The 57,671-nt window shown below is 69.8% G+C and carries 51 protein-coding genes and 1 tRNA gene (2 of these 52 cut by a window edge); 24 read left to right on the top strand and 28 right to left on the bottom strand.

Annotated features, from left to right (window positions below; translation table 11 throughout):
- A protein-coding gene (locus JYA75_RS24680; protein WP_050034779.1) for an enoyl-CoA hydratase-related protein crosses the window boundary here: on the bottom strand, nucleotides 1-556 show its 5' portion. Its footprint begins 239 nt before the window's first position; the window shows 556 of its 795 coding nt (coding positions 1-556); its start codon is at nucleotides 554-556; the stop codon falls past the left edge of the window.
- A complete protein-coding gene (locus tag JYA75_RS24675) occupies nucleotides 553-2,067 on the bottom strand; it encodes an acetyl-CoA acetyltransferase (protein ID WP_203329481.1) in 1,515 nt (504 codons plus the stop codon). Before JYA75_RS24675 ends, JYA75_RS24680 begins: the two co-directional genes overlap by 4 nt.
- 100 nt (nucleotides 2,068-2,167) lie before the next feature.
- Here JYA75_RS24675 and JYA75_RS24670 point away from each other — a divergent pair, with 100 nt between their 5' ends.
- The 4 genes from JYA75_RS24670 (at nucleotide 2,168) to JYA75_RS24655 (ending at nucleotide 4,974) form a co-directional block, all read left to right on the top strand.
- Nucleotides 2,168-2,797 (top strand): TetR/AcrR family transcriptional regulator, encoded by a 630-nt coding sequence (locus JYA75_RS24670; protein ID WP_029542101.1) that lies wholly within the window; start codon nucleotides 2,168-2,170, stop codon nucleotides 2,795-2,797.
- Nucleotides 2,798-2,898: 101 nt separating this feature from the next.
- Nucleotides 2,899-3,378 carry a nuclear transport factor 2 family protein gene (locus JYA75_RS24665; protein WP_050034781.1) on the top strand — a complete coding sequence of 160 codons (480 nt, stop codon included), beginning with the start codon at nucleotides 2,899-2,901 and terminating at the stop codon, nucleotides 3,376-3,378.
- Nucleotides 3,379-3,406: 28 nt separating this feature from the next.
- Entirely contained in the window at nucleotides 3,407-3,853 is a 447-nt protein-coding gene (locus tag JYA75_RS24660) for a VOC family protein (RefSeq protein WP_006938929.1), read from the top strand.
- Nucleotides 3,854-3,936: 83 nt separating this feature from the next.
- Nucleotides 3,937-4,974 (top strand): enoyl-CoA hydratase/isomerase family protein, encoded by a 1,038-nt coding sequence (locus JYA75_RS24655; protein WP_029542103.1) that lies wholly within the window; start codon nucleotides 3,937-3,939, stop codon nucleotides 4,972-4,974.
- A 126-nt stretch (nucleotides 4,975-5,100) separates the two neighbouring features.
- Here the strand turns inward: JYA75_RS24655 and JYA75_RS24650 are convergent, their stop codons facing one another.
- Both JYA75_RS24650 and JYA75_RS24645 read right to left on the bottom strand, forming a co-directional pair.
- Nucleotides 5,101-5,634 carry a hypothetical protein gene (locus JYA75_RS24650; RefSeq protein ID WP_065922878.1) on the bottom strand — a complete coding sequence of 178 codons (534 nt, stop codon included), beginning with the start codon at nucleotides 5,632-5,634 and terminating at the stop codon, nucleotides 5,101-5,103.
- Nucleotides 5,635-5,719: 85 nt separating this feature from the next.
- On the bottom strand, nucleotides 5,720-7,339 hold the full coding sequence (locus JYA75_RS24645) for a peptide chain release factor 3 (RefSeq protein WP_230304614.1): 1,620 nt from the start codon (nucleotides 7,337-7,339) through the stop codon (nucleotides 5,720-5,722).
- 247 nt (nucleotides 7,340-7,586) lie between these two features.
- Here JYA75_RS24645 and JYA75_RS24640 point away from each other — a divergent pair, with 247 nt between their 5' ends.
- Complete coding sequence (locus JYA75_RS24640) at nucleotides 7,587-9,221, top strand: fatty acyl-AMP ligase (protein ID WP_203329480.1); 1,635 nt, start codon at nucleotides 7,587-7,589, stop codon at nucleotides 9,219-9,221.
- 8 nt (nucleotides 9,222-9,229) lie between these two features.
- Here JYA75_RS24640 and pth read toward each other — a convergent pair whose 3' ends face one another.
- The 4 genes from pth to JYA75_RS24620 all read right to left on the bottom strand — a co-directional run bounded on the left by pth (nucleotide 9,230) and on the right by JYA75_RS24620 (nucleotide 13,452).
- The gene (gene pth, locus JYA75_RS24635; RefSeq protein ID WP_006938920.1) at nucleotides 9,230-9,802 is read right to left on the bottom strand and encodes an aminoacyl-tRNA hydrolase; all 573 of its coding nucleotides are present in this window, start codon (nucleotides 9,800-9,802) and stop codon (nucleotides 9,230-9,232) included.
- A 101-nt stretch (nucleotides 9,803-9,903) separates the two neighbouring features.
- The gene (locus tag JYA75_RS24630; protein WP_006938918.1) at nucleotides 9,904-10,509 is read right to left on the bottom strand and encodes a 50S ribosomal protein L25/general stress protein Ctc; all 606 of its coding nucleotides are present in this window, start codon (nucleotides 10,507-10,509) and stop codon (nucleotides 9,904-9,906) included.
- Nucleotides 10,510-10,714: 205 nt separating this feature from the next.
- Nucleotides 10,715-12,184 carry an FAD-dependent oxidoreductase gene (locus tag JYA75_RS24625; RefSeq protein WP_203329479.1) on the bottom strand — a complete coding sequence of 490 codons (1,470 nt, stop codon included), beginning with the start codon at nucleotides 12,182-12,184 and terminating at the stop codon, nucleotides 10,715-10,717.
- A gap of 89 nt (nucleotides 12,185-12,273) precedes the next feature.
- Nucleotides 12,274-13,452, bottom strand: coding sequence for an aminotransferase class V-fold PLP-dependent enzyme (locus tag JYA75_RS24620; protein WP_006938916.1), 1,179 nt, complete (start codon nucleotides 13,450-13,452; stop codon nucleotides 12,274-12,276).
- Between the two features lie 45 nt (nucleotides 13,453-13,497).
- Here JYA75_RS24620 and JYA75_RS24615 point away from each other — a divergent pair, with 45 nt between their 5' ends.
- The 6 genes from JYA75_RS24615 to JYA75_RS24590 all read left to right on the top strand — a co-directional run bounded on the left by JYA75_RS24615 (nucleotide 13,498) and on the right by JYA75_RS24590 (nucleotide 20,316).
- A complete protein-coding gene (locus JYA75_RS24615; protein WP_006938915.1) occupies nucleotides 13,498-14,742 on the top strand; it encodes an APC family permease in 1,245 nt (414 codons plus the stop codon).
- Between the two features lie 79 nt (nucleotides 14,743-14,821).
- Nucleotides 14,822-16,054, top strand: a complete 1,233-nt coding sequence (egtA, locus tag JYA75_RS24610; protein ID WP_029542112.1) for an ergothioneine biosynthesis glutamate--cysteine ligase EgtA — start codon at nucleotides 14,822-14,824, stop codon at nucleotides 16,052-16,054.
- Nucleotides 16,051-17,346: an ergothioneine biosynthesis protein EgtB gene (gene egtB / locus JYA75_RS24605; protein ID WP_203329478.1), complete on the top strand. Its 1,296-nt coding sequence runs from the start codon at nucleotides 16,051-16,053 to the stop codon at nucleotides 17,344-17,346. Before egtA ends, egtB begins: the two co-directional genes overlap by 4 nt.
- Complete coding sequence (egtC, locus tag JYA75_RS24600; RefSeq protein WP_006938912.1) at nucleotides 17,339-18,085, top strand: ergothioneine biosynthesis protein EgtC; 747 nt, start codon at nucleotides 17,339-17,341, stop codon at nucleotides 18,083-18,085. The genes egtB and egtC overlap by 8 nt, the downstream gene beginning before the upstream one ends.
- Nucleotides 18,082-19,038 carry an L-histidine N(alpha)-methyltransferase gene (egtD, locus tag JYA75_RS24595; RefSeq protein WP_043800373.1) on the top strand — a complete coding sequence of 319 codons (957 nt, stop codon included), beginning with the start codon at nucleotides 18,082-18,084 and terminating at the stop codon, nucleotides 19,036-19,038. Before egtC ends, egtD begins: the two co-directional genes overlap by 4 nt.
- Nucleotides 19,039-19,119: 81 nt before the next feature.
- Entirely contained in the window at nucleotides 19,120-20,316 is a 1,197-nt protein-coding gene (locus JYA75_RS24590; protein ID WP_203329477.1) for an MFS transporter, read from the top strand.
- Nucleotides 20,317-20,320: 4 nt separating this feature from the next.
- Here JYA75_RS24590 and JYA75_RS24585 read toward each other — a convergent pair whose 3' ends face one another.
- Nucleotides 20,321-21,604 (bottom strand): MFS transporter, encoded by a 1,284-nt coding sequence (locus JYA75_RS24585; RefSeq protein ID WP_203329476.1) that lies wholly within the window; start codon nucleotides 21,602-21,604, stop codon nucleotides 20,321-20,323.
- A 54-nt stretch (nucleotides 21,605-21,658) separates the two neighbouring features.
- Here JYA75_RS24585 and JYA75_RS24580 point away from each other — a divergent pair, with 54 nt between their 5' ends.
- Complete coding sequence (locus JYA75_RS24580) at nucleotides 21,659-22,300, top strand: methyltransferase domain-containing protein (RefSeq protein WP_050034783.1); 642 nt, start codon at nucleotides 21,659-21,661, stop codon at nucleotides 22,298-22,300.
- A gap of 111 nt (nucleotides 22,301-22,411) precedes the next feature.
- Here JYA75_RS24580 and JYA75_RS24575 read toward each other — a convergent pair whose 3' ends face one another.
- The 6 genes from JYA75_RS24575 to JYA75_RS24550 form a co-directional block, all read right to left on the bottom strand.
- Complete coding sequence (locus JYA75_RS24575) at nucleotides 22,412-24,970, bottom strand: LuxR C-terminal-related transcriptional regulator (RefSeq protein WP_203329475.1); 2,559 nt, start codon at nucleotides 24,968-24,970, stop codon at nucleotides 22,412-22,414.
- A 236-nt stretch (nucleotides 24,971-25,206) separates the two neighbouring features.
- Nucleotides 25,207-25,875 carry a hypothetical protein gene (locus JYA75_RS24570; RefSeq protein WP_006938898.1) on the bottom strand — a complete coding sequence of 223 codons (669 nt, stop codon included), beginning with the start codon at nucleotides 25,873-25,875 and terminating at the stop codon, nucleotides 25,207-25,209.
- A 192-nt stretch (nucleotides 25,876-26,067) separates the two neighbouring features.
- Entirely contained in the window at nucleotides 26,068-26,697 is a 630-nt protein-coding gene (locus JYA75_RS24565; protein ID WP_029542126.1) for a DUF2461 domain-containing protein, read from the bottom strand.
- A 53-nt stretch (nucleotides 26,698-26,750) separates the two neighbouring features.
- Complete coding sequence (locus JYA75_RS24560) at nucleotides 26,751-27,731, bottom strand: ribose-phosphate diphosphokinase (protein WP_006938895.1); 981 nt, start codon at nucleotides 27,729-27,731, stop codon at nucleotides 26,751-26,753.
- The gene (glmU, locus tag JYA75_RS24555) at nucleotides 27,728-29,206 is read right to left on the bottom strand and encodes a bifunctional UDP-N-acetylglucosamine diphosphorylase/glucosamine-1-phosphate N-acetyltransferase GlmU (protein WP_203329474.1); all 1,479 of its coding nucleotides are present in this window, start codon (nucleotides 29,204-29,206) and stop codon (nucleotides 27,728-27,730) included. The genes JYA75_RS24560 and glmU overlap by 4 nt, the downstream gene beginning before the upstream one ends.
- A gap of 71 nt (nucleotides 29,207-29,277) precedes the next feature.
- A tRNA-Gln gene (locus JYA75_RS24550) sits at nucleotides 29,278-29,349 on the bottom strand.
- Between the two features lie 234 nt (nucleotides 29,350-29,583).
- Here JYA75_RS24550 and JYA75_RS24545 point away from each other — a divergent pair.
- From JYA75_RS24545 to JYA75_RS24520, 6 genes are all read left to right on the top strand, one after another.
- A complete protein-coding gene (locus JYA75_RS24545; RefSeq protein WP_037201479.1) occupies nucleotides 29,584-30,177 on the top strand; it encodes a TetR/AcrR family transcriptional regulator in 594 nt (197 codons plus the stop codon).
- A 160-nt stretch (nucleotides 30,178-30,337) separates the two neighbouring features.
- On the top strand, nucleotides 30,338-30,973 hold the full coding sequence (locus JYA75_RS24540; RefSeq protein ID WP_029542131.1) for a ScbR family autoregulator-binding transcription factor: 636 nt from the start codon (nucleotides 30,338-30,340) through the stop codon (nucleotides 30,971-30,973).
- A 44-nt stretch (nucleotides 30,974-31,017) separates the two neighbouring features.
- Nucleotides 31,018-31,347: a helix-turn-helix domain-containing protein gene (locus JYA75_RS24535; protein ID WP_203329473.1), complete on the top strand. Its 330-nt coding sequence runs from the start codon at nucleotides 31,018-31,020 to the stop codon at nucleotides 31,345-31,347.
- Nucleotides 31,348-31,358: 11 nt separating this feature from the next.
- Nucleotides 31,359-31,934, top strand: coding sequence for a PIN domain-containing protein (locus JYA75_RS24530; RefSeq protein ID WP_006938885.1), 576 nt, complete (start codon nucleotides 31,359-31,361; stop codon nucleotides 31,932-31,934).
- 88 nt (nucleotides 31,935-32,022) lie between these two features.
- The gene (gene mfd / locus JYA75_RS24525) at nucleotides 32,023-35,655 is read left to right on the top strand and encodes a transcription-repair coupling factor (protein WP_050034785.1); all 3,633 of its coding nucleotides are present in this window, start codon (nucleotides 32,023-32,025) and stop codon (nucleotides 35,653-35,655) included.
- 190 nt (nucleotides 35,656-35,845) lie between these two features.
- The gene (locus JYA75_RS24520; protein WP_050034786.1) at nucleotides 35,846-36,736 is read left to right on the top strand and encodes a MazG family protein; all 891 of its coding nucleotides are present in this window, start codon (nucleotides 35,846-35,848) and stop codon (nucleotides 36,734-36,736) included.
- A gap of 60 nt (nucleotides 36,737-36,796) precedes the next feature.
- On the opposite strand, the gene JYA75_RS24515 is transcribed toward JYA75_RS24520, so the two are convergent.
- The 3 genes from JYA75_RS24515 to JYA75_RS24505 form a co-directional block, all read right to left on the bottom strand.
- Entirely contained in the window at nucleotides 36,797-37,696 is a 900-nt protein-coding gene (locus JYA75_RS24515; RefSeq protein WP_161995233.1) for a glycosyltransferase family 2 protein, read from the bottom strand.
- Nucleotides 37,697-37,837: 141 nt separating this feature from the next.
- Entirely contained in the window at nucleotides 37,838-38,815 is a 978-nt protein-coding gene (locus JYA75_RS24510; protein ID WP_050034788.1) for a hypothetical protein, read from the bottom strand.
- A gap of 264 nt (nucleotides 38,816-39,079) precedes the next feature.
- Entirely contained in the window at nucleotides 39,080-39,661 is a 582-nt protein-coding gene (locus tag JYA75_RS24505) for a methyltransferase type 11 (protein WP_232334097.1), read from the bottom strand.
- Between the two features lie 215 nt (nucleotides 39,662-39,876).
- On the opposite strand from JYA75_RS24505, the gene JYA75_RS24500 reads away from it, so the two are divergent.
- Nucleotides 39,877-41,133 (top strand): glycosyltransferase family 4 protein, encoded by a 1,257-nt coding sequence (locus tag JYA75_RS24500; protein ID WP_050034790.1) that lies wholly within the window; start codon nucleotides 39,877-39,879, stop codon nucleotides 41,131-41,133.
- Nucleotides 41,133-42,170, top strand: a complete 1,038-nt coding sequence (gene gmd, locus JYA75_RS24495; RefSeq protein WP_203329472.1) for a GDP-mannose 4,6-dehydratase — start codon at nucleotides 41,133-41,135, stop codon at nucleotides 42,168-42,170. The genes JYA75_RS24500 and gmd overlap by 1 nt, the downstream gene beginning before the upstream one ends.
- Before the next feature lie 10 nt (nucleotides 42,171-42,180).
- On the opposite strand, the gene JYA75_RS24490 is transcribed toward gmd, so the two are convergent.
- The gene (locus tag JYA75_RS24490; protein WP_050036298.1) at nucleotides 42,181-43,104 is read right to left on the bottom strand and encodes a GDP-L-fucose synthase; all 924 of its coding nucleotides are present in this window, start codon (nucleotides 43,102-43,104) and stop codon (nucleotides 42,181-42,183) included.
- Nucleotides 43,105-43,645: 541 nt separating this feature from the next.
- Here JYA75_RS24490 and JYA75_RS24485 point away from each other — a divergent pair.
- The gene (locus tag JYA75_RS24485; protein WP_082120204.1) at nucleotides 43,646-45,385 is read left to right on the top strand and encodes a WecB/TagA/CpsF family glycosyltransferase; all 1,740 of its coding nucleotides are present in this window, start codon (nucleotides 43,646-43,648) and stop codon (nucleotides 45,383-45,385) included.
- Nucleotides 45,378-46,235: a glycosyltransferase gene (locus tag JYA75_RS24480; protein ID WP_082120205.1), complete on the top strand. Its 858-nt coding sequence runs from the start codon at nucleotides 45,378-45,380 to the stop codon at nucleotides 46,233-46,235. The genes JYA75_RS24485 and JYA75_RS24480 overlap by 8 nt, the downstream gene beginning before the upstream one ends.
- A gap of 17 nt (nucleotides 46,236-46,252) precedes the next feature.
- Here the strand turns inward: JYA75_RS24480 and JYA75_RS24475 are convergent, their stop codons facing one another.
- The 9 genes from JYA75_RS24475 to JYA75_RS24435 all read right to left on the bottom strand — a co-directional run bounded on the left by JYA75_RS24475 (nucleotide 46,253) and on the right by JYA75_RS24435 (nucleotide 55,991).
- Nucleotides 46,253-48,028, bottom strand: coding sequence for a DUF4082 domain-containing protein (locus JYA75_RS24475; protein WP_203329471.1), 1,776 nt, complete (start codon nucleotides 48,026-48,028; stop codon nucleotides 46,253-46,255).
- On the bottom strand, nucleotides 48,018-49,427 hold the full coding sequence (locus JYA75_RS24470; protein ID WP_082120206.1) for an O-antigen ligase family protein: 1,410 nt from the start codon (nucleotides 49,425-49,427) through the stop codon (nucleotides 48,018-48,020). The genes JYA75_RS24475 and JYA75_RS24470 overlap by 11 nt, the downstream gene beginning before the upstream one ends.
- Nucleotides 49,424-50,173 (bottom strand): hypothetical protein, encoded by a 750-nt coding sequence (locus JYA75_RS24465; protein WP_050034794.1) that lies wholly within the window; start codon nucleotides 50,171-50,173, stop codon nucleotides 49,424-49,426. Before JYA75_RS24465 ends, JYA75_RS24470 begins: the two co-directional genes overlap by 4 nt.
- Nucleotides 50,174-50,273: 100 nt before the next feature.
- A complete protein-coding gene (locus JYA75_RS24460; RefSeq protein WP_185713736.1) occupies nucleotides 50,274-51,434 on the bottom strand; it encodes a hypothetical protein in 1,161 nt (386 codons plus the stop codon).
- Between the two features lie 113 nt (nucleotides 51,435-51,547).
- Nucleotides 51,548-52,861, bottom strand: a complete 1,314-nt coding sequence (locus JYA75_RS24455) for a Wzz/FepE/Etk N-terminal domain-containing protein (RefSeq protein WP_065922867.1) — start codon at nucleotides 52,859-52,861, stop codon at nucleotides 51,548-51,550.
- Entirely contained in the window at nucleotides 52,858-53,799 is a 942-nt protein-coding gene (locus JYA75_RS24450; protein WP_232334096.1) for an SGNH/GDSL hydrolase family protein, read from the bottom strand. The genes JYA75_RS24455 and JYA75_RS24450 overlap by 4 nt, the downstream gene beginning before the upstream one ends.
- A gap of 41 nt (nucleotides 53,800-53,840) precedes the next feature.
- Nucleotides 53,841-54,506, bottom strand: a complete 666-nt coding sequence (locus JYA75_RS24445; protein ID WP_050034797.1) for an SGNH/GDSL hydrolase family protein — start codon at nucleotides 54,504-54,506, stop codon at nucleotides 53,841-53,843.
- Nucleotides 54,503-55,624: a glycosyltransferase gene (locus tag JYA75_RS24440; protein ID WP_050034798.1), complete on the bottom strand. Its 1,122-nt coding sequence runs from the start codon at nucleotides 55,622-55,624 to the stop codon at nucleotides 54,503-54,505. Before JYA75_RS24440 ends, JYA75_RS24445 begins: the two co-directional genes overlap by 4 nt.
- A gap of 4 nt (nucleotides 55,625-55,628) precedes the next feature.
- Nucleotides 55,629-55,991, bottom strand: coding sequence for a putative colanic acid biosynthesis acetyltransferase (locus JYA75_RS24435; RefSeq protein WP_312026524.1), 363 nt, complete (start codon nucleotides 55,989-55,991; stop codon nucleotides 55,629-55,631).
- Nucleotides 55,992-56,283: 292 nt separating this feature from the next.
- Here JYA75_RS24435 and JYA75_RS24430 point away from each other — a divergent pair, with 292 nt between their 5' ends.
- On the top strand, nucleotides 56,284-57,519 hold the full coding sequence (locus JYA75_RS24430; RefSeq protein ID WP_239010491.1) for a hypothetical protein: 1,236 nt from the start codon (nucleotides 56,284-56,286) through the stop codon (nucleotides 57,517-57,519).
- Between the two features lie 17 nt (nucleotides 57,520-57,536).
- A protein-coding gene (locus JYA75_RS24425; protein WP_239010490.1) for a glycosyltransferase family 2 protein crosses the window boundary here: on the top strand, nucleotides 57,537-57,671 show its 5' end (the start). Its footprint extends 753 nt past the window's final position; only the first 135 of its 888 coding nucleotides appear in the window; it begins with the start codon at nucleotides 57,537-57,539; its stop codon lies beyond the right edge, outside the window.

Raw genomic sequence — 57,671 nt, 5'->3', positions numbered from 1 at the left:
GCGGAACGACGCGGTTGACCAGACCCCAGCGCAGCGCGTCGGCCGCGGCCATCGGCTTGCCGGTGAGCACGAGCTCCATCGCGACGGCCCGCGGGAGGGCTTCGACGATCCGGAACACGCCGCCGGCGCCGGCGATGAGGCCGCGGTGGACCTCGGGCAGCCCGAATTCGGCGGTGTCGGCGGCGACGACGAGGTCGCTCGCGAGGGCGAGCTCGGTACCGCCGCCGAGGGCGGTGCCGTTGACCGCCGCGACGATCGGCTTGGTGATGTGGTGCCTGACCACGCCGGCGAAGCCCCAGTGCGCGGTCTCGGGCGGGGTCACCCCACCCGGGCCGGCGGTGCCGAGCGCCTTGAGATCGGCGCCGCCGCAGAACACGCTGTCTCCGGCGCCGGTGAGGACGACGACGCGCACGTCCGGATCCTTGTCGGCGCGTTCCCACGCCTCGCCGAGGCCGGTGTGCACGTCGGCGTCGATGCTGTTGGCGGCCTTGGGCCGGTTGATGGTGACGAGCAACGTGTGGCCGCGCTGCTCGACCAGGACGACGGGCTCGGTCATGCGAGGGTCTCCTCGGGGATGGGGTCGGTCAGGGTGACGGTGAGGGCGCCACCGCGGTCGACGACGTGGACGGTGCGGCCGGCGAGGTCGGGACCGCCGGCGAGCACCGCCGCGCCCGCCGCATCGGTGTAGCCGGAGACCCGGCGGCCGTCGGGGGTGGTGCCCACCAGGAACCCGATCGCCGGGTGGCCGTCGCGACCGTATTCTGCGGTGGCCGTGTGGATCTCGACCTCTCCGGTGTAGTCGGCGGCGAACTCGGGTGCGGTGGCGGTCAGCACGCGGGGCTCGGGGTCGCCGACGTACCCGCGGGTGTGCGGGGCGGCGGCGAGCACGACGGTGTGCTGGTAGGTCAGGTAGCCGCCGTTGCCGTGGACGAGGGCGATCTCGGCGTCGGTGCGCAGCCGGCGCGTGACGGCGACGAACGAGTGCAGCGTGTAGCTGTTGAGCGGTCCGCCGAAGAACGAGTGGCCGCCGGTGACGCTCGGGACGGTCTCGCGGGGCAGGCCGAGGTGCTCGATGAGCAACTTCGGCACCACGGGGAAGCAGCTGTAGGCGTCCACGATATCGAGGTCGGCCGGCCGGAGATCGGTGCGTTCGAGGGTGCGGGCGAGGGCGTCGGCCAGCGCCGCGGACCGGCCGAAGTCGGCGCGGGCGAGGATGTCGGCCGGCTCGGTCGCGCCCGCACCGCCCCACACGTACACGATCCGGTCCTCGGCGACGCCGAGCTCGCGGGCGGTCGCGAGGGAGGTGACGACGACGGCGGCCGCCTGGTCGACGAACGGCATCGCGTTGAGCAGCAGCGGGTACGGGGCGGTGACCATCCGGTTGCGGGGGCCGACGGCGGTGATGTCCTCGTCGGTGCGCAGGTCCGGGTTCCAGGCGGCGGGGTTGCGGCCGGCGATCTCCGAGAACGCGGCGTACAGCTGGGCGGACCAGGCCAGCGACTCGTCGCGGGAGTGACCGAGTTCGTGGCTGAGCCGGGTCTCGAACAGCGGGTAGACGCGCGTGGGTGCGATCATCCCGGCGCGCTGCATGGCGGGGCTGCCGAGGTCGTCGGGGTCGAACGCCGGCGGCCCGCCGGGGTCGGTGGTCCAGCCGAGCGTGGCCGGGTCGGTGCCGGTCTTCGTCGCGGCGGTGACCGAGGCCTGGGACTCGCCGCCGACGAGCAGCGCGACACCCGCGGCGCCGGTGGCGATCTCGTGGGCGATCCGGTCGAGCAGGGCGGCCGGCCAGTGCCCGCCGATGGGGCTGGTGTGGGTGCGGACCGCTGCGGCGCCGAGACGCGCGGCGAGCAGGGCGGGCAGGTCGTCGTACGCCCAGCTCGCGGTCTTGACGGCGTACACGGAGTCGATGCGCTGGGCGAGTCCGTCGGCACCGGAGTCGGCGAGGGCGGCCACGGCGGCCTCGTGGATCAGGTCGAGCGGTTCGCGGGGGTCGGCGGGGGCGCCGGCGCGTCCGGAGCGCAGGTCGCCGACGCCGACGACGACGGGTACCCGGGCAGGGTCGGTCATGGCGGTCCTCGGGGGAGTTGTCCTGGGATCGGTCACCCGCACACTAATACGGACTGATTCAGTCTGTAAATGGGGTGGGGTGTCTGGCACACTGCAGACCGTGACCGAGCCGACCGTCCGTCGCCGGGGCCGACCCCGCGACGCCGACCTCGAGGACCGCGTCTACGACGCGGTGATCGAGGTCTACTCCGAGACCAGCTGGCGCGGCTTCACCATCGACGCGGTCGGCAGGCGCGCCCGGGTGGGCCGGGCGGCGCTGTACCGGCGCTGGGCCACCAAGGACGAGTTGCTCGTGCAGGCCCTCGAGGCGCGCAGCCCGCTGCCGGTGCCGATCGACACCGGATCGTTGCGCTCGGACCTGGTCGAGCTCGTCACCCAGCTGCTGCGCGGCTACCGCACCACGCCCGGCCTGGTGAGCCTGCGCGTCGCGCTCGACGCCCGTGTGCACCCGGACCTGCTGGCCAACCTGACCACCACGCTCAACCGGAGCCGCCTCGTCGCGGCCCGCACCATCGTGCTGCGGGCGGTCGAGCGGGGCGAGCTGCCCCCGGCGGTCTCGGTGACCCTGCTGCTCGAGATGGTCACCGGCGCGGCGCTCAGTCACGTGCTGTTCTCCCTCGCCGACCCGGGATCGGCGGCGGACGACGACGCCTATGCCCGCACGCTCGTCGACGCCGCGATCCGGGCGCTGGTCGCGGAACGGGAACACGATCCAGGTGCCGTGACCTAACTGCAATCGAATTGCCCGGCGAGCCGCCGAAATCGATACCCTCCGAGGGTGATCCCGGCTAGCCTGGCTGACAGGTCTTACCTGTGGTGGGAGGCGCGAGAATGGATCTGCAGGCGATAGGTGAGATCGAGCGGCTGAAGTACCGCTACGCGCGGGCGCTCGACACGAAGTCGTGGATCGAACTGGCCGACACCATGGTTCCCGAGGCCACCGCCGTCTACGGCGAGCACCTGAGTTTCGAGTCGCGCGACGCGTTCCTGAACTTCCTCGAGAACACCCTCGGATCCCACGTCATCACCGAACATCACTGTGGCCATCCCGAGATCGACGTCGAGGGCGACACGGCCACGGGCATCTGGTTCCTGGCCGACACGGTGGTGGTGCCCGAGGACGGGCTGGTGATGCGCGGGTCCGCCTACTACCACGACCGCTACGTGCGCTGCTCCGACGGGCGCTGGCGCATCTCCCATACCGGATACGAAAGAAACTGGGAGACAGTCACATCCGTGTCCGACATGCCCAGCTTCCGGCTCACGTCGAACCGGTGGTCGCTGCTGCAGCAGCCGCCCCGCGCATCCTGAACCACCCGAGAGGAGGGGACCCCGCCCGATGACCGCGACCGACACCGAAGTCTTCCCCCGGGCCGGTGCGCTCCCGTACCTCATCGTGGCGCGCGCCCGCAGCGCCATCGACTGGTACCGGCAGGTGTTCGGCGCGACACTGGCCGCGGACCCCGTGGTGCTGGAGGACGGCCGGATCGGGCACGCCGAGCTGGTCTTTCCGACCGGAATGGTCTACCTCGCGGAGGAGTTCCCCGAGATGGGCCTGGCCGCGCCCGAGGCCGGCGCGACGTCGGTGAGCCTGATGCTGCCGGTCGCCGACACCGACGCCGTTCTCGCGAAGGCCCACGACGCCGGCGGCACCGTCGAGCGCTGGATCGCCGAGAGCCACGGTCACCGCAACGCCACGCTGCTCGATCCGTTCGGGCACCGCTGGCTGCTCATCGGCCCCCCGACCGGTCGCCGGCAGGACGGCACCGCCGGTACCGGACAGTAGGCCGCGGTGCGCCGAGTTCGACACGCGCGCCGCCGGGCTCACACGATCGGCCGTCGGGGGAGCGGCCCGGTAGGCTCCGCCCCGTGACCGACACCTTCATCCGCACCCGCGTCGCCAACGGCATCGGCGAGGTGGTGCTCGACCGGCCGGTGGCGCTCAACGCCCTCGACTCGTCGATGATCCGCGACATGTACGAGGCCCTGCTGGCATGGCGCGACGACCCCGAGATCACCGCGGTGCTGGTCACCAGCGCATCCGACCGGGCGTTCTGCGCGGGCGGCGACATCAAGCCGGTCCGGGACGCCGCCGTGGCCGGCGACACCGCCACGGTGCGGGACTACTTCGCGAACGAGTACCGGCTCGACGAACTGGTCGCCACCTACCCCAAGCCGTATCTCGCGCTCCTCGACGGCGTCACGATGGGCGGCGGGCTGGGCATCTCGGTACACGGCGCGGTGCGCGTCGTGACGGAGAAGGCGATGCTGGCGATGCCGGAGACGGCGATCGGCTTCATCCCCGACGTCGGCGCCAGCCACTTCCTGCCGCGGCTGCGCGGCACCACCGCCCGCTGCGACGCGGTCGGCCTGTATCTGGCGCTGACCGGCGCCCGCGCCGACGCGGGCGACGCCATCGCCGTCGGCCTGGCCACCCACTTCGTTCCCAGTCACCGGATCGAAGCCCTCGCCGACCGGATCCGCGAGGGACACTGGCAGCTGGCGCTCGACGAGTTCGCCGAGGCGGCCCCCGCATCGGCGATCGCCGACCGCTACGCCGACATCGACGCGGTGTTCGGCGACGGCACCGTCGCCGACGCCGTCGAACGGCTCTCCGGCGACCACGACCTCGACGAGCAGTGGGCCGTCACCACCCGCGCGGCGCTGTGCGCGGCGTCCCCGACGAGCCTCTGGGCCACCGCGGAGCTGCTGCGTCGCGGCGCCGAGAGCACCCTGGGCGAGTGCTTCGCGCGGGAACTCGAGGTCGCGGTGCGGATCACCGCCGAGCCCGACTTCGCCGAGGGGGTGCGCGCGGTGCTCGTCGACAAGGACCGCAACCCGTCGTGGTCGCCGCGGGGGATCGGCGAGGTGGACCCGGCCGTCGTCGCGGGGCTGTTCCGGGAGTAGACGCTCGGCCGGCCGCAGTCCCGCGCGGGGAGTGGGGCACGACGAGACGACGCATCCGCGCACGAAATCCTCAGCAGTGCAGTTTGTTTCGTGCGTTGCCGACCGGCGGGGGCGCGGATGCGGGCGTCAGCGTGCGCTGCGCTGCGGCGCGAGCAGGTCGACGACGATCTCCTGGCCGCCCAGCACGGCGCGGATCTCCGGGTTCTCGAACCCGCCCGCGACGAGGTACTCGCCGAGCAGGGTGAGCAGTTCGTCGGTGCCGATCGTCGGGTCGGAGGCGGGGGGCCGCTGCGCGCGGGCGGCGAGTTCGGTGTGCGCCAGTCGCGCCGCGATCCGCACGGATGCCACTCCCATCGAGTTGCGGCGCGACGCGGCGGTCGGCGTGCTGTCCGCGGCGACGCCGTTCGTGCCGGCGACGATCTCGTCGAAGCTCGGCAGCGAGAGCGGATCGGTGCCGTTGCCACCGGCCTCGTCGGCGACGTCGTGGTCCGCCGCGTGGCTTCCCACCGAGTGCGGGGCGGACGCGCCGTTACCGGTCAGGGTTCCCGGCAGGGGATAGACGAAGGTGCCCGCCCGCTTGGGCCCCGGCGACTCGTCCGCCGGGTCGGAACGGCCGCGCAGCGGCGTGCCGTCGGTCGGTGCGGCCGAGTCGTCGTCCATGAACGCTCCTGACATCCGCGAGCTCGGTCGGCTCGACGGCACAGCAAACTACCAGTAACACCAGCCCCACGCACCACGGGCGTCCCTAATCGGCGGTGGCCACCAGCGGCTCGAGGGTGAGCTCGGGAAGTTCCTTCTGGATGTACTGCAGCCGCCACTTGTCGCTCACCAGCGCCAGCAGCACCCCGTCCGAGCGGGTGAAGACCTCGACGCCGCGCTGCCGGTTCAGCTCGTCCGCCGAGGCCGCGTCGGTGCGGCGGGCCAGCGCGTAGCCGAGCGGTTCCATCCGCGGCTCGACGTTGTACTCGGCCTTCATCCGGGCCGCCACCACCTCGAACTGCATGGGACCGACGGCTGCCATCACCGGGGACGCGTCGCCGCGGATGTCGTTGCGCAGGATCTGCACCACGCCTTCGGAGTCGAGTTGATCGACGGCCTTGCGGAACTGCTTGTACTTCGAGGCGCTCTCGGCGCGCAGGATCGAGAAGTGCTCGGGCGCGAACGACGGGATCGGCGGGAACTCCACCTTCCTGTCCACGTACAGGGTGTGCCCGGGCGCGAGAGCCGTGGCGTTGACCAGGCCGACCACGTCGCCGGGGTAGGCGTTCTCGACCGTGGACCGTTCCCGGCCGAACACCGTCAGCGCGTACTTGGTGGCGAACGGCTTGCCCGTCTGCGCGTGCGTGACGACCATGCCGCGCTCGAACACCCCGGACACCACCCGCATGAACGCCAGGCGGTCGCGGTGCGCGGTGTCCATGCCCGCCTGCACCTTGAACACCACGGCGCTGAACGGGTCGTCCACGTTGCGGGAGTTGCCGTTCACGTCGAGCCGGGCGCGCGGCGGCGGCGCCAGCGCGACGAGGGTGTCGAGGATCTGCCGGACACCGAAGTTGAGCATCGCCGACGCGAAGATCACCGGCGAGGTCTGCCCGGCCAGGAACAGCTCCTGGTCGTGGTCCTGCCCGCTGGCCGACAGCAGCTCCGACTCCTCGGCCGCCTCGATCCACGTCTCGCCCTCGCGGTCCTCGGCCTCGCCGGGGGAGAGCCGGTCCTCGGGGGCGATCTTCGCGCCGCCGGCGGTGCGGGTGAACTTGACGTACTCGACCGGTGCGCCGTCCTCGCCGCGGCGCAGCAGGCCGCGGAAGTCGCCGGCGATGCCGACGGGCCAGAACAGGGGGGTGGGGGTCAGGCCGATGCGCTCGTCGATCTCGTCGAGCAGTTCCAGCGGGGTCCGGCCGGGCCGGTCCCACTTGTTGATCACGGTGATGACGGGGATGCCCCGGTGCCGGCACACCTGAAACAGCTTGAGCGTCTGCGGCTCGAGGCCCTTGGCGGCGTCGATGAGCATCACCGCCGCATCCACGGCGGTGAGCACCCGGTAGGTGTCCTCGGAGAAGTCGGAGTGGCCGGGGGTGTCGACGAGGTTGATCACGTTGACGATGTCGTCGCCGGACTCCTCGGAGCGATAGTTGAACTGCAGCGCCGTGGAGCTGACGGAGATGCCGCGGGCCTTCTCCATCTCCATCCAGTCGGACACGGTGGACTTGCGCCCGGCCTTGCCGTGCACCGCACCGGCCTCCGCGATGACCTTCGCATGCAGGGCCAGCGCCTCGGTCAGCGTGGACTTGCCGGCGTCCGGGTGGGAGATCACTGCGAAGGTGCGGCGGCGACCCGCTTCCGCGAGCACTTCCTTCGACGACACGGCGGTGTTGCCGGCGTCGTTGCCGGTGGAAACGGGCGGGGTAGTCAACGCAGGAGAACCTCTCGAAGCGGATGTGCGGCTCGTGGATGCGCGCGGGCGGCTCGCGCATCGCAGACAACTCGTCCATGTTACTCGGCGATTGAATGTCGATTTCCGCCAGATTCGGTCACATTCGCCGAAGAGACTCCCCCTCGGCGCGGATCCGGGGCACCCTGGGCGTGGTCGTATCCGGCGTGAGGAGTGGTTCGTGAGCAGATTCACCGACGAGATGTACGAGACCGCGGCTTGCTCGCCGCATGCTCTGGTCACCGGCGAGCCGGACGCCCCGCGGCGGCAGACATGGGGGCAGATCCACGAGCAGGCCCGGCGCATGGCCGGTGCCCTCGCCGCGGCCGGCATCGGCCACGGCGACGCCGTCGGCATCCTCGCCGGGAATCCGGTGGACATCGCCCCCGCCTGCCAGGCCGTGTGGATGCGCGGTGCCTCGGTGACGATGCTGCACCAGCCCACCCCGCGCACCGATCTGGCCCTGTGGGCCCGCGACACCGAGGTCGTCATCGGCATGATCGGCGCCCGCACCGTGGTGCTCGGCGCCCCCTTCGAGATCGCCGCGCCGCTGCTCGCCGAGCGGGGCATCCCCGTCGTCACGATCGCCGAGATGGACGCCGGCACGCCCGTCGACCCGCTGCCCACCGACGAACAGGACATCGCGCTGCAGCAGCTGACCTCCGGGTCCACGGGATCCCCGAAGGCCGTGCAGATCACGCACGAGAACTTCTACGTCAACGCGTACGCGATGATCGAGCGGATCAAGTTCTCCCTCGACGACGACGTGATGGTCAGCTGGCTGCCGCTGTTCCACGACATGGGGATGGTCGGGTTCCTCAGCGTGCCCATGCAGGTCGGCGCCGAGGTCGTCTCCGTGACCCCGCTCGACTTCCTGCGGTCCCCGCTGCTGTGGGCCGAGCTGATGAGCAAGTACCGCGGAACCGTAACGGCCGCACCGAACTTCGCGTACTCGCTGCTGGCGCGCAAGCTTGCGCAGGCGCCCGACGGCGCGGTCGACCTGTCGTCGGTGCGGTGGATGTGGAACGGTGCCGAGCCGGTCGACCCGGACACCATGGAGGCCCTCGCCGCCGCCGGCGCCCGGTTCGGCCTCGACCCCGCCGCGCTCGCGCCGGTCTACGGCATGGCCGAGACCACCCTCGCGGTCTCGGTGCCGGACCCCGGACGCGGGCAGATCCTCGATCTCGTCGACCCCGACCTGCTCGAGGCCGGCGGGATGGCGGTGCCGTCGAGCCGGTCCAACGCCCGTCGCCTGCCCACTCTCGGCCACCTCGTGCCCGGCCTCGAGGGCCGCGTCGTCGGCCAGGACGGGGAGCTGCTGCCGCCCCGCGGCGTCGGCATCATCCAGTTGCGCGGCAAGGCGGTCACCCACGGCTACCTCACCGTCGACGGTCCGGTGCCCGCGCAGGACTCGCAGGGCTGGTTCGACACCGGCGACGTGGGCTACTTCACCGAGGACGGCCTGATCGTGGTGTGCGGACGCGTCAAGGACGTCATCATCATGGGCGGGCGCAACGTCTATCCCACCGACATCGAACGGGCCGCGTGCAGCGTCGACGGCGTGCGCCCCGGCAACGCCGTCGCGATCCGCCTCGACGCCGGCGACAAACGCGAGTCGTTCGCGGTCGCCGTCGAGACCAACCGGATCGACGATCCGGAGGAGGTGCGCCGCATCGAACACGACGTCGTGCACGCGGTCGTCGCGGAGGTCGGGGTGCGGCCGCGCACCGTCGCGGTGCTCGGGCCGGGCAGCATCCCGAAGACGTCGTCGGGCAAGCTGCGCCGTGGCAGCTCCGTCCACCTGCTGGGCGGCTGACGCCGCGCTCAGTGCAGCCTGTTCTGCGCCTCTTCCAGGCCGACCCGCAGCAACAGCTCCACCGCGTCGGCGGCCTGCTCGCGGATCAGGTCGAGGTCCTTGCGTTCGGTCGAGGAGAACGGCTTGAGCACGTAGTCGGCCGGGTCCATGCGGCCGGGCGGGCGGCCGATCCCGATGCGGGTGCGCAGGTAGTGCTTGGTGCCGAGGGCACTCGAGATCGACCGCAGCCCGTTGTGGCCGTTCTCGCCGCCGCCGAGCTTGAGCCGGATCGTGCCGAAGTCCAGGTCCAGCTCGTCGTGGAGGACGACGACGTCGGCGGGCTCGACGGAGAAGAACCGCGCGAGTCCGGCGACCGGCCCGCCCGAGAGGTTCATGTAGGTGCGTGGCTTGGCGAGGATCACCTGCCGGCCGTCGAGGCGGGCCTGCACGATGTCGGCGTTGCTGCGCTTGTGCGCGCTGAACTTTCCGCCGACGCGGGCGGCGAGCGTGTCGGCCACCATGCAGCCGACGTTGTGGCGGGTCTTCTCGTACTGCGGGCCGGGATTGCCCAGCCCGACGACGAGGGCGGTGCCGTCGCTCACTTGGCGGTGTCCTTCCGTTGCGGCGGGTGTTGTCACGACGGCGGCGCGTCATCCCGTGGGATGACGCGCCGCTCGTCACGTCACGCGGAGCCGGTGGGGGCTCAGGCCTCCTCGGCCTCGGCGGCCTCGCCCTCCGCGGTCTCGCCCTCCATCGCGGCGGCGGTCGGTGCGGCGACCACGTTCACCAGCAGCAGCTCCGGGTCGCCCTGCAGGGTCGCACCGGCGGGCAGCTGCACGTTGTTCGCGAGGATCTGGGTACCGGCCTCGACACCCTCGATGGACACCTCGACCTGCTCGGGCAGGTTCAGGGCGTCGGCCTCGAGCTGGACGGTGCTGACCTCGTTGACGACCAGGGTGCCGGAGGCGGCCTCGCCGGTGACCACGAGCGGGACCTCGACGGTGACCTTCTCGCCCTTCTTCACGACGAGCAGATCGGCATGCTCGATGTAGTTGCGGATCGGGTGCACGACGACCGACTTGGTCAGCGCCAGCTCCTCGCCGCCGTCGACCTCGAGGGTCAGCAGGGCGTTGGTGCCGTGGGCGCGCAGCACGGCCGCGAATTCACGGGCCGGGAGGGCGAGGTGCTTGGGGTCCGTGCCGTGGCCGTACAGAACGGCGGGGACCTGACCGTCGCGGCGGGCGCGGCGGGCGGCACCCTTGCCGAACTCGGTACGGACGGCGGCTACGAGACGGTTTTCGTCGGACATGCTGAAAGGCTCCTACGCATATGGCTCGAACTGGGGCGGTCTTCCCGGCGAGGGGCGACGCGCGCGGCCAGGAGCGTGGACACGCTCGAGCGGAGCCGCAGCCGCGTCGATCACGGTGAGCCAGCGATTTCGCGGTTCACCCTCGCCGAGACAACTCGAACGACTCTACCGGATCCGCCCGGGCCAGTCGAACGCCGCCCTGCGCTCAGCCGCGCGCGGCGGCGGTGCCCGCCCGCCGGCCGAAGAAACTGCCGTCGCCGAGGGAGATGCCGCTGCAGTATCCCCACGCCGACAGCCCGGCCGCCGCCCGTCCCGCCGCGAACAGCCCCGGGATCGGCGTGCCGTCGACGTGCAGCACCTCCGAGTCCAGGCTCGTGCGCAGGCCGCCGAGCGTGAACCCGCCGGTCATGCCGCGCAGGTCGATCGCCGCGACGGGCGAACCGATCGGCTTCACCCATTCGCGCTTCTTGCCCAGCAGCGGGTCCTCGCCCCGTGCGGCGTGCCGGTTGTACAGCTGCACCGTGGACTGCAGCGCCTGCTCGGGCAGACCCATCTCGGCCTCGAGGTCGGCGACGGTCTCGCACACCCATTTCGGCTGATGGCGCAGCTGCTCCGACGACGTCGGGGCTGCCATCCCCGCCTCGTACGCCGCCTCGTCGATGACGAGGAACGCCTCGTTGTCGTTCTTCAGCAGGGTCAGCTGACCGATGCGGCCCGGGTAGGTGTCCTCGGGCACGTATCGCTGGCCGCGCCCGTTGACGAGAATGCCGCGCGCGATCAGCTGAGGATCACAGAAGAACGCCACCTCGGTCGCGTTCATGTGCGCGAGGTCGGCGCCGAGGGCTTGCGCCATCCGGATCGCCCGGCCGTCGTGCTCCTCGATCGACGCGGCGGGACGGCCCACCAGATGCGGCGCGTACGCCCGCACCATGTCGTCGTTGTAGGCGAAGCTGCCCGTGGCGAGAACGACCCCTCGGCGCGCCCGGATCGCCAGGTCGGTGCCGTACCGCTTGGCCAGCAGCCCGACCACCCGTCCGGACGCATCGGTGACGAGGGTCTGCACCCGCACGTCGTACTCGGCGCGGACCCCGAGCGCGGCGGCCTTCTCGGCGAGCGGCTTCATGAGCATGTAGCCGCCGCCCTGCTCGCCGGTGCGCTTGTTGCTCATCTGCGGCACGTGACCGCGCGGCGCGGGCCGGGCGACGGTGCGGAACGGCGCCGCGTTCTCCCCGCCGGTGTACTGCAGGCCCGCGTCGGTGGGTGGCTCCCACCCGGGCTCGCCCCAGAACTCGTGCTTGAACGGCACCCCGCACCCGACGAGCCAGTCGAAGTGCGCGACGGAACCCGCGCAGTACGCGGCGATCTTCTCCTCGTCCACGCCCGGTCCGAGCGCCGCAGTCAGGAACGCGCGCATGTCGTCCACCGAGTCCTCGAACCCGCAGGCCCGCTGCACGGCGGTGCCGCCGCCGAGGTAGACGAACCCGCCGGCGAGGGCGGCCGCGCCGCCCCACCCGCCGGTGCGTTCCAGCACCAGCACGTCGGCTCCGGCGTCGGCGGCGCCGATGGCCGCGCAGACACCGGCGATGCCGTATCCGGCGATCACGACGTCGGCCTCGAGATCCCAGGCGGGGATCCGGTCGACGGGAACAGGACGGACGGGACTGGTCTCGGTCATCGCGATCCTCTCGAAGTGGTACGGGGATTCGCACACCTTGACCACGCGACCTGGGGGAGCGGTACCGGCTGTCCCGGTTGCCGGGACGGTCAGGACCGGGTGAGCGACCGCACGGCCGCCAGGAACCGGTCCACGTCGGCGGGGGAGACGAAGTAGTGCGGGGAGGCCCGCACCACCGACTCGAGCCGTCGCGCCGACATCTCGAGCAGCGTCGAGCCGCGCCCGCTGACCGTGACCGTGATCGCCTCGGCGGCCAGCGCCTCGCGCAGGTGCGCCGGATCCCAGCCGTCGACGGTGAACGAGACGATGCCGCTGTGTTCCTTGCCGAGGTCGCGCACGGCCACGCCGGGGATCCGGCCCAGCCCGTCGCGCAGGTGCTCGGCCCGGTAGGCGACCGCCTCGGTCACCGCGTCGACACCGAAGTCGAGCAGGTAGTCGACGGCGGCGCCGAGCCCGAGGCGGGCGGCGACGTTGGTCTCCCACAGCTCGAACCGCGTCGCGTCGTCGGCGACCCGGTACTCGTCCGGGGCCGTCCACTGCGCGCTGTGCAGGTCGAGCACGGCCGGTTCGAGCTCGGTGATCAGCCGGGGGCGGACGTAGAGGAAGCCGGTGCCGCGGGGCCCGCGCAGCCACTTGCGACCGGTCGCGGAGAGCGCGTCGACGTCGAACTCGGGCACGCTCACCGGCAGCTGGCCGACGGACTGGCACGCGTCGAGCAGCACCAGCGCACCGACCTCGTGCGCGGCGTCGGCCACCTCCCGCACCGGGTTGACGAGCCCGCCGTTGGTCGGGGCGTGCACGACGGACACCAGCTTGACCCGCTCGTCGAGGGTGCGGCCGAGGGCGTCGACGTCGATCCGGCCGAGCGCGTCGGTGGGCATCGTCTCCACCGTCGCGCCGGTCGCGCGGGCGCGCTGCAGCGCGGAGACGGCGTTGCTGGCGTATTCGGAGCGGGTGAGCAGGATCCGGTCGCCCTCGCCGAGCGGCACCGAGTAGAAGAAGCTCGCCCACGCCCGGGTGGCGCTCTCGACCAGCGCGATCGACGACGCCTCCGCGCCGATCAGCCGCGCGATCGAGGTCTTCACCGCGGCGAGGTCACCGGCGCGTTCCGCGGCCGCGACGTACCCGCCGACCTCGGCCTCGCGCCGCAGATGCGCGACGGTCGTCTCCAGCACCGGGGTGGGCGGCAGCGACGAGCCCGCGCTGTCGAGGAAGACCCGGTCGAAGCAGCCGGGCGTGTCCCGACGGGCGCGTTGCAGGTCGAGCATCGAGGACGTACCTCCCGTTCATGTCTTCGTGGTTGGAATGTACGCGTGAGCGAACCGACACCCCTGCAGCGCCGGCTCGGCACCGGTGACGCCGTCGCCATCGGGCTCGGCGCGATGATCGGGGCGGGGGTGTTCTCGGCGTTCGCGCCGGCCGCCGCCGCGGCCGGAGCGGGCCTGCTCGTCGGCCTGGCCGTCGCCGCGGTCGTGGCGTACTGCAACGCCACGTCGTCGGCGCAGCTCGCCGCGCAGTATCCGACGTCCGGCGGCACCTACGTGTACGGCCGGGAACGGCTCGGGCCGTGGTGGGGCTTCGTGGCGGGCTGGGGCTTCGTGATCGGCAAGACCGCCAGCTGCGCGGCGATGGCCTTGACCTTCGCCGCCTACGCCGTGCCGGAACCGTGGCGGCGGCCGGTCGCCGTCGCCGCGGTCCTCGCCCTGACCGCCGTGAACTACCGGGGCATCACCCGCACGGCCCGGCTCGCGCGCATCATCGTGGCGCTGGTGCTCGTCGCCCTCGCCGTGGCGGTGACGGCGAGCTGGGCCGGCCCCGGGGCACAGCCCGCCGATCCGTTCGGCCCCGTCGGCGGCGGCGCGTACGGGGTGCTGCAGGCGGCCGGCCTGCTGTTCTTCGCCTTCGCGGGCTACGCGCGGATCGCAACGCTCGGTGAGGAGGTGCGCGAGCCGCGCCGGACCATCCCGCGCGCGATCGTCGGCGCCCTCGGATTCGTGGTGCTGCTGTACGCCGTCGTCGGGGTGACCCTGCTCGCGTGCCTCGGGCCGGACCGGGTGGCGTCGAGCAGCGCGCCGCTGCTCGACGCGGTCCGCGCGGGCGGCTGGGCGTGGGCGGCGCCCGTCGTGGTGGCCGGGGCCGCGGTCGCGTCGCTGGGCGCCCTGCTCGCCCTCGTGACGGGCGTCGGCCGCACCGCACTCGCGATGGCGCGGCAGGGCGATCTGCCGCGCCCGCTCGCGGCGGTGCATCCGCGGTTCGCGGTGCCGCACCGGGCCGAACTCGCCGTCGCCGCGGTGGTGTGCCTGCTCGTCGCGACCGTCGATCTGCGCGGAGTGATCGGATTCTCATCCTTCGGGGTGCTGGTGTACTACCTCGTCGCGAACCTGTCCGCCTTCACCCAGCGGGACGAGCACCGTCGCTACCCCCGATTCCTGCAGGTGATCGGGGCCGTCGGGTGCGTCGCGCTGACACTGACGCTGCCGCCGGGCGCCGTCGGGGTCGGCGCCGCCGTGCTGGCGGTCGGTGTCCTCGCACGGGCGACGCGCCGGGCCGTGCCGTGAGCGTTCACCCGCATCGTGTCGCCGGTTGACGTTAGGCTCGTCCGTGAGCTGGCCCACAGGCGAGGGAGGGGCGGACCGAGTGGTGATCACAGTCGACACGGCGGTGCCGCGCGCGGACGCCGGCATCGCCTCGCGAACCGCCGCCGAACTGCACGTGCGAAGGGTGAGCTTCCGCTTCGGGCCGCCCCGGCTGATCGGGGTGGAACTGGAATGGCTCACGGCCCGGGCCGACGGCACGAGCGCCCGGCCGGAGCTGCAGGCGATCCTCGAGGCCCTCGGCCCGCACGCCCCCCGGCAGCTGGCTCCGGGCTCCTCGGCGCGGCCGTTGCCGTCGGGCAGCGCCGTGACCCTCGAGCCCGGCGGGCAGGTCGAACTGTCGAGCGTGCCGTGTGGCTCGGCGCGGCAGGTCTGCGACCGTCTCACCGCCGATGCCCGCATGCTCCGTGCGTTGCTGGCGCGCCGGTCGGTGGACATGATCGACGCGGCGGCCGACGAACTGCGCCCCCCGCAGCGGCTGCTGCGCACCCCCCGGTACAGCGCGATGGAGCTGCGGTTCGACCGGATCGGGCCGCTGGGCCGGTTGATGATGAACAGCACCGCCGCCACTCAGGTGAGCGTCGACGCCGGCGCCGACGACGACGAGCTGGCCCGCCGGTGGCGGGTGCTGCACGCCGTCGGACCGGCGCTCGTGGCCGCGTTCGCGTGTTCCCCCTCGCTGCGCGGCGCCCCGGACGGAACCTGGGCGTCGCAGCGGATGCGGACCTGGCTGGCGCTGGACGCCGACCGCACCACGCCCGTCCCCGATCCGGCGCACTACCCGGCCTGGGCGCTCGACGCGCCGCTGCTGTGCGTGCGCGCGTCCGACGGGGACTGGCACGCGCCGCCGGGTGCGTCGTTCGCGGACTGGCTCGGCGGCGGTCTCGACGACGAGATCGGGCGCCGGCCCACCGTCGCCGACCTGGACTACCACCTGACCACCCTGTTCCCGCCGGTGCGTCCCGCCGGGCATCTCGAGGTCCGGTACATCGACGCCCAGCCGGGTGCCCTCTGGCAGGTCCCGGTCGCCGCGGTCGAGGCGCTGCTCACCTCGCCGGCCGTGATGGACGAGGCCCTGGCCGTCGCCGCACCCGTCGTGGACCGCTGGCAGGAGGCTGCCGAGTTCGGTCTCGCGGACCTCGAGCTCCGGGCCGCGGCGGTCGGACTGCTCGCCCTCGCCGCGGAGGCGTCGCCGGACATGCGGTTCACCACGGCCCTGGACTCGGCGGCGGCGCGGTGCTGCCGCGGTCGCACCCCGGAGGTCCAGGACCGGTGAGCGGTCTGCGCACCCGGCTCGGCCGGGACCTCGCCCGCGCGCGGGCGCGGGTCCTCGCGCTGACCGACATCGACGACGCGGAGCTCACGGCTCAGCATTCGCCGCTGATGAGCCCCCTCGTGTGGGATCTCGCGCACATCGCCAACCAGGAGGAACGCTGGCTGCTCCGGGCGGCCGGCGGTCAGGGCGGTGTGCGCCCGGACGTCGACGACCTCTACGACGCCTTCCGGCATCCCCGCGCGGACCGTCCGGCGCTGCCGTTGCTCGGGCCGGCGGAGGCCCGCGGCTACGCGGCGGAGGTCCGCGCGCGGGCGGCGGACGTGCTGGCGCAGTGTGCATTCGACACCGACCTCACCCGTGACGGATTCGTCTTCGCGATGAGTGTCCAGCACGAGGTGCAGCATGCGGAGACGATGCTGGCCACGCACCAGTTGCGGGCGGGATCGCCCGTGCTCGACGCCCCACCGCCGCCGCGGCGCGCCGAGCCGCCGGCCGCGGAGGAGGTGCTGATCCCGGGCGGCGTGTTCGAGATGGGGACCTCGACCGATCCGTGGGCGCTGGACAACGAGCGGGCCGCGCACCGGGTGTACGTACCGGCGTTCGCGATCGACACGGTGCCCGTCACCAACGGGCGCTACCTCGAGTTCCTGGCCGACGGCGGCTACGCCCGCCGGGAGCTGTGGAGCCCGGAGGGATGGGTGCACCGCGAGCAGGCGGGTCTCGAGGCCCCCCAGTTCTGGACCCGCGACGACTCGGGCACGTGGTGGCGCCGCCGGTTCGGGGCGGTGGTGCCGCTCGATCCCGACGAGCCCGTGGTGCACGTGTGCTTCCACGAGGCCGAGGCGTTCGCGCGCTGGGCCGGGCGCCGGCTGCCCAGGGAGGCCGAATGGGAGAAGGCTGCCCGCTGGGACCCGCTGACCGGGGCGAGCCGGCGCTACCCGTGGGGCGACGAGGAACCGACCGAGGCCCACGCCAACCTCGGCCAGCGGCACCTCGAGCCGGCCGTCGTCGGTGCCTATCCGGCGGGTGCGTCGCGCCTCGGCGTGCACCAGCTGATCGGCGACGTGTGGGAATGGACGGCCTCGGGGTTCGAGCCGTATCCCGGGTTCACCGCCTTCCCGTACCGGGAGTACTCGGAGGTGTTCTTCGGCGGCGACTTCCGGGTGCTGCGCGGCGGCTCGTTCGGCACCGACCCCGCGGCCTGCCGCGGCACCTTCCGCAACTGGGACCTGCCGATCCGGCGGCAGATCTTCGCCGGCTTCCGCTGCGCGCGGGACGTGCCGGATGTGTAGACACCTGGGATATCTCGGGCCGGTCCGCTCGGTGAGCTCCCTGGTGACCGAGGGACCCCGGTCGCTGTTGCGCCAATCGTGGGCGCCGAAGGACATGCGCGGCGGCGGCACCATCAACGCCGACGGGTTCGGGGTGGCATGGTGGGGTGCCGACGGCTTCGGCCGCTACCGGAACCCCGCTCCGATCTGGTCCGACCCCTTTGTCGCCGAAGGCCTTTCGCACATCAGCGCCGGAGCCGTCATGGCGTCGCTGCGCTCGGCGACGGAGGGCATGCCCGTCGAGCGCTCGGCCTGCGCCCCGTTCACCCGCGACGGCTGGGCGTTCAGCCTCAACGGGCTGGTCCGCGGGTGGCCCGGTTCGCTCGTCTCGCTGGCCCAGCGCCTGCCGGTGGCCGAACTGCTGCAGCTCGAGTCGCCCACCGACGCGGCCGCGCTGTGGCTGCTGCTGTACTCGCGGCTGCGTTCCTCGCGGCCCGAGCAGGCGCTGATGCGGCTCGTCCACGACGTGCTCGCGGTCGCGCCGGGTTCGCGGCTGAACCTGTTGCTGGGCAACGGTTCCGGGTTGTGGGCGACGGCCTGGTACCACTCGCTGTGGACCCTCGTCGACGAGGACGTCGCCGTGGTGTCCTCGGAACCGTACGACGACGATCCGCGCTGGCGTCAGGTGCCGGACCGGCACCTGGTCAGCGCCCGACCGGGACACCTCATCGTGTCCCCCATGGAGGTGGCCGTTTCATGACGGTGGACGTGTACCTGACCCCGGAGCAGCTCGACGAGTCGCTGCGGGCCGACGCGCGCCGCGGGCTGACGTCGTCGCCGAAGTGGCTCTCGCCGACCTGGCTCTACGATGCGCGCGGCGGCGAGCTCTTCGACCGGATCACCCGCCTGCCGGAGTACTATCCCACCCGCACCGAACGGGCTCTGCTGCAAAAGCATTCACCGGAACTGGCCGACGAGGCCCGCCCCGAGATGCTCGTCGAGCTCGGGTCGGGCTCCTCCGAGAAGACGGAGATCCTGCTCGACGCGCTGCAACCGTACATCCATACGTACGTACCGCAGGACGTGTCGGAGGCCGCCCTGCAGCCCGCGGTGACCCGGCTCTCGGCCGAGTACCCGGACCTGACGGTGCGGGGCGTCGTCGGAGACTTCACCGGCTCGCTCGCGCACCTGCCCGGCGGCGGACGCCGCATGATCGCGTTCCTCGGCGGCACCATCGGCAACCTGGCGCCCGCCGAGCGCGCCGCGTTCCTCACCGATCTCGCCGCCGTGCTCGAGCCGGGGGAGTGGCTGCTTCTCGGCATCGGCCTCGTCACCGACCCGGACGTGCTCGTGCCGGCCTACGACGACGCGGCCGGGGTCACCGCGGAATTCGACCGCAACGTGCTGAACGTGCTCAACAACCGGCTCGGTGCAGACTTCGAACCCGGGAAGTTCCGGCACGTCGCCGTGTGGGACCCGATCAACGAATGGATCGAGATGCGGCTCGAGGCCACCGAGCCCATGACCGTCCGAATTCCCGGGCTGGATCTCGAGATCTCCTTCGCGGCGGGTGAGCAGCTGCGCACCGAGATCTCCGCCAAGTTCCGTCTCGACGGGATGGGCCGTGAACTGACCGAGGCCGGGTTCGTCGTCCGGCGCGAGTGGATCGATCCCGACGGGAGGTTCGCGCTGATCGGCGCGAGCCGCGCCTGAGCCGCGCATCGGCGGTCCCGGGCCGCCGACGGCAGGAAGCCGGTTGGACAGCACCGGCCCGGCCGCGCGAGGCTGGCAGACGTGACGTCGACCCGGCCCGTGCTGACCACCCCCGTGCTGCTGCTGATGGCGGCGGCCACCGGTTTGTGCGTGGGCGGCAACTACTTCAACCAGCCCCTGCTCGACTCGATCGCCGCCGCCCTGGGCACCTCCCACTCCGCCGCCGCAGCCACCGTCACCATCGCCCAGGTCTCCTACGGCCTCGGCCTGCTGTTCCTGGTGCCGCTCGGTGACATGTTCGACAAGCGCCGCCTCACGGTGGGGCTCATGCTCGCCGCCGCGGCCGGCCAGGCAATCAGCGGCTTCGCCCCGAACATCGCGGTGCTGGCCGTCGGCACGGCGATCGCAGGGCTGTTCTCGGTGGCCGCGCAGGTGCTGGTGCCGTTCGCCGCGACCCTGGCCACACCGGAGCGCAGCGGCCAGGCCGTCGGGACGGTGATGAGCGGGTTGGTGCTCGGCATCCTGCTCGCCCGAAGCGTCGCCGGGCTCCTCGCCGGCGTCGGCGGGTGGGCCACCGTCTACCGGGTGAGCGCCGCCGTGATGGTCGTGGTCGCGCTGGCCCTGTGGCGGGTGCTGCCGACGTCGCGACCCGCCGAGCGCATCGGTTACGGGACCACGCTGCGTTCGCTCGGGACCCTCGTGCGCACCCAGCCGCGGCTGCGCACCCGGTCGCTGCTCGGCGCCCTGTCGTTCGCGTCCGTGAGCGCCCTGTTCTCGACGATGGCGTTCCTGCTGGCCGGCGAACCCTACGGTTTCGACGAGGTGCAGATCGGACTGGTGGGCCTGGCCGGGGTCGCCGGCGCGGTGATGGCCAACCTCACCGGCCGCCTCGCCGATCGCGGGCTCGCGCAGCTCACCTCGGGCGCCGGCGCGGCGGTGCTCGTCGCGTCCTGGGCCGCGCTGGCCGCCGGCGCGTACTCGCTGGCGTGGTTCCTGATCGGGATGGTCGCGATCGACCTGGCGCTGCAGGCCATCCACATCAGCAACCAGAACATCGTCTACGCGCTGGCGCCCGCGGCGCGTTCCCGCATCAACGCGGTGTACATGACGACGTACTTCATCGGCGCCGCTGCCGGTTCGGCGCTCGGCGCGGTCGCGTGGACGAGCGCCGGCTGGACCGGGGTGTGCGTGTTCGGGGTGGCGGCGGCCGTCGTGACCGCCCTGGTGTGGGTCGCGGACCTGCGGGTGGCGCGACGAGCCGTCGCCGTGCCGGCCTGAGGTGCTAGTGGACGGCGGACTGCGCGACGTGTGCGGACCGTCGCGCCAGGACCGGAAGGATCACCAGCGACACCGCCGCACCGGTCAGCGCCAGGGCGGGGAACCCGGCCGCCGCGACGACGAGCCCGGAACCCAGGCCACCGCCCGCCCCGGCGAGTGCGACGAACAGGTCCGCGGTGCCCTGCGTGGCCGCGCGGGACTCGAGCGGCACCGCATCGGTGACGAGCGCGGTGCCGCTCACCAGGCCCAGGCTCCACCCGAAGCCGAGCAGGCCCAGCGCGAACGCGAGCGCCGCCACCGAGTGCGGCGGGGCCAGCGCCGCGGACACCCCGGAGGCCAGCAGGACGAGTCCCGCGGCGGCCGCGACCCGGTAGGGCCCGACCCGGTCAACGAGCATCCCCGCGATCGGTGAGGGCAGGAACATCGCCGCAACGTGGATCGCGATGACCACGCCCGTCGCGCCGACGTCGTGCCCGTGGTCGCGCATGTGGATCGGCGTCATCGTCATCACCGCCACCATCACGAGCTGCGTCACGATCATGACCACGACCCCGGCGGTCACCGCGGGCGTCCACGGCCGGCCCGGCGCCGGCGGGTCGCCGGCCGGCGCCGGATCCTCGCCGACGGTGCCGCTCAGGTTTCGCGCGACGGTGCCGCTCAGGGTTTCCGCGGCCGCGCGGCTGCGGGCGAGCAGGAGCGGGTCCGGGCGCAGCAGCACCCACAGGACGACGGCGGCGAGACCGTAGGCGACGCCGGAGAGCACGAACGGCCCGGACAGCCGGGGAATGCCCCACGATTCGGCGGCGTCACCCATCACGGTGGCCAGGTTCGGGCCCACCACCGCCCCGAGGGTCGTCGCCACCAGCACCGTGCTCACGGCGCGGCCGCGCCGCGCCGGGGCGGCCAGGTCGGCGCCCGCGTAGCGCGCCTGCAGGCTCGTCGCCGTGCCCGCGCCGTAGACGAACAGGGCCGCGAACAGCAGCGCCGCGGTGTCGAGCGCCGCCGCGGCCACCACCCCCGCGCTGCCGATCGCGCCCGTGGTGTAGCCGAACGTCAGGCCCCCACGGCGCCCGGCGCGCTGCGAGATCCGCCCCACGGCGACGGCCGCGGCCGCCGACCCGATCGTGAACAGGGCGCTCGGCACCCCGGCGAGACTTGTGCTGCCCAGCATGTCCTGCGCGAGGAGCGCGCCGACGGTCACGCCGGCGGCCAGGCCCGCGCCGCTGAGGATCTGCGCGGCCACCAGCACGGTCAGTACGCGGCGCTGTTCCGGGATCGGTTCGGTCACAGCCGGGAGGGTACGCCGGTAACGTCGGCGGTGACCCGGCGGTAAGGAGACACGGTGACCGATTCGGAGAAGGTCGAGAACGAGAACGCCCGCGTATCGCGGATCTTCGACGAGATGTCGAAGAACTACGACCGCGGCATGGGCCTGGTCGAGCGGCTGATCCTCGGGCCGGCCCGGCACTGGGCGGCCGCGCAGGCCCGCGGCCGCGTCGTCGAACTCGCCGTCGGCACCGGGCTCAACCTTCCCCTCTACGGGCCGGAGGTCGAGCACGTCGTCGGCATCGACATCTCACCGAGGATGCTCGAACTCGCCCGGGCGAAGGCCGCCGCCGATCCGCGCGTCGAACTGCGGGAGGGCGACGTCCAGGCCCTCGACCTGCCCGACGCGAGCGCCGACACCGTGCTCTCGACCTTCACGTTCTGCACCGTGCCCGACCCGGCCCGCGCCGCCGCCGAGGCGCACCGCGTGCTCGTCCCCGGCGGCCGCGTCGTCCTCGCCGAGCACGGGCCGTCGACGAACCGGGCGCTGCGCGCCCTGCAGCGGGGCATCGAGCCGCTCAGCATCCGCTTCGGCGCCGACCACCTGCTCCGCGACCCTGTCCCCTATCTCACCGAGGCCGGCTTCGTGGTCGACGACGTGCACCGCACCGGGCGGATGGGCATCGTGTTCCGGGTGCTCGCCCACAAACCGGCGTGACCTCCTCCCGAGCCGAGCGAACGTGCCATCGCGTCGATCTGCGGAGATGAGCGATACATTCGCTCGGTTCGGGAGGGGACGTCGGCGCCGGAAAGGGCCGCGGAAGCGCGCCTAGAGCTCACCGGTCACCGGCAGCAGCCGCAGCTCCCGCGCCCGGGTGATGGCCTCGACCCGGGTGTGGACCTCGAGCTTGCGGTAGATGCTGCGCAGCTGCGTCTTGACCGTGTTCGGGGAGACGAACAGGAGCCGGGCGATCTCGCTCTGCGGTGATCCGTCGGCCAGCAACGCGAGCACCCGCCTCTCCCGCGGGGACAGCTCGACCCGCACGACCTCGTCCGGGAACACCGCCTCGACGGAACCGCCCGGCACCGCAATACCGCTGCGCTCGACGAGCTCTCGCCGATGCCGGTCCGGCACGGTCGTGAAGGCGCGCCGATTGCCGAGCGTCCGGGCGAGCGTGCAGGCGCGCTCCCAGCACACGATCGCGGACCGGGGATTGCCGAGATCGAGCTGCGCGGCGGCGTCCAGCAGCAACGCCTCGAGATGGGCCCGCGGGAATCCGCAGTCCGGCCACGACACCCGCGCGAGCTTCTTGGCGGCCCGGTCGGGACTCCCACCGAGCAGATCCACCCGCGCGTCGGAGACGACGAGTATCGGATGGTGCCGGGGCTCCTGGTCCGCCACGGCGCGGGCCAGGTTGCCGTTGCCGAGAGCCAGGTGCAGGTCGATCTCCGTCGCGGTGAGCAGCGTCCGGGAGAATGCGCCGTCGCCGTGCCGGTGGGCGTGGCCGGCGACGGTGTGGTGCAACCACGTCAGACCCGCGTACGCCTCGAGGGTGAGCAGGGCGTGCTGGGCGTGGGCGTAGGCGACGAACCCCCACAGCTCCTCCCGATCGCTGGGCGCGCCGAGCAGCTCGATCATCGACTCGGCCGCGCCCACGTCGAGCGCGTCGAGATGGGTCAGGGCCGCGGCGACCCGGCCGCCGACCTTGACGAGTTCGCCGAAGAGCCCGTCGGACGGTTCCGTCGTCGCCTCCCGGTCGAGCCACCGGCGGGCGCGCGGGACGTCGCCGACCAGAGCCCAGTTGAGCGCCGAGCTGCCCGCGGCGTTCTGGACGATGTAGGGGGTGTCCGCGGCGACACCGCCGCGGTAGGCCAGTTCGAACTGCCGGTTGGATTCGGCCAGCTCCGCGACGAGCTGGAAGGTGATCGCCCACTGGACCCGCAGCAGCGGCAGCTGCGGGGTGATGTTGTCCGGCTGGTGCAGGAGCATGCTCTGTACCAGCGGCTCGAGCCGTCGCGTGCAGTCGGCGCCCTGGACGAAGTCCCCGGCGACACGCAGCGCGAGCGACTGCACCGTCGCCAGGTGCAGGACGTTCGCGGCGTCCGGCCCGGCGCCGAGCGTGTGCAGCTCGTCGGGTTCGCTCGGAAGCGACGCCCGCAGGATGGGGTGATCGGCGAGCATCTGCACGAACAGCGCCCGTCCGGCGAGCACCGCCGGATAGTCCTCCAGGAAGTCCTCCGGGATCGTCCGCAACACGAGGATGAGCACCTCCAGGTGCTCGGAGACCATCTCGCCCCAGCTGCGCTCCACGATGCCCGCGGCCATCGTCCAGTTGCGAGCCTCGGCCGCGTACACCGCGGCCTGCGCCGGCCGGCCCGCATCCCGGTGCAGGCGCGCGAGAAAGGTCATCAGCTCGTCGACCCGTGCGGGCTCCTCCTGCCGGGCCTGTTCCAGTACCGCCGACCGCAGGGCCGACGGCCACGACCACGTCCGTGTCTCGTCCGCCTCGTCGACGACGAGCAGGCCTCGCGCCTCGAGACGGTCGAGCAGCGCGGCCGGCTCGGGCCGGCCGGTGAGCTCGGCGGCGAGTTCCGCGTCGAGATCGCGGGCGGCGACGACGCACATCGCGAACGCCCGTTCCTCGGCGGTGAGCGTGTCGAGCAGACCGGACGCGAACCCGGCGATGGCGACGGCCAGGTCGGGGGAGGGCCGGCCCTCCTCGTCGACCGGTGCGCCCCGGTGCAGCCGGGCGACGTTCAGGGCGCCCGAGATCAGCTGGGGCAGCCCGCCCAGGGCGCGGCACAGGTCGCCGTACTCGTCGATCCCGAGTTCCACCCCGGCGGCGCGGAAGAGTTCCGCCGTCTCCCGGGGCGTGAACCGGAGGTCGTGGGCGGAGACGAACGTGCAGTCGAGGCCCGCCGCGGCCACGGTGGCGGACGTGGTGCTGCCGCGAAGACAGACGGCGACGTCCACGGACGGGCAGCGATCCAGCAGCTGCCGGATCGTCGGCAGCAGGTCGTCGAGGGCGGTGCCGGGGAGCCCGTCGAGGACGAGCAGGGACGGCGTTCCGCCGAGGGTCGAGGCGAGCCGGTCGACCGGGTCGCCGGCCACGACATGGTCGCCCAGCACCGCGCACGCGTCGGACCAGATGCGGTCCGGTGTCCCGTCGTCCGTCGCCGCCGGCACCCACGCGACGTCGCGCCCGGGTACGCCGCCGCCGTGCAGCCACGTGGCGAGCAGCGTGCTCTTGCCGAACCCGTCCGGTGCGTGGACCACCGTCAGCGCAGACCCGCGGTCGAGCATCTCGAACAGGCGAGGACGGGGCAGCGCGGTGGCCAGCGCCCGCCACGTCGGTACCCCCGTACGGCCGGCGCCGGGGACACTCACGGCAACTCCTCTCGATCGGTCGGTCCACGCAAGCCTGCATGTGCGGTCTCCACCGATACCCCGGTGTCCCCGACAGACCCTTCGGCACGGGCAGACTACCTGGTCTCTTACGGATCGAGGGGAGGGATGTCCGGTATGCGTAGTCCCACCAGGTGATATATGCGACGAGGGGGAGGTTGTCGACTGCGGCACTCGAACGATGCCGCGACAACCTCCCCCTCGGGGCGAGAAGTTCCCTATCGGGTGGCGCTGAGCCGGGCCTTCTCCAGGGCAGCCAGGGTGCGCAGGACGGTGGCCTTCTGCTTCTCGAGGTCACCGCGGCGGGCGCGGGCGGCGAGGCCGGACTGCTCGGCGACGAGGGCGAGCTGCGCGTCGATCGCGGAGAGCTGGTCGAGCAGCGCGAGGGCGCGGTTCTGGATCTCGTCGACGTCGACGGCGCCGGTGCGCACCGGCGCGGGGGCCGGCTCGGAGGCGGCGCGCTGCGACGGGCGCGACGAGGACGTGCGCGGCGTGGCGGTCCGGCGCGCCGGGGCGGTCTCGGCGACGACGGCGGCGGCGCGGGGGCGCAGGGCCTTGCGGACGAGGGCGGGGTCGGGCTGTTCGGCGAGCCGGATGTCGTTGAGGACGCGGCGTGAGTCGCGGGCGGCCTTGCGGTGCTCGTACTCCTCCTCGTCGTCCGACTGCAGGGTGCCGCCGATGGGACGCAGGCCGTACATGCCGACGAACTTGCGCGCCTCGTCGATGATCGACTCGTGCGTGCGGCAAGTGGCGCAACGGGGTTCGTTGCGGAACTCCTCGACGGAATCGGTGTCGCCGCACCAGACGCAGGCTCCCGGCCTCCACCGCCGGACGGTCTCGAGTTTCGCGTTTTCGGTGGGGGCCTCGAGGGTTTGAGCGTCGATCACGAGGAGCCACCTTAAGTCAAAGCCGGCCCGGTCGGTCGGGGGGGTCCTGCACGACCTGCGGCTGAGGGATGTGGGAGTGATGAAGATCATGTTAACCGTCGGCGTCCGGGCGGCAAAGTCTTGTGCCACACGACTTTCCATACCGATCGGTTTGCCGAGGGGGCTCGGAATCGACCGCGATGCGAACGCTTTTCAGGCGGCGGTGGCGGCGGTCAGCCACTCCACGAGCGGCCGGACGTCGCGCCACGCGGTGCGCACCTCGTCGAGGGTGCGCGGCGTGTCGAGCCACTCGGGCGACGGGTGCTCCCGCGCGGCGGTGAGGGACTTGTGCCGCAGCAGGTCGAGACGGGGGTGGTCCTCCGCGACGCCGCGCGGACGGGTCTTCAGCCGTTCGCCACCGATCTCGTACCCGGCCCGGCGCAGCCGCCGCACGAGCGTCTCGAGCCGGGGGCCGTGGCGCGAATCGTCCACGGTGGCACGGTATGCGGAGACCTGTGCGGACGAGCCCGCGTAGAAGCCGCCGGCGATCCGCAGCCCGGCGGCGTCGATCTGCACGTAGAACCCGACGCCGGGCCCGGTCTGCACGAATCCGCCCTGATGAGTCTTGTACGGCGACTTGTCCGCGCTGAAGCGGACGTCGCGATGCGGACGAAACGCCTTGCCCGGGCCGAACTCCGGTTCGAGTTCCGCGAGCAGGGCAAGCATCGGGCCGCGCACGCAGTCGTCGTAGACGGCCTTGTGCGCGGCCCAGAACGGCTTGCTGTTGTCCGCCTCGAGGTCTTCGTAGAAGTCGAGGGCGGCAACGGGGAAGCCGGTGAACATGCCGGGTGTCCTTTCGGTCCGGTGACGGTCCGAAAGTACACCGCCTTCCGCGACTACGCGGAACCGTTGAACAGCGACGTCACCGAGCCGTTCTCGAACACCTCCTGGATGGTGCGCGCGAGCAGCGGCGCGATCGACAGGACGGTGAGCGTCGGGAACCGCTTCTCGTCGTCGATCGGCAGCGTGTTGGTGACGATGACCTCCTCGGCACCGCACGCGGCGAGGCGCTCGGAGGCGGGGTGCGAGAGCACGCCGTGGGTGGCGGCGATGACGACGTCGCCCGCGCCGGCCTCCTTCAGGATCTTCACGGCCCCGGCGATGGTGCCGCCGGTGTCGATCATGTCGTCGATGAGGATGCAGGTGCGGCCCTCGACCTCACCGACCACGCGGTTGGACTTGACCTGGTTCGGGACCAGCGGGTCGCGGGTCTTGTGGATGAACGCCAGCGGGGCGCCCCCGAGGGTGTCGGCCCACTTCTCGGCGACGCGGACGCGGCCGGAGTCGGGGGAGACCACGGCGATGTTCTCGACGCCGTACCTGTCGCGGATGTACTCGGCGAGCTGGCCCTGGGCGTGCATGTGGTCGACCGGGCCGTCGAAGAAGCCCTGGATCTGGTCGGTGTGCAGATCGACGGTGATGATGCGGTCCGCGCCGGCGGTCTTGAGCAGATCGGCGATCAGGCGGGCGGAGATGGGCTCACGGCCGCGGTGCTTCTTGTCCTGGCGGGCGTACGGGTAGAACGGCAGGACGGCGGTGATGCGCTTGGCCGAGCCTCGCTTGAGCGCATCGATCATGATGAGCTGTTCCATCACCCACTGGTTGAGCGGGAACGGGTGGCTCTGCAGCACGAACGCGTCGGAGCCGCGCACGGACTCCTCGAACCGCACGAAGATCTCGCCGTTGGCGAAGTCACGCGCGGTCTGCGGGGTGACCTGGACGTCGAGCTCCTTCGCCACCTGCTCGGCCAGCTCGGGGTGGGCCCGGCCGGAGAAGAGCATCAAGTTCTTCTGGTTGTCGATCCAATTGGAGGTCACTGGTCCTGGCCGTCCTTATGCCGTTCGATCTCTTGCTGCTGCCGTGCTGCAGACGCTGCCTCGGCCGCGGGGGTCCCGGGTCGGTTTCGCTGGACCCAGCCTTCAATATTGCGCTGTGGCGCACCCGACACCGCAAGCGCCCCCGGCGGAACGTTGCGGCGCAGGACCGTGCCGGCGCCGGTGTAAGCTCCGTCGCCGACCGTCACGGGGGCCACGAACATGGTGTCCGACCCGGTCCGGACGTGGGATCCGACGACCGTGCGCGACTTGTGCACGCCGTCGTAGTTGACGAACACGCTCGAGGCCCCGATGTTCGAGTACTCGCCGATGGTGGCGTCGCCGACGTAGGTCAGGTGCGGCACCTTCGAGTGCGCGCCGATCTCGGCGTTCTTGGTCTCCACGAACGTGCCGATCTTGCCGGATTCCCCGAGGTCGGTGCCCGGCCGCAGGTAGGCGAACGGCCCGACGGTCGCGCCCTCGCGGATCACGGAGTCCGACCCGTGGGTGCGCACGACCGACGCCCCGGCGCCGATCCGCACGTTCGTCAGCGTGGTGTCCGGGCCGATCACCGCGTCCTCGTCGATCACAGTCCGGCCGTGCAGCTGCACCCCGGGGTGCAGGGTCACGTCCCGGGCGAGGACGACGTCGACGTCCACCCACGTGCTGGACGGGTCGATCACGGTCACACCCGCCCGCATCCAGTGCTCGAGGGTGCGCCGGTTCAACTGCGCGGCGAGCGCCGCGAGCTGCACCCGGTCGTTCGCGCCCGCGACCTTCATCGGGTCGGCGAGCTGGGCGGCGAACACCGGCAGGCCGTCCTCCCGGGCGATCGTGACGACGTCCGTCAGGTACAGCTCGCCCTGCGCATTGTGGGCCCGCAGCCGGGTCAGCGCGCTGCGGAGGAACTTCGCGTCGAAGGCGTAGATGCCGGCGTTGACCTCGTTGATGGCAGCCTGCTCGGCGTCGGTGTCGGTCTCCTCGACGATCTCGCGGATCTCGCCGTGGCCGTTCCGGACGATGCGGCCGTACCCGGTGGGATCGTCGGCGAGGAACGTCAGGACGGTCACCGCCGACTGCGCCGGTTCGGCGAGGTGCTCGGCTTCGAGAGCCTCGAGGGTGTGGCCGTCGAGCAGCGGGACATCGGCGTTGGTGACGACGACCACGCCGGAGAAGTCGCCGGGCAGCGCGTCGAGCCCGCACTGCACCGCGTGCCCGGTACCGAGCTGCCGGTCCTGGACCGCGATCGACACCTTGCGGTCGAGCGTCTCGGCGATCTCGGTGGTCGCGGCGGAAACCCGCTCGCGCTCGTGCCCGACGACCACCACCAGGTGGCTCGGGTCCAGCTCTGCGGCCGCGTGCAGCGAATGGGCGAGCATCGTGCGACCCCCGAGTGTGTGCAGCACCTTCGGGGTCTTGGATCGCATTCGCGTACCCGCTCCGGCCGCCAGAACGACAACTGCGGTCTGCACTTGCATGAAGCTCCCTCGACGTTCGACATGCGCAGGTTCGGCACCGGCAGGGGAGCTCGCCGGCCCCGACTGCCCCGCTCCGCCGCCAGGACTCGAACCTGAACTATCTGAACCAAAATCAGAGGTGCTGCCGATTACACCACGGCGGACTGCCGCATTCCCGGCGCCGACGCCCCGGTCATGCGTCTGTGATCCTCGCATGCCGCCACACCCGGAGTCGAACGCGGGGCCGGGCGCGTCGCCGCCACGGATAGGCTGATCGCAACCCGCCGCGCGTCGTCCTCGGTGTTTTCCGGTGGCACAGGGTCCGGCCGGGTGCCGGAAAGGATGTACACGTGTCGAAACCGTCGCAGAACCACGCCGACCGCAGCCCCCGGGTCCGGATGACCGGGACCCAGCGCCGGGAACAGCTCATCGAGATCGGGCGGGCGATCTTCGCCGAGCGCGGCTACGAGGCGGCGTCCATCGAGGAGATCGCCCAGCGGGCCCAGGTCTCCAAGCCCGTGGTCTACGAGCACTTCGGCGGCAAGGAAGGCCTGTACGCCGTGGTCGTGGACCGGGAGATGTCGACCCTGATGTCGATGATCAGCGCGAGCCTGACGCAGAACCGCTCGCGCATCCGGGTCGAGCGGGTGGCGCTCGCCCTGCTCACCTACGTCGAGGAACGCACCGACGGCTTCCGCATCCTCGTGCGGGACTCCCCGGTCGCCGCGGAGGAGGGCACGTACTCGTCCCTGCTGAACGAGGCGGTGCGGCAGGTGGCGCACATCCTCGCCGGCGACTTCTCCCGCCGGGGCTTCGACCCGGACCTGGCCCCGCTGTATGCGCAGGCGCTGGTGGGCATGGTCGCGACGGCCGCCACGTGGTGGCTGGACGAGCGCAGCCCGTCGAAGGAGGTCGTGGCCGCCCACCTGGTGAACCTGTGCTGGAACGGCCTCACCCATCTGGAGGCGAATCCGCAGCTCGGGACCGACTGACCGGGCGATGCGAACTCCCGATCGCGCCCCTACCAGGTGGTATCGTTGCCCAGCCGACTCGACGAGCAATTGCGAGGTGATCGTGGTACCCAGCGGAGCGGCGATCGGCGCCGATCGTCCGGGTCGCCGGGCGGCGCCGAGCCCGCATCGAGGGGGATGAATGGCCCGGCAGGTTCGCGCCGAGGTGACGCGCGACTCCGTGTTGCGCGGCGCCGCGGAAGTGTTCATGAATCTCGGCTACGCCAACGCCAGCCTCAACGAGATCATCCAGCAGTCCGGTGTCACCAAGGGCGCGCTGTACTTCCACTTCGCCTCCAAGGAGGAGCTGGCCCGCGCGGTCATCGACGAGGGCTTCGCCCGGCTGGGTTCGGCCGGGCTGAGCGCGATCAGCGACCGGACCCCCGCCCTCGAGACCATGATCGAACTGTCGGTCCTCACGGTCGACGTGTCCCGTGCCGACCCGATCGTGCGCGCCATGTTCCGGCTGGTGATCGAGATCGGCGACTACCGCGGGTCCGGGGAAGGGGTCTTCGCGATCTGGCTCTCGACGGTGCAGGATCTCGCCAAGCGGGCCCTCGCGGAGGGCGACCTGAGCGAGGAGCTCGAACCGGACGCGGTGGGCCTGCTCGTGCTGCAGGCCCTGACCGGGGCTCGCGCGGTCGCGGCGGCACTGAATCGTCGGGACGAGCTCGTCGAGCATCTCGAGAACATGTGGCGCCTGCTGGTGCCCGCGCTCGTGCCCGCCGACAAGGTCGAGTACTTCCGGCAGTTCGTCTCGCGCCGGCTGCGGGTGTAGCCGGGCGATTGCGTTCGGTGCCTCCGCCTGACACGATCGCCGCCGTGACCCTGGGACCGTTCGACGCGGACGCGGCCGGTGCGGCACTCGCCCGCACCCTGGACGAGCTCGGCGCCGCCGCCGTGACCATCACCCCGGTGCCGGCGATGCTCACCACCGCCCAGGCGGCGGACGTGCTCGGCGTCGGTCGCCGGCATGTGGGCCGCCTCGTCGACGACGGCACCCTGCCGTCCCGGTTCCGCGGCCTGCACCGCCGCATCCGCCGCGCCGACGTCCTCGCCTACGCCGAGCGGCGCGCCGAGACCCGGACCCGGGCCCTGGACACCGTCGCCGACCTGAGCCGCCGCGACGGCCTCTACGACGACGAATTCTAGGGGGAACGGTCGTGCCGATCCGAGCGGTACTCGACGCGCCGGCGCTGACGCCGCCACGCGTGCGCGACGTGCTGCTCGCCCTGGCCGAAGACACGCTGTTCCAGCCCTATTGGAGCGACGGCATCGTCGCCGAGGTGGAGCGGCGGCTGCCGTCGCACATGTCGCGCCCGGCGCGGGACTTCCTGTTCGCCGAACTCGAAACCGCCTTCCCCGAGGCCCGGGTGACCTGGCCGGCCACGGTGCTGCGGGAGGTGCCGTACATCAGCGATCCCCGCGACGCGCACCTGACCGCGGTGGCGCTGTTCGCGCAGGCCGACGTCGTCGTCACCACCGACGCCGGTCTCGCTCGCTCGCTCGAGCGGTCCGGGGTCGAGCCGCAGACGCCGGACGCGTTCGTCGCGTACGTGCTCGACGCCGAACCGCAGCGTTGCCGGCGCGTGCTGCTGCGGATGGCGCGACGGCGGTGGCTCGGGCCCGGCGAGGAGACCCCCGACGCCGCCCTGCAGACCCGGCTGGCCGCGTGGGCCCGTCGCGATCTCGGCGACAACAGCGCCGATCTGCTGGCCGCGGACCCGGTCCGACCGTGACCGGACGCCCCCGGTGGTCCTGGCAGCCCGAACCGGACACCGCATAGACTCGGACGGTCCTCTTCTCGAACCCAGGAGCGCCCTTCCCGTGTCCGACGTGTCCGTCACCCCCCTGTCCGGATTGGCGCGGATCGCGCTGGCCGACGCTCAGCTCGAACGTGTGGCCGCCCTCGCCGGGACCGCCGAACAGGCCCTGGTGGCCCCGCCGTCGGCCCGGCCGTTCGTCGCCGCCGCGCTGGCCGCGAAGACGCCGCTGCTCGTGGTGACCGCGACCGGCCGCGAGGCGGACGACCTGACGGCCGAACTGCACGAGATGCTCGGCGACGTCGTCGCGCAGTTCCCGTCGTGGGAGACGCTGCCGCACGAGCGGCTCTCGCCCAGCGCCGACACCGTCGGCCGCCGGTTGCAGGTGCTGCGCCGGCTCGCCCACCCCGAGGACCGCGACTACGGCCCCGAGCTGCGGGTGATCGTCGCGACCGTGCGGTCGCTGGTGCAGCCGATGGCCCCGCGTCTGGGCGACATCGAGCCCGTCACCCTGCGGGTCGGCGCGGAGCACGACTTCGACGAGCTGATCGAGCGGCTCGTCGAGCTGGCCTACACCCGCGCCGACATGGTCGGCAAGCGCGGCGAGTTCGCGGTGCGCGGCGGCATCCTCGACGTCTTCCCGCCGACCGCGGACCATCCGGTGCGGGTCGAGTTCTGGGGCGACGAGGTCACCGAGCTGCGCCCGTTCTCCGTCGCCGACCAGCGGTCCATCCCCGAACTCGAGGTGGGCACCCTCATCGCCCCGCCCTGCCGGGAGCTGCTGCTCACCGAGCAGGTCAAGGAGCGCGCGGCCCGGCTGGCGCAGGACAACCCGGCCGATGCGGCGCTGGTGGAGATGCTCGACAAGATGGCCTCCGGTATTCCGGTCGAGGGCATGGAGGCGCTGCTGCCGGTGCTGCAGACGGGCGAGCTGCAGCTGTTGACCGACGTCGTGCCGGCCGGCACGCACGTGCTGCTGTGCGATCCGGAGAAGGTGCGCACCCGCGCGGCGGATCTGATGCGCACCGGTCAGGAGTTTCTCGAGGCGTCGTGGACCGCGGCCTCGCTCGGTGGTGCCGCGCCGCTGGACACCGCCAACATGAAGGGCGTGGACCTGGCCGCGTCGGCGTACCGGCCGCTGACCCAGGTGCGGGAGACGGCGGAGGCGGCGGGCCGGCCGTGGTGGACGCTGAGCCCGCTGGCGTCGGGCGCCGACACCGAGGTCGTGCTCGACGTGCAGCCGGCGCCGGAGGTGCGCGGCTCGGACGAGCTGCTGACGATGCTCTTCGCGAACCTGCGCGCGCACGTCACCACCGGCGGGCGGGCCGCGATCGTCGTCGCGGGCGCCGGCACCGGGCAGCGGGTGCTCGAGCGCCTGCAGGAGAACGACGTGCCCGCCGCGCGTCTCGATCCGGGCGCCGAGCCGGTGCGCGGCACGGTCGGGGTGCTGTGCGGCGCGCTGCACGACGGCGTGGTCCTGCCGGGCGACGGCGCGGACGTGCCCGGCCTGGTGCTCGTCACCGAGTCCGACCTCACGGGCAACCGGGTGACCGCCGCCGAGGGGCGCCGCACGCCGGTCAAGCGTCGCAACCAGGTCGACCCGCTGGCGCTCACCGCCGGGGACATGGTGGTCCACGACCAGCACGGCATCGGCCGTTTCGTCGAGATGGTGGAACGGACCGTGGGCGGTGCCCGCCGCGAGTACCTGGTCATCGAGTACGCCCCGAGCAAACGCGGGCAGCCGGGTGACCGGCTGTTCGTGCCGATGGAGTCCCTCGATCAGCTCTCCCGCTACGTCGGCGGCGAGATGCCCGCCCTGAGCAAGCTCGGCGGCTCCGACTGGGCCAACACGAAACGCAAGGCGCGCAAGGCTGTTCGTGAGATCGCCGGGGAGCTGGTGCAGCTGTACGCGGCGCGCCAGGCCGCGCCCGGGCACGCGTTCGCCCCGGACACCCCGTGGCAGAAGGAGATGGAGGACGCGTTCGCGTTCACCGAGACCCAGGATCAGCTCACCGTCATCTCCGAGGTCAAGGCCGACATGGAGAAGGCGGTCCCGATGGACCGCGTCGTCATCGGCGACGTCGGCTACGGCAAGACCGAGATCGCGGTGCGCGCCGCGTTCAAGGCCGTGCAGGACGGCAAGCAGGTCGCGGTGCTGGTGCCCACCACGCTGCTGGCGCAACAGCACCTGCAGACCTTCACGGAGCGGATGGCGTCGTTCCCCGTCACCGTCAAGGGCCTGAGCCGCTTCACCGATCCCGCCGAGTCGAAGGAGACGATCGCTGCCCTCGCCGACGGCGCGGTCGACATCGTCGTCGGCACCCACCGGCTGCTGCAGACCGGCGTGCGCTGGAAGGACCTCGGCCTCGTGATCGTGGACGAGGAGCAGCGATTCGGCGTCGAGCACAAGGAGCACATCAAGGCGCTGCGCACGCACGTCGACGTGCTGACCATGTCCGCGACGCCGATTCCGCGCACCCTGGAGATGAGCATGGCCGGCATCCGCGAGATGTCGACGATCCTCACCCCGCCCGAGGAGCGGCACCCGGTGCTCACCTACGTGGGCGCCTACGCGGACAAGCAGGTCGCCGCCGCCATCCGTCGCGAGCTGCTGCGCGACGGGCAGGTGTTCTACGTGCACAACCGGGTCAGCTCGATCGACAAGGCCGCCAAGCGGATTCGTGACCTCGTCCCCGAGGCGCGGGTGGCGGTCGCGCACGGGCAGATGAACGAGGACACCCTCGAGAAGACCGTGCAGGGCTTCTGGGAACGTCAGTACGACGTCCTGGTGTGCACCACCATCGTCGAAACGGGCCTGGACATCTCCAACGCCAACACCCTCATCGTCGAACGCGCCGATTCGCTCGGCCTGTCGCAGCTGCATCAGCTGCGCGGGCGCGTCGGCCGGTCCCGCGAGCGGGGTTACGCGTACTTCCTGTATCCGCCGGAGAAGCCGCTGACCGAGACGGCGTACGACCGGCTCGCCACGATCTCCCAGAACTCCGACCTCGGTGCGGGCATGGCCGTGGCCATGAAGGACCTCGAGATCCGCGGCGCGGGAAACGTGCTGGGCGCGGAGCAGTCCGGTCACGTCGCCGGCGTCGGGTTCGATCTGTACGTGCGGCTCGTCGGCGAGGCGGTGGAGGCCTTCCGGGCCGCCGCGGACGGCCGGCCCGTCGCCACGGAGGAGGCCGCCAAGGAGGTGCGCGTGGACCTGCCGGTCGACGCCCACATCCCGCCGGACTACGTGACCTCCGACCGGCTGCGGCTCGAGGCCTACCGCAAGCTCGCCGCGGCGCACGACGACGACGCGATCGCCGCGGTGGTCGAGGAACTCGTCGACCGCTACGGCCCGCTGCCCGAGGAGGTCGGCCGGCTGGTGTCGGTGGCCAAGCTGCGCCTGCTGTGCCGCGAGTACGCCCTCGAGGAGGTCGCGGTCTCCGGTACCCAGCTGAAGATCTCGCCGATGCATCTGCCGGATTCGAAGCAGATGCGGCTCAAGCGGCTCTACCCGGCGGCGCAGTACCGGGCCACGAGCGGCCTGGTGCAGCTGCCGTTGCCGCGGACCGGTGGGGTGGGCTCCGATCGGGTGCGCGACGTCGAGTTGCTGCAGTACATCGCGGACTTCCTGCTCGCCCTCGACGGTAAGGCGCAGGGTTCGGTGGACGTGCGCGTGCCGGCCGTCGCGAGCGTGTGACCGGGGCGAGCGCAGCGACGGGGAATGTGACCGGGGCGAGCGCAGCGACGGGGAATGTGACCGGGGCGAGCGCAGCGACGGGGAATGTGACCGGGGCGAGCGCAGCGACGGGGAATGTGACCGGGGCGAGCGCAGCGACGGGGAATGTGACCGGGGCGAGCGCAGCGACGGGGAATGTGAGGCGACGGCCGTGACGGTGATTCTGCTCGACCCGTACCGGCCCGGATCGGTGCCGCTCGAGGCGGTGCCGCTGCTGACCGGGCCGCTCGCCTGCACCGACGACGTGCCGGCGGCGGTTCGGGAAACGCTCGGCGCGACAGCGGGATCCGACGCCGAGACGTTGGTGGCCGTCGACGCCGGGCACGAGGCGGTGCGTGAACGCGTGCGGCGGGGTGAGCGGGTGATCGCCGCCCCGCCCGCGCCGGGGGAGCGCCTGCTGCGTGCCGTGGAGGTGATGGACCGGCTGTGGGGATTCGGCGGCTGGGAGGTCACCCAGACGCACGATTCGTTGCGCCGCTACCTGCTCGAGGAGACCTACGAACTGCTCGACGCGATCGAGGAAGGTGACCCGCACGGCCTGCGCGAGGAACTGGGAGACCTGTTGCTCCAGGTGCTGTTCCACTCGCGGATCGCCCAGGAGTCCGGCACCGACCCGTTCACCGTCGACGATGTCGCCGACACGCTCGTCACCAAGCTCGCGTTGCGCAGCCCGCACCTGACCAACGGTCACACCGGCCCGATCGACGTGGCCGAGCAGGAGGCGGCGTGGGAGGTGGCGAAGGCGGCGGAGAAGGCCCGGCCCTCCTGCCTGGACGGCATCGCGATGGCGCAGCCGGCGCTGGCGTTGACCGAGAAGGTGCTGACCCGCAGCGCCAAGGCGGGATTTCCGTCGGATCTGGTACCGGAATCGCTCGGTTCGGTACGGATCTGCGGTGAGGGCAGCGCCGAGCAGACGCTGCGGACCGCTGTCGTGGCTTTCGCCGGCCGGATCCGCAGAGCCGAAGACGCCGCCGAAGCCGATCGCGGTAAGCGAAGACCATTGTCGAGCGACGACTGGCGCAGGTATTGGCCGCAGACGTGAGCGACGACGCCGGTCGGGGTCGCCCGACCCGGCAGGATGCGGCAGCCCGCCGCCCGCGGCCTAACCTGTCTGGCGACGTCCTGCACGTCGGCGGGTCGTGCGCGTGAGCTTGCGGCCGACTCGAATCAGCAAGTCCTGCTGGCGCCGTGCATACAATTGGGCCACAGCGCGCCGGGCCCTGCGCCGCTGCTCGGCGCTCAGGTCGTACTCGGCCAGCGATCGCACCATTTCCCTGCACTCCAGTGTGGTCGCGATGTACGCCTGCCACGACGGTACGTCGAGCTTGCGTGCCAGCATCGACGGTGTCGCATGCGTCAGGTGCCGTCGCGCCAGCACCTCCGGCACGTGCCCCCATGGCCCGGCAAGCGCCAGCTTGGCGGCGAACACCTCGTCTTCGCGCAGCATGTTCCGACGCTCGATCCGTACCGCGGGTTCGCGTCGGATCAAGCTGTACAGAGGATCGACCAGTGGGATGGCCTCGTTCAGCATCCCCAGCATCGCGGTGAACCGCGTAACCGGGTCGTCGGAAGCGAGGGCCGTGCCGTGGTGCGGGCTGAGTCGTGTCAGGCCGTTCGGAGCGGTGTACTCGATTCGGTTCGTCACCAGGATCAGCCGGTCGTCGGCTGCGAACGCCTCCAGAGCCCTGGAGATGCAGCGCGGTGCAAGCCAGTCGTCATCGCCTACCCACCGAAAGAAGGTGCCGGTGGCCAGCCGGAGCGCGCTGATGTAGTTGTTGAGCAGGCCCACGTTCACGGGGTGCCGGTGGTAGACGACCCGGCTGTGTTGCTCCGCCAGGCTGCGGCACAGCTCCTCGGTCCCGTCGGTGGAGGCGTTATCGCAGATCACGAGTTCGATGTCGGTGTGGTCCTGGGCGAGCACCGATTGCACCACGACCTCGAGGCGATCCGCCCCGTCGCGAACGGGCAACCCGATGGAGACCAGCGTGTCGGTGTGGCCCATCGGGCACCCCCTCGTCGCTCGACTCGTGCATTACACCGTGCCTCCACGCCTCGGGCGGAATGCTCGGGCCGGGGCGACGACAGGCCTGGCGGCTTCTTCGATCAGGCCGGTACTCGGTGGACCGGACACCGAGTCCGGTTTTCAGATACGTTCGAGCCAGATTTCCCGCCAGAAAGGCACGAATTCGCGGGGGCAGTTGGCGTTGTACGCGCCGCTGCAGACGACGTCCGCCAGCACGATGCAGGGGTTCTTCATGGTCAGCAACTCGCCGGTCTTCTCGTCTATACATTTGGTGACCCGGGCCTGCACTCGTGCCGTGCGGCCGCAGTAGCGGGCCATCTCTTCCTCGAAGCCCATGCCCCGGTTCAACCGATCTTCGTTGAGCGTCAACATGATCTGATCCTTGGGCTTGATGCGTACCATCTCGCCCGGTTGGAGGTTCAGGTGGGCGGTCGGCGTCCTTCCGACCGCCTTGCCCGCGACGAAGCCCCAGGGCAGCCCGTCGCGGAACCACAGCTTGCGCGGTAGCCGCCGCCTGCTGGCGTCCTGCAGGCGATTGAACAGGCTTACGAGAAAGGCCTTGATCGAGTCGATGGGACCGGCGTTTCCGGTCTTCACGTCCGTCACATACTGGCCGAGATCGCGGAACGGCAGGCACGTCGGCGCGGCGCGCATCAGCTCGGTGGCCTGGCACGAATAGCGTGGTCGGCCGTCGGGTCCCGGTTCCTTGCGGGTGTTGACCTCGAGCAATGGAATCTCGATACGGCCGGAGACGGACGAAGTCGGCGTTCCGGGGCCGACGCGTTTGAGCCAGGCTTCCTTCCAGTACAGGGAACACGCTGTCTGGCAGCCCCCGTGCGCGGAGCCGTCACAGCGCGAATCGGTCAGGTGGACCGCATTGTCCATCCTGTGGATGCCGCTGCCCGAAATGGTGTCGCAGAGCTTGTGCGCAACCTTGTGCACGGTCAGCCGACGGCCGCAGAACCCGAGCATCTCCGGCATGAAGGGCAGGTTCTCGAGCTCGCCCCGTTCGTCCAGCGTCGCGAGGATCTCTTCGGCGCTTCGAACCTCGACCAGGTCGCCGACGCGCAGGCCCGGAATGGTCGCGGACTTCGTCATCGTGAGTGTTTCCTTCCCTCCCGGGGGCTGCAGCGCGTCGGATGTCCGGGTGTACGCGGTGGACCACGATTGCAGCGATCCGGGACGTCCTCCGCGCTGCGCTACCGGGCGAAACGGGCGATTCGTGTTCGGGATCGCCATCGGGGCCTGTTCCATTTCGATGCTACCTCCGGCCTTGCCGTCGAATCTTCGACTCGGACGGAGCGCTCTGTCGGAAAACACCCCAGGATTTCGGGTCGAATCGGGTGTCGGGAGTGGCATCCGTCAGCCCACCGCGATGATCGATTTGGGGACACCCAGTATCCGTTCGCGCAGAATGGTCGCCGTGGGGAAGTAGTCGCGCATCTCTGTGATGCTCACCAGTTCGGTCCACAGAACCTCGTTGCGCGCCTCGTCGATGTTCGCCGGCCTCGTGTGGACCAAGGGCCAGTGTGCGGCAATGGCGACCCGGGCAGCGGCAGGCAGAAACTGCATTCCGGGAAAGAGCCAGTGCGGTTCGAGGGGGAAGTAACGATATGGCGTCTGAATCCAATAGTGCGGCGCGAGGCGCCGGACCTGTCGCGCCAGCTCCGCTCTGCGGGCATGTCCGCCCACGTGCTCGATGAGTGAATTCGAGAACACGATGTCGAAGCGGGAGTCGACGTCCGCCTGTGCAAGGACGCGGGTCGCATCGCACGCATCACCGAGGACGGGAACGATCCACCCGTCGTCGGACTCACCGGGCTCGAAGAGATTGAGTACCGTAACGTGCTCGGGCCTGACCGGGGCACGGCGCCATGCCTCTATCGTTCCGCCGAGATCCAGAACCCGCATGTTCTCGATCGCCGGGAATGCCTCACGAAACATCTGCCAACGCCGCATCCTCGTTCTGGCGCCCAGAGATGTCGGAGAATCCACGAGTATGCGTCGCAGTTGGGTGCCGGCCACAGATCCCCCTCCGGTGATCAGGCTCTCGACGTTCGCAAGACGCCTATGCTATCACCGCCGTGCGACGACAGGGCCGATCTCGATCCGGTTCGATGCGCCGTTTGCGTGGTTCGCGCGTACTACCCTCGGTTCTCATGACCGGACCGAAGGTTCGTATCGCGATCCTGGGCATCAACTTCGCCCCAGAGCCGACCGGGATCGCGCCCTATACGACCCTTCTCGCGTCCGGATTGGCCGCGCGTGGGCACGAAGTCGAAGTTCTGACCGGATTCCCTCATTATCCGCAATGGAAGCGCCTGGACGGAGGTTTCCGGTTCCGATCCGACGAAATCGAGGATCGCGTTCGGATTCGGCGCTTCGGTCACCACGTCCCGCGGGGTGCTACGGCAGTCGGTCGAGCGTTGATGGAGATGAGCTTCGGGCTTCAGCTTCTGCTCGCGCGATGGAACGGACCCGACGTCGTCCTCTGCGTGAGTCCACCATTGCTGGCGGCAGGACTGTCCGTGGTGCGCGCACGGCTGTCGTGGCGGCGACCTGCAATCGGCGTCATCGTCCACGACCTCTACAGCCGTGGGGTCGTGGAGGCGGCGGCGCTGTCGGGCTTGTCCGCCTGCGTGGCACAGGCGGTGGAATCTGCATTCCTTCGGTCGGCGGACGGCATTGTGGTAATCCACGACGGATTCGCGCAGATCCTCGAGGAGCACCTCGGCGTCGACCGCAGAAGAATTCGCACGATCCGGAACTGGAACCATGTCGCACCCCCGGATCCCGCGGCCAGCTCCGCATTCCGCGCCGCACACGGCTGGGATTCCGACGAGGTGGTGATCTTGCATGCTGGAAACATGGGCACCAAACAGGGCTTGGAGAATGTTGTCGCGGCGGCCCGGCTGGCAAGTCGCGAAGGCCGCCGTGTGCGGTTCGTCCTGCTCGGTGACGGCAACCAGCGCGTTCGTCTGGAGGCTGCGGGCGCCGGAATCCCCACACTGCAGTTCCTGGCGCCGGTCACAGAGGAGGACTTTCCTTCAGCGCTCGGAGCTGCGGATGTGCTTCTCGTGAACGAACGACCCGGCGTCGCGCAGATGGCGGTACCCAGCAAGCTGACGTCCTATTTCAACTCCGGCAAGCCTGTCCTCGCGGCGACCGACGCGGACGGATTCACGGCGACCGAGATCGCCGCATCAGGGGCCGGTATCCGTATCCCGGCCGACCGACCGGACCTGTTGCTCCGGGAGGCGGTCCGATTGGGCACGGACGGGGCGCTCGCCGCACACATGGGGGAGCAGGGACGTCGCTACTGCGCTACAACCTTGTCCACATACGAGGCCCTGGAGCGCTACGAGAAATGGATCGGGGATCTCGTGCGCGAGTCGCGCAGGCAGAGGTCGCGCTGATGGTCAAACGCGCACTCGTGACCGGCATAACCGGACAGGACGGGTCCTATCTCACGGAGTTGCTGCTGAACAAGGGCTACGAGGTCCACGGAGTCATCCGCCGTGCCTCGACGTTCAACACCCACCGGATCGAACACCTGTACGTGGACTCTCACGTACCCGGCGCGAGGTTGTTCCTGCACTACGGAGAACTCCTCGACGGGGCACGGCTCACGGCGCTGCTGTCGGCGATTCGTCCCGACGAGGTGTACCACCTGGCGGCGCAGTCACACGTTCGCGTGAGTTTCGACGAGCCGGAATACACCGCCGAAACAACAGCACTCGGAACAATTCGGCTGCTCGAGACGATTCACCAGATCGGACTCGACTGCCGCTTCTACCAAGCGTCGAGTTCGGAGATGTTCGGCGCATCGCCGCCGCCGCAGAATGAGGAGACGCCGTTCCATCCCCGCTCGCCGTACGGCACCGCCAAGGTGTTCGCCTACTGGACGGCACGCAACTACCGGGAGGCATATGGTCTCTTCACAGTCAACGGCATCCTGTTCAACCACGAATCACCCAGACGGGGGGAAACCTTCGTCACGCGAAAGATCACCCGTGCGGTGGCTCGCATCCGGGCCGGCCTGGATCGGCATCTGTACATGGGCAACGTCGACGCAGTCCGTGACTGGGGTTACGCACCCGAATACGTCGAGGGGATGTGGCGGATGATGCAGGCCGAGACCCCGGACGACTATGTGCTGGCGACGGGAGAAGGCTATTCCGTGCGCGAATTCCTTGCCCTCGCGTTCGACCACGCCGGTCTCGACTGGGAGAAGTACGTGCGATTCGACGAACGCTACCTTCGCCCCGCGGAGGTCGACTCGGTGATCGGCGACGCAGCGAAGGCCGGAGCGATCCTCGGCTGGAATCCTCGGGTGCGCACTCCCCAACTCGTGAAGATCATGGTGGACGCCGACCTCGCGGCACTCGAATCTCGAGGCGGTCACCGGATCGACAGACCCGAGCTGCCGGGGTGGGGCACCTCGTCGCACTGACCCTGTGGGATCAGCTGCGACAGGTTCCCTGATGCGCGACGAACCACTCGTATGTCATCCGGACGCCCTCCTCGAGCGGGGTCTTCGCGGTCCATCCGAGTTCCGTGAGGCGTCGGACGTCGAGCAACTTGCGCGGGGTGCCGTCCGGCTTCGACGGATCCCACCGAATCTGCCCGCGGTAGCCGACCACGTCGGCGACAAGGTGCGCGATCTCGGCGATCGTTACGTCACTACCAGTGCCCACATTGACCGGCCGGCAGTCGTCGTAGTGGTCCAGCAGGAAGTGGCAGGCATCCGCGAAGTCGTCGACATACATGAACTCGCGCCGGGGCCGGCCCGTGCCCCAGCACGTTGCATGCGGAGCGCTGTCCCGGGCCGCGTCATGGAGGCGACGGATCATGGCGGGCAGGACGTGGCTGTCGTGCGGGCTGAAGTTGTCGCCCGGACCGTAGAGGTTCGTGGGCATCGCGCTGATGTAGGGCAGGCCGTGCTGGCGGCGGATGGCGGTGACGTGCGCGATCCCGGCCAGCTTCGCGACCGCGTAGCTTTCGTTCGTCTCCTCCAAGGGACCCGTGAAGAGTGCCTCTTCGCGAATCGGCTGTTCTGCGAACTTGGGGTAGATGCAGCTCGACCCCAGGAAGAGGAATCGCTTCACGCCACTCGCGACGGCGCTGTCCAGCAGGTTCACCTGTATGCGCACATTGTCGGAGATGAAGTCGGCGGGTCGACGAGCGTTCGCTGCGATCCCGCCGACCCGTGCTGCTGCGGCGATCACCACCTGCGGGCGGGTCGCCTCGAAGAACTCCGTGGTAGCGCGGGCGTCGCGCAGATCCAATTCGGCCGAACTACGTCCGATCAGATTCTCGAACCCGCGCTTTGCGAAGTGGCGCCACAGCGCCGATCCCACCAGTCCCCGGTGACCCGCGATGTAGATCCGGGTGCTTCGAGGTAGGGGGTAGGAGTTCGTCCCGGGATGACGACCTGCGACGCAGGAGGCTCGATCGGACCGATCGACATCGACGCTATCCCGTGCAGGGTCGGTATCCGACACGGCCACCTCGATCCTCCGGTGGGGGTCCCGAACGCTCCGGTGATGTCCGGGAGAGGGTGGCACATGCACGCACCGCAACTTCCTCCAACCGATCACCTCGAACCGGAGCCGGTACCGGGTTCGAAGGTTACCACTTGCTCGTTCGTCGACGCGCGGAGATTCTCAGCGCGTGCCCGGCGCAAGGGCAGGACTGCGACTGAGCCGACGGAACGCGACAAGGCCGGCACGTGCCGGCGAGCTCACCGCGTCGGGCGCTCCGATCTGGCCGCGCACGTACGTATCGGGCCCGAACTGCATGCAGCTCGGGTAAAATTCGACGGAACAACGACGCCTCGAGGGGTGCGAGTTGGGTGGGACGAGTTGGGATCACGGACAGCGAGACCTGCGCGGTCCGGCGCACCCATGTCCGACGCCGTGGCCTCGAATGGTTGTGGATGCCGTTCCGATCGATCTGGTCGATCGAGAGCTCGCGATGGCCCTCATCGTCGATGCGCTCCGCCTACCGGACCCGCTCGCCGTCGCATCGGCCAACCTCGACCATCTCCATCACTTCGAACGCGACAGCTTCTGGACGGACCGTCCACCTGCGGTTTCCATCGGAGAGCCGTCCAGGGGGCTGCGCTGGCTCACACTGCTCGACGGAGTGCCGCTCGTCCGGAAAGCCGAGGCACTCAGCGGTCGGCCTTGGCCGAAGCTTTCGGGCAGTGACCTGATCTGGCCGATTCTGGAGTACGCGGCGAAACACGGCACGCGGGTGGGGTTTCTCGGCGGGACCGCCGAGACACACGAGCAACTCCGCAAGACGCTGAGGATGCGCCTTCCCGCCCTGCAGGTCGCGGGCACCTGGGCGCCGGCGCGATCCGAGATACTCGACTCCCGAACGTCGGCGGGAATCGCCGCCGACATCCGTTCGGCCGAGGTGGAAATCCTGATCGTGGGACTGGGAAAGCCCCTGCAGGAGAATTGGATTGCGCGATTCGGCCCGGACACCGGAGCGCGGGTGCTGCTCGCGTTCGGTGCCGTGGTGGACTTCCTCGCCGGCCGCGTGAGCCGGGCGCCGCGGTGGATGGCGGACCACGGCTTCGAGTGGACGTGGCGACTGATGCTGGAGCCACGACGGTTGAGCCGTCGCTATCTCGTGCACGATCCGCCGGAATTGCTGCGGTTGATGCGCCGAGAACCGACCCTCCAGCACGAAGCGGCGATGGCGCATCCCGACAGGAGTGTGGGGCGCGGTGCATTCGTCGGGCCCCGACGGCGGGCTACCGTCGCCGTGGTGGTGGTGACGTACAACAGTGTGTCCGATCTGCCCGGGCTGATCGACGACCTGCGTATCGCTGCTCGCGACCAGTCGATCCGCGTCGTTGTCGTCGACAACCAGTCGTCCGACGGCACAACCGATGTGGTGCGCTCGCACACCGACATCACGTTGGTCGAGTCCGGGGGGAATCTCGGCTATGCCGGTGGCATCAATGCGGCGATGCCGTTCGTGGAGCCGTGCGAGGCCGTGCTGATACTCAATCCTGATCTGTCGTTGGCCCCTGGAGCGGTGACCCGCTTGATGACATCGCTCCGTGGCGACGACCGAATAGGGGCCGTGGTACCGCTCATTCTCGACGCAGACGGCGCAGTCTACAACTCGATTCGACGCGAGCCCTCGCTCTCGCGTGCGGTCGGGGACGCATTGCTCGGCCGCAGACTTCGTAAGAGGCCGTCCTTGCTTTCCGAAATCGATTACTGTCCAGCAGATTACCTCGAAGCTCACGATGTGGACTGGGCAACCGGAGCCGCACTGCTCATTCGAACCACGGTGGCGCACGAGGTAGGCCCCTGGAACGAGGAGTTCTTTCTCTACTCCGAGGAGACGGACTACTTCCGTCGCATCCGCGAGAGCGGCCATTTGGTTCGGTTCGAGCCGTCGGCGGTGGTGCAACACCGCCAGGGAGGCTCGGGTACATCGCCGGCTCTCGCACGGCTCATGGCCGTGAACCGAATTCGATACGTGAAACGACACCACGGAGCCGCGTACGCGGTGCTTTTCCGCGGAGCCGTGGCATTGGCCGAAGCGCTGCGCTCCTACGATCGGGAGCGTCGACGTACGCTCGCAGCTGTGCTGAACCGCAGGAAATGGCGAGATCTCCCGCACGCGACCTCACATGGCTGAACAACTGTCGGGACCGCACCGACGCGGCGCAGTGATCGTTCCCGCGTACAACGAAGCCGCGGTGATCGAGCGGACGCTCCTGCCGCTCAGCCACGCTGCAACCGAGGGGTATATCGAGCTGATTGTGGTGCCCAACGGCTGTACCGACGACACCGCCGCGGTGGCCCGACGTATCCCGGGCGTGCACGTTGTCGAGTTGCGGGAGGGGTCCAAACCTGCGGCACTGAATACCGGTGACCGGATCGCCACGATGTGGCCCCGGCTGTACCTGGACGCCGACATCCGGATTTCGGCCGGTGCGGTACTGGCCGTCCTCGATCGACTCGCCCGCGGTGACGTGCTCGCCGCTCGTCCCGAGTTCCGTTACGCGTTCGACCGCTCCGACCCACTGGTTCGCAGCTACTACCGTGCCCGGCAGCGGATTCCGCAGCGAGAGCCCATACTGTGGGGTGCCGGTGTGTACGGCCTGAGCAGACAGGGGCATGCGAGGTTCGGATCCTTCCCGGATCTTACGGGGGACGATCTTTTCGTCGACTCTCTGTTCGACGCCGATGAGAAATCCGTGGTGCGTACGGAACCGGCCGTGGTCACGACTCCCACTGATGTCGGAAGTCTGCTCGCAATTCTGCGTCGCAGTCATCGCGGCGGCACCGAAGCGCGCGTCGTCGACCGGAGTCGCGTGCGCCGCACCGGCCCGGCCACCGCTCGCGCGGTGCTGCGGTCGATCCGGGGACCCGGATCGGCTGGGGATGCAGCGGTGTACATCGCGGTGGCGCTCGCGGCCCGGCGGGGTGCACTGCATCCGAACGTGCCGTGGGAGCGCGACGAAAGCAGTCGAGAGCCTCGGTGAGGGGTTCATGAGGGGTGCTACTGGAGGTCGCAGTCGGCAGTCCGGTCGATCCGATAAAGATGAACGGCGTTGCCGTCGTCGAATGTGTCCCGGAATGTGTTACCGGTGACGGGTATGCTCCGCCCTTCGTCCAAGACCTCCACCTGGTCCGCATTCCCGCATGCAAGGGCGATCGTGGCGTCTCCGCCCTCGTTCCGCGTGGATCCCGCGAGCACGTAGAGACTTCCCTCGTGATACTTGGCAGCCAGATCGACGGGTCCGTCGGATCTGGCAAATCCGTCGACGAACGGTGCATTGAGAACTGGGGCCAGTCGATTGATCTGATCGTTGACTGCCCTGACGTCGTCGCGGATGCCGTCTCCGCACCGGTCCCGGAAGATGTTGTACGACAGGCACGGCCCGCCGAAGTTGTGGGAGAAGTAGACGATGCCGCGTGCGCCGTTGATGATGCTGCTCCAGACCGCGGCTCGAATCTGCGGGCCCGTGATCGTGCCGCCCGTGTCCTCCTCGAAGGGGTGACCCACCTCCACGAAGTTCCACACCGGCATCGCCGCACGCGGCTGGACCAAGGAGCGGACGTATCGTGTTGTCACACCGTAATTGGCCGCCAGATGGCACTCCGCGGGGGAGAGGTCGGCCTGCCCGTCCTTCGTGAGGACACCGCCCTGGTCGGCCTGACAGATCGTATCGTCGGTGAACCAGTAGTTGTCTGCGGATACGACATCCTGAAAGTCGTTGACGAATCGTTCGGCTGCGTCCCGGGGCTCCCAGAAGGTGACGCCCTTGCCGTAATTCGTGAAAGTCATGACGCCCGACGGTACTTTGCTCCTGAACGCATACATCACCGTGTAACCGCACTTAGCTTGTTCGGGTACGCAGATCGGTCGATCGTCAGGCATCCGACCCGTCCACGGCGCATCTCCGGCACCCGCCCACATGTCCGCCTCGTCTGTGGTCAGTTGACCGGACGCGAGCGGGTCCGGGCGGCTGGGAAGGGCGAACATCCCGCTGTCACGAATCACCCGCACGTCGCTGTCTTCGGTCAGTTCGACGTAGGTATTGAGTCCGATGGTCCGATCGACGGCAGCCTCCTCAGGGGAGGTCACGCGCGCGAACCATACTGCGAGAGGGAAGTAGTCCGGCGACGTTGGCAGCGAATTCTCGAAGGTGTCGTAGTACTCCTCACCGCCGTCGACCGATCGCAGCGACGGACCCGTCGGCTCGAACACGACGTCGACGAAATAGGCGGCACCGTTTCCCGACTGGTCGGGGATTCCCTCGCCGTAGGTGAACCGTCCGTCGCGCGCGGTCAACCATCCGCTCTTCACGGTTGCGCCCAGGTCGAAGGTGTTCGGATCCGTCGGATAGTTCCCATTCGAAGCACGGTAGGAGATCACGTAGCTTCCGTGCGCTTGTATCGGAATCGGTTCGTCGAACGGTACGTTCCGCCAGCCGCTCGGGCCGGTGGTGATCGGGACGGTACCCAAGGCGGTGCCGTCGGACGACCACAAGGTGGCGGTGACCGCCCCTGTGTCCTCCGGTCCCTGATAGAACCGCGCGGCGGTGACGACTCCATCGCTCGTCGTCGTGAACTCGGTGCCGACTTCGATCGGCCGCGCGGCGGGATCGCCGGAGACGGCCGGGACGGTTTCGTCGGACCACAGGCTTCCTGCCGGCGAGCCGGGACGTTCGGCCGTGTCGGGGGAGCCTTGCGTGCATGATCCGGTAAGCACCATCACCGCCACGAGCAGCGGGGCGACGAGGGAACGTGCTGTCGGGCGCTTATCGAGCACGGTCGTCAGCCTGTGGCGAGGAAATGTCGCGTTCTGCGTCGTATCGGTCGGGTGAGTCGATTTCCGGCACCGAAACGCTGAAGGTGGACCACAGCAGGCCGAACACGATGAAGAAGACGAAGGTTGCCTGCTGGTAGAAGAACAGGTCGAAGGTAGTGCTGGAGACCAGGATGCCCACCAGCACTGATCCCATCATGTAGGCCTGATCGCGTTCCCGGGGTGAGGTGGCGCGGCGCAATCCCGCCGAGATGCCGAAGATTGCTCCTCCCGTCAGCAGAATCATCGCGGCGAGTCCTACAACACCGCCCTGCACGATCGTCCGTAGCCACTCGTTGTCCAGCAATTGATACGCGCTGGGAGGAGCTCCACCGAGGCCGACCCCGAAGACAGGATTCTCGCGAAAGGTCTGCGACACTGCGGCATAGTCGGCTGTCCGCGTCAGGATACTGTCATCCTGCTCCGAACCCGTGATCGTCCGCCACAGCGCATCCAGTGTCTCCGGGAAGGCGACGGCATAGCCCATGATCGCGGCCGCCCCGGCGACGGCGGCCGGGACCAGCTGCCGAACCTGGAACGCGAACATGTAGACGAGCAGGCACGCGAGCAGAGTGAGCACGCCGGTGCGAGAGATGGCGGCGGGCATGGACACCAACGCCACACCGCACGTGGCGACCGCAGCCCAGCGGGCGCTCCGGCGCGTGGCGTAACGCGCAAAGTGGATGGTCATCGGCACGGTCACTGCAGCCAGAACGGAGAATTCGATCGCGTGCTCGGAGGTACCGACAACACGCACGGCGCCTCTCCGCTCGGTGAACTGCAGGTACTCGGGATCGAGGTTCACGACGAAGCCCGGGGGCATGAACAGGAATCGCAGATCGATCGAGGTCAGACTCTGGAGTAGTCCGACCGAACACGCGAATGCCAGACCTACGGTGAGGCAGCCGAGGATGATGGTCCGCTGCCGTGTGCTCTCGATTCTCACGAGAACATAGAGGGCCACCCCCACATTTGCGACCAGGGTGATGATCGCCCGGGTCTTGTTGGCTTCTACCAGGGCATCGCCCGTACGGAGCAACCCGATTCCGTAGACCAGGGTCAGCAGCAGGAAGAACAGAAGCATGACGACCACCCCAGGGTTCACCGTGGGGTGAGTTGTGGTGCGTCGGACCGTCAGGAATCCGAGGACGACGAGGCCGAACAGCATGACCGCGGCCATCCGCGCAGGTGAACCGTTGCTCTTGAGCGGGCCGGGCAGGGTGGCGAAGGCCGGTAGGCAGGGGATCAGGAGACACAGGAAGGCGAGAAACCACGGGGTGCGTTCTCGCTGTTCGGCACCGCGGACCGCACCGTCGAAGTGATCGCCCGGCCGTCGGCGCGCAACGAAGACCGTAGTCTTCATCGGGCATCCACGGCACCGTCGGCCGGCATACGTCCGCCTTCGCCGTCGGGGTTGTACGAGGATCTGCCGGGGCGCGGACCTGCCGGCGACGGAGGTTGGGCTGTCTGCCTGCGTGATTTCAGCCGCGTCAGCGAAACGTCGACCAACACGGTGAACAGGATCGATAGTCCGACCCCGGTGGCAAGGATCGCGACGGTCGAGCGTGTGCGGGTGGGCATCGCAGCCGTCGGGACGCCGGGCGGTGTCACGACGAAGGACGTGACCATCTGATCCTCGGGTACCCGAGCTTGCTGCTGCAGGGTCCGCAGCGTCACTTCGGCCTGTGCGGCAACAAGCTCCAAGGTCTTCGTCACGTCGGCAGGATCCGACGCCGTCTCCTCGACGAACACCAGCGGCAGCTGCGGGTTGGGAGATGGGGTCGGGAATGCCTTCGCGCCGTAATCGGACAGGCCACCGGCCGCCACGACCCGGTCCACCACGGACGGTTCCCTCAGCCCGAGTGCGGTCAGATTCGCCAGCAGTGACGCTCCACCGACATCCAGCAGACCGTTCCGCCGGATCTCGCCGCCAGTCGAGGGCGTGTCCTGCCGGACACTCGGCGGAGCCAAGCCGATGACCGCGCTTGCGTAGTAGACCGGTTTCACGGAGCTGTAGACGCCGTAGCTGTACCACGCGGTGATCGCCAGAAGTGGAAGTACGACATACCAGCGGCGGAAGCACGACCGCACGACATCGAACAGATCCATGTCAATGCCCCCTCATCATCGGATGAACCGACGTGAGCTACCTGCCGAGGACGAACCGTGCTCGACGACCCGCAGACTCGCCGACCCGAGCAGTTCAACCCTACCGACTGAAACCCGTCGATTGTGACCTTTCTGCCCCATCCGACAGCACCACGCCGGTCACAGGCGCGCCGACAGAGCGAAGGGACTCGACGGCGCGACTCAAATCCCGCCGTCGCGTCACGTCCAATACGGCCGCGAGGAGGATGCCGTCGGCCTGTTCGCCCGCAATCGAGGCCGTACACGTCGACAGGACGGCGGGCGCGGCCACGATGACCTGCGCGTAGTCCGGTCGCAGACGGTCGATCGTGACAGTCGGATCGGTCGCGTCGGTCGCGATGGTCGTCGGGTCGGAGGGGTAGCCGGTGAGTCCGGGCGTGGAATCGGTCAGGCCGGGTGCGCCGTCGCGTTGCGCCGGTTCGGTCCAGGCCGGTCCCCGTGTCCCGGCTTCCGCCCGGCTCCCTCGCTCGTCGGTATGGACGACGAGCGTCCGATCGCCGCTCGATGCCGTGACACGCCCCAGGTTCGACGCCAGCGTCGCTGTGTCGGCCTCTCCTGCAGCCGACGTCACGACCCAGACCTGTGCCCGATCACCAGGCTCGGCACGAGGGTCGGGGCGCAGCCGCAGCCGCAGCCGGCGATACCCGTCCATATCACTGTCGGTTGCGGAATCCACCCCGTCCACGCGTCCGAGCACCGGAACTCCCGACACGGTGACGGCGCGGTCGGCGGTTCGCACTATGGGGTCGGTTCGGGATCGGATCCACACCGCGACGGCGCCCAGCAATGGTGCGGCGAGCACGATGGCGGCAGCAGGACCTGCCCGCTCGACCCACGCCTGCTGCGGCTCGGACGCGGAAGAGGCGATCCGCGTGTTCACCTTCTGACCGTCGTCGCCGGTCGGTGTTTCCAGTGCTTCGACATACCCGACGAACTCGCGCGCGAGCGCGTCGGCGATGAGCCGAGCACGATCCGGATATCGGTCCGTCACCGTGATGTCGATGATCGACGTTCTCGGCGGCACGACCGTTGCGCTCACCTTGCCGGACACTTCTCGGGCCGTCTCCGGCAGGCCGAGTTCATCCACAACGAGCTGGGTCACGACGTCGCTGGTCAGCAGGACGACATAGGAGTTGACCCGTCCTGCGACCACCTCGTCGTTCTGGTATGCGGCGGCGGTCGTCGATCCCTCGATCGACACCATCAGCTTGGTGGTCGACACGTACCTGTCCGGGGCCAGGAGAAGCCAGGCGAGACCTGCGACGAACACCACAACGGTGACGACGAGAAACGTCTTCCGGTACAGCTTCAGCTCGGCAAGGAACCCGTCCAGTCTCACTCTGCCGCCTCGGTCTTCCTGTCGCGCTCAGAACTTCGGCCGGGACTCCAGTGGGTGTCCATGTCGAAGACCACGACCGCGTCCCTCGGCAGCAACGCCGAGGCCTGACGTAGCTGCTCCTCTGTCGTCACATTCTTTCCCACCGCGAGCACGACCACATCCGACTCGGCCCCGATCTCTACTGCTGCCGGCAGCGAGGGGCACGTGAGTACCACCCATGTGTACGACGTGCGGAGGGCGTAGACCATCTCCCGCAGTGGGGCTGTGAGCATCCGATCATCGATGGCCCCCGCTGCGGTGCCTACTCCGATGAAACTGCTGTGGGTGGTTCGCAGCGAGACTTCTCTCGCCGCTTCAGCCGGTGTCGTCTCTCCGCGCAGGACGTCGGCAACCCCGGACGCGTGGCGATCCGACAGCGCTTCCGTCAGTTCGGCGGAGCGGAAGTCGAGATCGACCAGTACCACCGAATCGCTGCGCATGGCGAGCGCCGTGGCGAGGAAGACGGACACCGCGGAGACCGTGGATCCGGGACCGGCGCCGGTCACCGTGAACGCGCCGCGTTCCGACCGGTCGACGGCCGCGAGCAGACGGTACAGGATCCCGCGCTCCTCCACCGTGAACTGCTCCGTCGGTTCCCCGCCGATCGAACCGAGAACCGGCCGCCCGGAAATCCGTGCAGCATCGCGGGGGTCGCGGATCGAGTGATCGAAGAGGAAACGCAGCACGGCCCCCGCGGAGCCGAGGAGCGCCCCGATCAGCACCGCGCCGGACAAGACGACCGGGATCGTGGCACGCATGGCGACGACACGAGCTGTCGGCCCCGGGGTATCGACGACGATCAACTCGGCGCGTGGGACGAGCGATCCGGGAACCGACTCCAGAGTGCGCACTGTGGCCGCGAGTTCGGAGAGGAAGACGGTCGCCATCTGTTCGGACTCTTCGGCCGAAGGAGCACGGAACTCGAACTCGATGAGTGCCGTGCCCGGTGGATTGACGGCCTCCACTCGCGCGGACAGCACCTCGGGCGTGAGGCCGAGACCGAGATCGGCGATCACCCGAGCTGCCACGTCGCGGCTGTTCGCCAGTGCGGCATAGGTTCGGGCGCGGCCCTGCGCGTAGGAGTCGCCCCCGTCGAGAACGCGGCTGACATCACCGGGCGTGCGGACGAACACGGCGGCCTCGGACCGGTACAGCGGCGGACGCAGCAGCAGGAACAGCGTCGTTGCAGCCAGCGTCAGCAGAACTCCCCATACGATCCAGCGCCACCGCTCACGCAGTACGCGACCGTACTCGGAAACCGTGTCGTTCATGATCGGACGCCCGGTCCGAGAGCTTCGAGCGAATCGGTCAGCGCCGCACCGATGGCTTGCACACCGAGGGGATTGGGGTGCTTTCGATCCGCAGCCAGCAGCGCGGAGGTGTCCGTCCCGCTCAACGGCGCGATGGGATCGACGAACAGGACACCCTCGGCGGCGGGTTCTGCCGCCAGGCGCGCCATGAATTCGTCGTCGAATCCCAGATCATCGGATGGGTCGGCGAGGAGGCGGGGCCTGACGAAGACGACCGTGGCCGCGGGCCAGGTGCGCCGTACGTCTTCGACGGTCGCGACCATTGCCCGGAAGACGTCCTCGGTGGGTGGAAAGAGATCGTTTCGTCCGCCGTCGAGCACCACGACGTCGGGTGCATAGACGGTGGCCAGGCGCGGGATGCGTTCGGCGAACGACGTCGACCGACCGATGTACTCGTCGACCACGAACCTGTTGGCCGGCCCGCCGCTGATGTAGCCCGTTCCCGGCACGGCCGCGAGGTTGCACAGCCACCCCATCCGGACTGCCGTCGTGCAGGCGTAGGACATTTCCGCAAGACCGGTCCCGCCGGTGTACGAATCGCCGATGAACAGTGCGGAAGGCCGGCTGTCGCCGGCAACGTTCAGGCGATTGATCTCCGGGGACGGGCGTGTGGATGGTGCATCTGCGGTGTACATCGGTCCGGAGACGAACACCAGGCCGATCGCGATTGCCAGGGCCGACACCATTGCGGCCAGATCCCACCGAGCGCGTCGAGATGTGGCGCCCTTCCCTCCCTGGCTCCGGCCCGGCGAGTACCGGAAATCTGCGCGGCGAGATTCCGAATCCGTACTTCGAATCTCGAGGGCCCGGCGGCGGGGGGCTGCCGGCGGTGAAGGATGATCTCGTCGAGCACGCCGTCGGCGATAGAACACGAACACCGCGCCGCCCGCGATCGCCACGGCCGGCATCATCGCGGCCGTACCCAACAGTCGGGTGCGGTTCATCGGATGACCTGCGTGCGGACCCACGCCGCGATCATGTCGGCGAGCGCCGATTGTCCGGCGTCCGTCGGCCCGCTCAGGTCCGGCCACATCTGATCCCTCGTCAGCAACGGGGGATCGAGTGCATCCAGGTACGGCACCCCCATCTCGTCTGCGGTGCTGCGGAGAACGTCGGACACCCGGACGACGGATGCCGGAACCGGCGTCTCGAACCACGTGGGCCCGACCAAGAGGGGGCGCCGGCCACCGACGATGATCTTGTTGATCGCATCGGTCGCGCCCACCACGATCGCCTCCGTGTCCGGCAGTCCGGTGTCGCCGAGCCCCCCGACGATCAGGACGACCCGTGGATCGACAGCATCCGCGCGGTCGACCTGATAGGTGAACGCGTGGCCGCCCTGACCATCGGCGACGAAGCCGGAGTCGGGCAGTGCGAAATTGGCGACGGACCATCCCGTTCGTTCGGCCATGAGCGTCGGCCACACCGTTCGGTTGCGGAATCCGGCCGACCATTCGTCGCCCACCACCGCGATGGCGAGTGGGGACGCATCTGCCTCGCTGGTACGTGTCATCGCGAAGACCGAAGTGGCTACGAGGGCGCTGACCAAGACGTTGGCCGCGAGGACGGCCACGAGCGTCCGTGGAGCAATGGTGAGTCGCTTCATCGTTCACTCCCGGCCACGTCCGTGTAGGTATCGAGCAGTCGGTCACCGACCGCATGCATCCCCAGGTCGGTGCGCACAGCACGGCGTCCTCGTTCCCCCATGGCACGCGCGAGAGACCGGTCGGCAAGCAGCGACTCGACCGCGGTGACCAGAGCGGGCACTGCCGGCTCCGTGACGATTCCGCTGCCTGTTCGTTCGATCGTCGGGGCGAGCCCACAGTCGCGGGTCACCACGACGGGAACACCCACGGACATGGCCTCGAGCACCGACATCGGGTAGGGCTCACGCACTGAGGGGAGCACGTACACGGTCGCTGCCGCCATTCGCCGGGGCACGTCGTCCGGGTCGAGCGCTCCCTCCCAGGAAATCCGCGGGTCTGCTTCGGCTGCGAGCATGGCGCGCAGCGCCGGGCCCTCGCCCTCGTCCGGTCCCACCAGGGTGAACCGGGCGTCCATCCCGGCGGAGAGCAGAACTTCGGCCATTTCCACGAAAGCCGTCGGGCGTTTGCGCGGGTGCATGCGTGCGACGAAGAGCACCTCGGGAGGTTCCGCGCTCGGCCGGCCGGGTGGGTAGCACGGCACGCCGTTGCCGAGCTGCACGAAAGGCAATGACGTCCGTGCGACGGTGGCGAGCTGGTCCTTCTCCAGCGCGGTGAGGTGGAACACGGCTCCGGCGTCGCGCAGCACCTTCCTCGTCCACAGTGCGTCGAGTGGGCCGGCGAGCGGATGATCGGACGGAGTGACCATGCCGTGGGGCTGGAGCACGTACAGGATCCCGTGGTGCCGCGCGCTCACCGCAAGCGGGAGCACGACGAGGTCGCGGCCGAAATGGATGTGGACGATGTCGAACCGAGTTCGGTTGCGGTGGAACCATCGCTGCAATCCGGGCGCACCGACACCGGCGAACCCCGTCCTGGGAACTACGGTTCGGACGGTGAACAGCTTGACCGGTACGTCGTTCAAGCGGGTCGGTACGACCGGGAACCCCCGGGCGCCGGCGCCGAGCGTCACCTCGTGGCCCCGGCGGATCAACTCCATACTCTGATTGAGCGCGACCCGGGCGGGTCCCCCGTACGCGCCGTCGGGGTCGAGCATCGTGACCACTTGCAGGATGCGCACGGAGTCAACCCGGTGTGACGATCGATCGCGGAGCCCGGACGAGTGAATCGGGAGGAACGTCGGCGGTCACCAGTGCTCTCGCTCCCACGACCGAATTCGCGCCGATGGTCACGCCCCGCAAGACGGTGGAACCGGCGCAGAGCCAGACGCCGTCCTCGATGACGATCGGGCCGTTGTCGAACTCGAAGGTCTTCGACCGCCTGTCGTGACTCCCCGTGCAGAGGTAGGTGTACTGCGAAACGCAGACATCCGAACCGATCACGATTTCGTCGATGTTGTAGAGATCGGCATCTGTTCCGATCCACGAATCGTTCCCGACCACCAGCTTCCACGGCCATTGAACTTTGACCCGGTGCTTGATCAGCACCCCGGTGCCGATGCGGGCCCCGAAGCACCGCAGGATCGTGCACCGCAGGCGCGCCGGACACCATACCTGGGTGAAGATCAGCGTCGAGACCGCAACCCACAGGGCTTGGGCGGCGAAGCCGCGACCCTTGTCGTAGGGGCGGCCACGCAGGGATTGCAGCGACCGCTTGGACTGTGCAGCGGACACGCGCACCTCCGCAGGACAACGCACTACACTTCGAGAGGATACGCCGTGTTCGGCTCCGACCGAGGGGCATTTCGTGACAGATCTCGGGTGTGCATCCGTCCCTACCGTGGCCGAACGCCAGCGTGCACACCGTCAGGTGCTGGCCCGAGTGGCCCTGTTCGCTATCGGCGCCACATCGGGTGTTCAATTGGCGAATTTCACCGTCACCGGGTTGTCGGTGGTCTGTCTGCTGCTGGCACCCGGATTCCTGCTCATGATGCACCGGGGGATCGACCTGTTGCCGGCCGTACTCGCGGTGGCGGGATCACTCTCCTTTGTCGCGTCGTGCGCGGTGAACGGGGTCACCGTGCTATGGCCCAACGCAATCGCATTTCCTACATTCCTGCTCTACCTCGTGGGCCTGACCGTGCTCACAGTCCGTGCGGTGGACGCGACCGCCACAGTCCTCGCCGGAATCGCCACCGGCACTATGGCCTTCTTCCTGACCCAGGGAATCGAACTGACGCGAACCGGGAGCATTCCTGACCTTTGGAAGTACGGAATCGCTCACGCGGTGACGATTCTCGTCCTCTTCGGAATGACGACGGCGCGGATTCAGCCGCTGTTGCAGTCGGCGGTGCTCGTGGCGCTTGGGCTGGCGAGCCTGGGACTGAACTTCCGCTCGCATGCCCTCGTGTGTCTCCTCGCCGGCGCCATCGTCTTCACCCGGCACATGCTGGGCTCCCGGATCGGACGAGGCTGGCAGTTCCTGGGGGTCGCGGTGTTCGGGTTGGTCTTCGCGCAGGTGATGCCGATCGCTGCGCGGGCAGGACTGTTCGGGGCCGCGCTGCAGCAGAAGACGCTGGAGCAGGATGCCACGAATCTGCCGTTGCTGCTGGCCGGCCGCACCGAGCCCCCGCTGAACATCACAGCGATCCTCGAGCGTCCGTTCCTCGGTTGGGGAAGTGCCTTCAACCTGACTCCGGACGTGTATGCCCGGGCCCAGCACCTGGCGATCCGGATGGGATTCGATCCCACTTTCCCGTTCGAACTCTACTGGCGGCTGCCGCCGAGTGATTACTCCGCAACCCATTCGATCCTGCTGGGTTCCTGGGTCGAGGGCGGCATTCTGGCGGTGCTTCTGCCGCTGTGGCTCCTCGTCGCCTGCGTCGGCGTGGTCTGGAACAGCACATCTTTCGGCCGCTGGAGTCCGCTCGTGGTGACCCTCGCACTGCAAGGCATCTGGGACCTGCTCTACGCGCCATGGACGTACAACATGATCCCGGAGTTTGCCTGCATCACGCTCTTCTTCTGCGCGGTACGCGTCCGCCGGCCGATGGTTGCTGTACGGGACTCGTCATGAGACCGAGTGTGAGCGTCGTGATCCCCACGCTCGGTCGGCCTTCCCTGTACGGCGCTGTGCAATCCGCTCTCGAGCAGACGTATCCGGTCGCCGAGGTCATCGTGGTTGCGGACACCGATCTGGCCATGTCCCTGCCGTCGGACGACCGCATC

This window comes from Rhodococcus sp. PSBB066 (genome assembly GCF_017068255.1).
Classification (GTDB): Bacteria; Actinomycetota; Actinomycetes; order Mycobacteriales; family Mycobacteriaceae; genus Rhodococcus; species Rhodococcus aetherivorans.
The sequence above is the reverse complement of the archived record's forward strand: the minus strand, read 5'-3'. Positions and strand labels throughout refer to the sequence as shown.

What these genes read in the sequence shown, in the direction of transcription:
- JYA75_RS24675 (WP_203329481.1), bottom strand. Translation starts at nt 2,067, where the DNA reads ATGACCGACCCTGCCCGGGTACCCGTCGTCGTCGGCGTCGGCGACCTG.
- JYA75_RS24665 (WP_050034781.1), top strand. Translation starts at nt 2,899, where the DNA reads ATGGATCTGCAGGCGATAGGTGAGATCGAGCGGCTGAAGTACCGCTAC.
- JYA75_RS24660 (WP_006938929.1), top strand. Translation starts at nt 3,407, where the DNA reads ATGACCGCGACCGACACCGAAGTCTTCCCCCGGGCCGGTGCGCTCCCG.
- JYA75_RS24650 (WP_065922878.1), bottom strand. Translation starts at nt 5,634, where the DNA reads ATGGACGACGACTCGGCCGCACCGACCGACGGCACGCCGCTGCGCGGC.
- JYA75_RS24630 (WP_006938918.1), bottom strand. Translation starts at nt 10,509, where the DNA reads ATGTCCGACGAAAACCGTCTCGTAGCCGCCGTCCGTACCGAGTTCGGC.
- JYA75_RS24625 (WP_203329479.1), bottom strand. Translation starts at nt 12,184, where the DNA reads ATGACCGAGACCAGTCCCGTCCGTCCTGTTCCCGTCGACCGGATCCCC.
- JYA75_RS24620 (WP_006938916.1), bottom strand. Translation starts at nt 13,452, where the DNA reads ATGCTCGACCTGCAACGCGCCCGTCGGGACACGCCCGGCTGCTTCGAC.
- egtC (WP_006938912.1), top strand. Translation starts at nt 17,339, where the DNA reads ATGTGTAGACACCTGGGATATCTCGGGCCGGTCCGCTCGGTGAGCTCC.
- egtD (WP_043800373.1), top strand. Translation starts at nt 18,082, where the DNA reads ATGACGGTGGACGTGTACCTGACCCCGGAGCAGCTCGACGAGTCGCTG.
- JYA75_RS24565 (WP_029542126.1), bottom strand. Translation starts at nt 26,697, where the DNA reads ATGTTCACCGGCTTCCCCGTTGCCGCCCTCGACTTCTACGAAGACCTC.
- glmU (WP_203329474.1), bottom strand. Translation starts at nt 29,206, where the DNA reads ATGCAAGTGCAGACCGCAGTTGTCGTTCTGGCGGCCGGAGCGGGTACG.
- JYA75_RS24545 (WP_037201479.1), top strand. Translation starts at nt 29,584, where the DNA reads ATGACCGGGACCCAGCGCCGGGAACAGCTCATCGAGATCGGGCGGGCG.
- JYA75_RS24540 (WP_029542131.1), top strand. Translation starts at nt 30,338, where the DNA reads ATGGCCCGGCAGGTTCGCGCCGAGGTGACGCGCGACTCCGTGTTGCGC.
- JYA75_RS24515 (WP_161995233.1), bottom strand. Translation starts at nt 37,696, where the DNA reads ATGGGCCACACCGACACGCTGGTCTCCATCGGGTTGCCCGTTCGCGAC.
- JYA75_RS24510 (WP_050034788.1), bottom strand. Translation starts at nt 38,815, where the DNA reads ATGACGAAGTCCGCGACCATTCCGGGCCTGCGCGTCGGCGACCTGGTC.
- JYA75_RS24505 (WP_232334097.1), bottom strand. Translation starts at nt 39,661, where the DNA reads ATGTTTCGTGAGGCATTCCCGGCGATCGAGAACATGCGGGTTCTGGAT.
- JYA75_RS24500 (WP_050034790.1), top strand. Translation starts at nt 39,877, where the DNA reads ATGACCGGACCGAAGGTTCGTATCGCGATCCTGGGCATCAACTTCGCC.
- gmd (WP_203329472.1), top strand. Translation starts at nt 41,133, where the DNA reads ATGGTCAAACGCGCACTCGTGACCGGCATAACCGGACAGGACGGGTCC.
- JYA75_RS24485 (WP_082120204.1), top strand. Translation starts at nt 43,646, where the DNA reads ATGGTTGTGGATGCCGTTCCGATCGATCTGGTCGATCGAGAGCTCGCG.
- JYA75_RS24480 (WP_082120205.1), top strand. Translation starts at nt 45,378, where the DNA reads ATGGCTGAACAACTGTCGGGACCGCACCGACGCGGCGCAGTGATCGTT.
- JYA75_RS24470 (WP_082120206.1), bottom strand. Translation starts at nt 49,427, where the DNA reads ATGAAGACTACGGTCTTCGTTGCGCGCCGACGGCCGGGCGATCACTTC.
- JYA75_RS24465 (WP_050034794.1), bottom strand. Translation starts at nt 50,173, where the DNA reads ATGGATCTGTTCGATGTCGTGCGGTCGTGCTTCCGCCGCTGGTATGTC.
- JYA75_RS24455 (WP_065922867.1), bottom strand. Translation starts at nt 52,861, where the DNA reads ATGAACGACACGGTTTCCGAGTACGGTCGCGTACTGCGTGAGCGGTGG.
- JYA75_RS24445 (WP_050034797.1), bottom strand. Translation starts at nt 54,506, where the DNA reads ATGAAGCGACTCACCATTGCTCCACGGACGCTCGTGGCCGTCCTCGCG.